General features: G+C 65.2%; 55 protein-coding genes (1 of these 55 cut by a window edge). 34 read left to right on the forward strand and 21 right to left on the reverse strand.

Annotation, left to right across the window (positions count from 1 at the left end):
• Positions 1-127: 127 nt before the first annotated feature.
• On the forward strand, positions 128-1,432 hold the full coding sequence (locus AC097O_RS02255) for an ABC transporter substrate-binding protein (RefSeq protein ID WP_479591261.1): 1,305 nt from the start codon (positions 128-130) through the stop codon (positions 1,430-1,432).
• 21 nt (positions 1,433-1,453) lie between these two features.
• Positions 1,454-2,365 carry a helix-turn-helix domain-containing protein gene (locus AC097O_RS02260; RefSeq protein WP_479591262.1) on the forward strand — a complete coding sequence of 304 codons (912 nt, stop codon included), beginning with the start codon at positions 1,454-1,456 and terminating at the stop codon, positions 2,363-2,365.
• 16 nt (positions 2,366-2,381) lie between these two features.
• Here the strand turns inward: AC097O_RS02260 and AC097O_RS02265 are convergent, their stop codons facing one another.
• The 3 genes from AC097O_RS02265 to AC097O_RS02275 all read right to left on the reverse strand — a co-directional run bounded on the left by AC097O_RS02265 (position 2,382) and on the right by AC097O_RS02275 (position 6,889).
• Complete coding sequence (locus AC097O_RS02265) at positions 2,382-3,428, reverse strand: ABC transporter ATP-binding protein (RefSeq protein ID WP_479591263.1); 1,047 nt, start codon at positions 3,426-3,428, stop codon at positions 2,382-2,384.
• Between the two features lie 78 nt (positions 3,429-3,506).
• Positions 3,507-5,705, reverse strand: a complete 2,199-nt coding sequence (locus tag AC097O_RS02270; protein WP_479591264.1) for an ABC transporter permease — start codon at positions 5,703-5,705, stop codon at positions 3,507-3,509.
• A 158-nt stretch (positions 5,706-5,863) separates the two neighbouring features.
• The gene (locus tag AC097O_RS02275) at positions 5,864-6,889 is read right to left on the reverse strand and encodes an ABC transporter substrate-binding protein (RefSeq protein WP_479591265.1); all 1,026 of its coding nucleotides are present in this window, start codon (positions 6,887-6,889) and stop codon (positions 5,864-5,866) included.
• Between the two features lie 279 nt (positions 6,890-7,168).
• Here AC097O_RS02275 and zwf point away from each other — a divergent pair, with 279 nt between their 5' ends.
• The 3 genes from zwf (at position 7,169) to pcaC (ending at position 9,968) form a co-directional block, all read left to right on the forward strand.
• A complete protein-coding gene (gene zwf, locus AC097O_RS02280) occupies positions 7,169-8,629 on the forward strand; it encodes a glucose-6-phosphate dehydrogenase (protein ID WP_479591266.1) in 1,461 nt (486 codons plus the stop codon).
• A gap of 3 nt (positions 8,630-8,632) precedes the next feature.
• Positions 8,633-9,481 carry a MurR/RpiR family transcriptional regulator gene (locus tag AC097O_RS02285; RefSeq protein ID WP_479591267.1) on the forward strand — a complete coding sequence of 283 codons (849 nt, stop codon included), beginning with the start codon at positions 8,633-8,635 and terminating at the stop codon, positions 9,479-9,481.
• A 109-nt stretch (positions 9,482-9,590) separates the two neighbouring features.
• Positions 9,591-9,968, forward strand: coding sequence for a 4-carboxymuconolactone decarboxylase (pcaC, locus tag AC097O_RS02290; RefSeq protein ID WP_479591268.1), 378 nt, complete (start codon positions 9,591-9,593; stop codon positions 9,966-9,968).
• On the opposite strand, the gene AC097O_RS02295 is transcribed toward pcaC, so the two are convergent.
• Positions 9,949-11,580: an EAL domain-containing protein gene (locus AC097O_RS02295; protein ID WP_479591269.1), complete on the reverse strand. Its 1,632-nt coding sequence runs from the start codon at positions 11,578-11,580 to the stop codon at positions 9,949-9,951. The genes pcaC and AC097O_RS02295 overlap by 20 nt on opposite strands.
• A 157-nt stretch (positions 11,581-11,737) precedes the next feature.
• The gene (locus AC097O_RS02300) at positions 11,738-12,322 is read right to left on the reverse strand and encodes a helix-turn-helix domain-containing protein (RefSeq protein WP_479591270.1); all 585 of its coding nucleotides are present in this window, start codon (positions 12,320-12,322) and stop codon (positions 11,738-11,740) included.
• Between the two features lie 77 nt (positions 12,323-12,399).
• Here AC097O_RS02300 and kbl point away from each other — a divergent pair, with 77 nt between their 5' ends.
• Both kbl and AC097O_RS02310 read left to right on the forward strand, forming a co-directional pair.
• Positions 12,400-13,617 carry a glycine C-acetyltransferase gene (gene kbl, locus AC097O_RS02305; protein ID WP_479591271.1) on the forward strand — a complete coding sequence of 406 codons (1,218 nt, stop codon included), beginning with the start codon at positions 12,400-12,402 and terminating at the stop codon, positions 13,615-13,617.
• Positions 13,614-14,561 carry an NAD-dependent epimerase/dehydratase family protein gene (locus tag AC097O_RS02310; protein WP_479591272.1) on the forward strand — a complete coding sequence of 316 codons (948 nt, stop codon included), beginning with the start codon at positions 13,614-13,616 and terminating at the stop codon, positions 14,559-14,561. The genes kbl and AC097O_RS02310 overlap by 4 nt, the downstream gene beginning before the upstream one ends.
• On the opposite strand, the gene AC097O_RS02315 is transcribed toward AC097O_RS02310, so the two are convergent.
• The gene (locus AC097O_RS02315) at positions 14,546-14,914 is read right to left on the reverse strand and encodes a phosphomannose isomerase type II C-terminal cupin domain (protein ID WP_479591273.1); all 369 of its coding nucleotides are present in this window, start codon (positions 14,912-14,914) and stop codon (positions 14,546-14,548) included. The two genes, AC097O_RS02310 and AC097O_RS02315, sit on opposite strands and share 16 nt — an antisense overlap.
• A gap of 230 nt (positions 14,915-15,144) precedes the next feature.
• Here AC097O_RS02315 and AC097O_RS02320 point away from each other — a divergent pair, with 230 nt between their 5' ends.
• The gene (locus AC097O_RS02320) at positions 15,145-15,459 is read left to right on the forward strand and encodes a BON domain-containing protein (RefSeq protein WP_479591274.1); all 315 of its coding nucleotides are present in this window, start codon (positions 15,145-15,147) and stop codon (positions 15,457-15,459) included.
• Between the two features lie 3 nt (positions 15,460-15,462).
• Here AC097O_RS02320 and AC097O_RS02325 read toward each other — a convergent pair whose 3' ends face one another.
• Entirely contained in the window at positions 15,463-16,194 is a 732-nt protein-coding gene (locus AC097O_RS02325) for a response regulator (RefSeq protein WP_479591275.1), read from the reverse strand.
• A gap of 45 nt (positions 16,195-16,239) precedes the next feature.
• Between AC097O_RS02325 and AC097O_RS02330 the strand changes: the two genes are divergently transcribed.
• A complete protein-coding gene (locus tag AC097O_RS02330) occupies positions 16,240-18,333 on the forward strand; it encodes an ATP-binding protein (protein ID WP_479591276.1) in 2,094 nt (697 codons plus the stop codon).
• 66 nt (positions 18,334-18,399) lie between these two features.
• Positions 18,400-18,762 (forward strand): hypothetical protein, encoded by a 363-nt coding sequence (locus AC097O_RS02335; protein ID WP_479591277.1) that lies wholly within the window; start codon positions 18,400-18,402, stop codon positions 18,760-18,762.
• A 52-nt stretch (positions 18,763-18,814) separates the two neighbouring features.
• On the opposite strand, the gene AC097O_RS02340 is transcribed toward AC097O_RS02335, so the two are convergent.
• The 4 genes from AC097O_RS02340 to AC097O_RS02355 all read right to left on the reverse strand — a co-directional run bounded on the left by AC097O_RS02340 (position 18,815) and on the right by AC097O_RS02355 (position 25,062).
• Positions 18,815-20,035 (reverse strand): M20 aminoacylase family protein, encoded by a 1,221-nt coding sequence (locus tag AC097O_RS02340; protein WP_479591278.1) that lies wholly within the window; start codon positions 20,033-20,035, stop codon positions 18,815-18,817.
• A 65-nt stretch (positions 20,036-20,100) separates the two neighbouring features.
• Positions 20,101-23,043 carry a C1 family peptidase gene (locus AC097O_RS02345; protein WP_479591279.1) on the reverse strand — a complete coding sequence of 981 codons (2,943 nt, stop codon included), beginning with the start codon at positions 23,041-23,043 and terminating at the stop codon, positions 20,101-20,103.
• Between the two features lie 76 nt (positions 23,044-23,119).
• Positions 23,120-24,367, reverse strand: coding sequence for a c-type cytochrome (locus tag AC097O_RS02350; RefSeq protein WP_479591280.1), 1,248 nt, complete (start codon positions 24,365-24,367; stop codon positions 23,120-23,122).
• Positions 24,364-25,062: a c-type cytochrome gene (locus tag AC097O_RS02355; protein ID WP_479591281.1), complete on the reverse strand. Its 699-nt coding sequence runs from the start codon at positions 25,060-25,062 to the stop codon at positions 24,364-24,366. Before AC097O_RS02355 ends, AC097O_RS02350 begins: the two co-directional genes overlap by 4 nt.
• 98 nt (positions 25,063-25,160) lie before the next feature.
• On the opposite strand from AC097O_RS02355, the gene AC097O_RS02360 reads away from it, so the two are divergent.
• Positions 25,161-26,573 (forward strand): aminotransferase-like domain-containing protein, encoded by a 1,413-nt coding sequence (locus AC097O_RS02360; RefSeq protein ID WP_479591282.1) that lies wholly within the window; start codon positions 25,161-25,163, stop codon positions 26,571-26,573.
• 132 nt (positions 26,574-26,705) lie between these two features.
• Complete coding sequence (locus AC097O_RS02365) at positions 26,706-27,092, forward strand: hypothetical protein (protein WP_479591283.1); 387 nt, start codon at positions 26,706-26,708, stop codon at positions 27,090-27,092.
• Between the two features lie 43 nt (positions 27,093-27,135).
• On the opposite strand, the gene phbB is transcribed toward AC097O_RS02365, so the two are convergent.
• The 3 genes from phbB to phaC form a co-directional block, all read right to left on the reverse strand.
• Positions 27,136-27,873: an acetoacetyl-CoA reductase gene (gene phbB / locus AC097O_RS02370; RefSeq protein WP_479591284.1), complete on the reverse strand. Its 738-nt coding sequence runs from the start codon at positions 27,871-27,873 to the stop codon at positions 27,136-27,138.
• 38 nt (positions 27,874-27,911) lie between these two features.
• Entirely contained in the window at positions 27,912-29,090 is a 1,179-nt protein-coding gene (locus AC097O_RS02375; protein WP_479591285.1) for an acetyl-CoA C-acetyltransferase, read from the reverse strand.
• A gap of 130 nt (positions 29,091-29,220) precedes the next feature.
• Positions 29,221-30,942, reverse strand: a complete 1,722-nt coding sequence (gene phaC, locus AC097O_RS02380) for a class I poly(R)-hydroxyalkanoic acid synthase (RefSeq protein WP_479591286.1) — start codon at positions 30,940-30,942, stop codon at positions 29,221-29,223.
• 135 nt (positions 30,943-31,077) lie between these two features.
• Between phaC and AC097O_RS02385 the strand changes: the two genes are divergently transcribed.
• A complete protein-coding gene (locus AC097O_RS02385; RefSeq protein ID WP_479589531.1) occupies positions 31,078-31,350 on the forward strand; it encodes a hypothetical protein in 273 nt (90 codons plus the stop codon).
• Here the strand turns inward: AC097O_RS02385 and pgeF are convergent.
• Positions 31,279-32,058: a peptidoglycan editing factor PgeF gene (gene pgeF / locus AC097O_RS02390; RefSeq protein WP_479591287.1), complete on the reverse strand. Its 780-nt coding sequence runs from the start codon at positions 32,056-32,058 to the stop codon at positions 31,279-31,281. The two genes, AC097O_RS02385 and pgeF, sit on opposite strands and share 72 nt — an antisense overlap.
• Positions 32,055-32,555 (reverse strand): flavin reductase family protein, encoded by a 501-nt coding sequence (locus AC097O_RS02395; RefSeq protein ID WP_479591288.1) that lies wholly within the window; start codon positions 32,553-32,555, stop codon positions 32,055-32,057. Before AC097O_RS02395 ends, pgeF begins: the two co-directional genes overlap by 4 nt.
• Before the next feature lie 128 nt (positions 32,556-32,683).
• Between AC097O_RS02395 and AC097O_RS02400 the strand changes: the two genes are divergently transcribed.
• The 4 genes from AC097O_RS02400 to AC097O_RS02415 are packed head-to-tail and all read left to right on the forward strand — an operon-like array spanning position 32,684 to position 36,225.
• Positions 32,684-33,313, forward strand: a complete 630-nt coding sequence (locus AC097O_RS02400; RefSeq protein ID WP_479591289.1) for a paraquat-inducible protein A — start codon at positions 32,684-32,686, stop codon at positions 33,311-33,313.
• A complete protein-coding gene (locus AC097O_RS02405; protein ID WP_479591290.1) occupies positions 33,310-33,969 on the forward strand; it encodes a paraquat-inducible protein A in 660 nt (219 codons plus the stop codon). The genes AC097O_RS02400 and AC097O_RS02405 overlap by 4 nt, the downstream gene beginning before the upstream one ends.
• The gene (locus AC097O_RS02410; protein ID WP_479591291.1) at positions 33,956-35,641 is read left to right on the forward strand and encodes a PqiB family protein; all 1,686 of its coding nucleotides are present in this window, start codon (positions 33,956-33,958) and stop codon (positions 35,639-35,641) included. The genes AC097O_RS02405 and AC097O_RS02410 overlap by 14 nt, the downstream gene beginning before the upstream one ends.
• Positions 35,638-36,225, forward strand: a complete 588-nt coding sequence (locus AC097O_RS02415) for a PqiC family protein (protein WP_479591292.1) — start codon at positions 35,638-35,640, stop codon at positions 36,223-36,225. The genes AC097O_RS02410 and AC097O_RS02415 overlap by 4 nt, the downstream gene beginning before the upstream one ends.
• 54 nt (positions 36,226-36,279) lie before the next feature.
• Here AC097O_RS02415 and AC097O_RS02420 read toward each other — a convergent pair whose 3' ends face one another.
• The gene (locus AC097O_RS02420; protein WP_479591466.1) at positions 36,280-37,437 is read right to left on the reverse strand and encodes an MFS transporter; all 1,158 of its coding nucleotides are present in this window, start codon (positions 37,435-37,437) and stop codon (positions 36,280-36,282) included.
• A 235-nt stretch (positions 37,438-37,672) separates the two neighbouring features.
• Between AC097O_RS02420 and AC097O_RS02425 the strand changes: the two genes are divergently transcribed.
• Positions 37,673-38,161, forward strand: coding sequence for an outer membrane lipoprotein (locus tag AC097O_RS02425; RefSeq protein WP_479591293.1), 489 nt, complete (start codon positions 37,673-37,675; stop codon positions 38,159-38,161).
• A 50-nt stretch (positions 38,162-38,211) separates the two neighbouring features.
• On the opposite strand, the gene AC097O_RS02430 is transcribed toward AC097O_RS02425, so the two are convergent.
• On the reverse strand, positions 38,212-39,738 hold the full coding sequence (locus AC097O_RS02430) for an aminotransferase class V-fold PLP-dependent enzyme (RefSeq protein ID WP_479591294.1): 1,527 nt from the start codon (positions 39,736-39,738) through the stop codon (positions 38,212-38,214).
• Positions 39,739-39,839: 101 nt separating this feature from the next.
• Between AC097O_RS02430 and AC097O_RS02435 the strand changes: the two genes are divergently transcribed.
• Together AC097O_RS02435 and ylqF are read left to right on the forward strand one after the other, a co-directional pair.
• Entirely contained in the window at positions 39,840-40,340 is a 501-nt protein-coding gene (locus AC097O_RS02435; protein WP_479591295.1) for an Lrp/AsnC family transcriptional regulator, read from the forward strand.
• Positions 40,341-40,351: 11 nt separating this feature from the next.
• A complete protein-coding gene (gene ylqF / locus AC097O_RS02440; protein WP_479591296.1) occupies positions 40,352-41,287 on the forward strand; it encodes a ribosome biogenesis GTPase YlqF in 936 nt (311 codons plus the stop codon).
• A gap of 97 nt (positions 41,288-41,384) precedes the next feature.
• Here ylqF and AC097O_RS02445 read toward each other — a convergent pair whose 3' ends face one another.
• Positions 41,385-42,428, reverse strand: coding sequence for a porin (locus tag AC097O_RS02445; RefSeq protein WP_479591297.1), 1,044 nt, complete (start codon positions 42,426-42,428; stop codon positions 41,385-41,387).
• Positions 42,429-42,909: 481 nt separating this feature from the next.
• Here AC097O_RS02445 and AC097O_RS02450 point away from each other — a divergent pair, with 481 nt between their 5' ends.
• The gene (locus tag AC097O_RS02450; protein ID WP_479591298.1) at positions 42,910-44,211 is read left to right on the forward strand and encodes a porin; all 1,302 of its coding nucleotides are present in this window, start codon (positions 42,910-42,912) and stop codon (positions 44,209-44,211) included.
• A gap of 97 nt (positions 44,212-44,308) precedes the next feature.
• Positions 44,309-44,974 (forward strand): 2-polyprenyl-3-methyl-6-methoxy-1,4-benzoquinone monooxygenase, encoded by a 666-nt coding sequence (coq7, locus tag AC097O_RS02455; RefSeq protein ID WP_479591299.1) that lies wholly within the window; start codon positions 44,309-44,311, stop codon positions 44,972-44,974.
• A 65-nt stretch (positions 44,975-45,039) separates the two neighbouring features.
• On the opposite strand, the gene AC097O_RS02460 is transcribed toward coq7, so the two are convergent.
• Entirely contained in the window at positions 45,040-45,492 is a 453-nt protein-coding gene (locus tag AC097O_RS02460; protein WP_479591300.1) for an OsmC family protein, read from the reverse strand.
• A gap of 285 nt (positions 45,493-45,777) precedes the next feature.
• On the opposite strand from AC097O_RS02460, the gene ilvA reads away from it, so the two are divergent.
• The 3 genes from ilvA to AC097O_RS02475 are packed head-to-tail and all read left to right on the forward strand — an operon-like array spanning position 45,778 to position 48,736.
• Positions 45,778-47,364 (forward strand): threonine ammonia-lyase, biosynthetic, encoded by a 1,587-nt coding sequence (gene ilvA, locus AC097O_RS02465; RefSeq protein ID WP_479591301.1) that lies wholly within the window; start codon positions 45,778-45,780, stop codon positions 47,362-47,364.
• Positions 47,364-48,161 (forward strand): adenosylcobinamide-GDP ribazoletransferase, encoded by a 798-nt coding sequence (locus AC097O_RS02470; RefSeq protein WP_479591302.1) that lies wholly within the window; start codon positions 47,364-47,366, stop codon positions 48,159-48,161. The genes ilvA and AC097O_RS02470 overlap by 1 nt, the downstream gene beginning before the upstream one ends.
• A complete protein-coding gene (locus AC097O_RS02475; RefSeq protein WP_479591303.1) occupies positions 48,158-48,736 on the forward strand; it encodes a histidine phosphatase family protein in 579 nt (192 codons plus the stop codon). Before AC097O_RS02470 ends, AC097O_RS02475 begins: the two co-directional genes overlap by 4 nt.
• Here the strand turns inward: AC097O_RS02475 and AC097O_RS02480 are convergent.
• A complete protein-coding gene (locus AC097O_RS02480; RefSeq protein WP_479591304.1) occupies positions 48,681-49,136 on the reverse strand; it encodes a type II secretion system protein N in 456 nt (151 codons plus the stop codon). The two genes, AC097O_RS02475 and AC097O_RS02480, sit on opposite strands and share 56 nt — an antisense overlap.
• Positions 49,137-49,158: 22 nt before the next feature.
• On the opposite strand from AC097O_RS02480, the gene gspG reads away from it, so the two are divergent.
• The 9 genes in view from gspG to gspD are tightly spaced (at most 45 nt apart) and all read left to right on the forward strand, a layout consistent with a single transcriptional unit that may run on beyond the window.
• Positions 49,159-49,599 (forward strand): type II secretion system major pseudopilin GspG, encoded by a 441-nt coding sequence (gene gspG, locus AC097O_RS02485; protein ID WP_479591305.1) that lies wholly within the window; start codon positions 49,159-49,161, stop codon positions 49,597-49,599.
• On the forward strand, positions 49,574-50,032 hold the full coding sequence (locus AC097O_RS02490; RefSeq protein WP_479591306.1) for a prepilin-type N-terminal cleavage/methylation domain-containing protein: 459 nt from the start codon (positions 49,574-49,576) through the stop codon (positions 50,030-50,032). Before gspG ends, AC097O_RS02490 begins: the two co-directional genes overlap by 26 nt.
• Positions 50,029-50,382, forward strand: coding sequence for a type II secretion system minor pseudopilin GspI (gene gspI, locus AC097O_RS02495; RefSeq protein WP_479591307.1), 354 nt, complete (start codon positions 50,029-50,031; stop codon positions 50,380-50,382). The genes AC097O_RS02490 and gspI overlap by 4 nt, the downstream gene beginning before the upstream one ends.
• Entirely contained in the window at positions 50,382-51,047 is a 666-nt protein-coding gene (locus AC097O_RS02500; protein ID WP_479591308.1) for a PulJ/GspJ family protein, read from the forward strand. Before gspI ends, AC097O_RS02500 begins: the two co-directional genes overlap by 1 nt.
• The gene (gspK, locus tag AC097O_RS02505) at positions 51,044-52,084 is read left to right on the forward strand and encodes a type II secretion system minor pseudopilin GspK (RefSeq protein WP_479591309.1); all 1,041 of its coding nucleotides are present in this window, start codon (positions 51,044-51,046) and stop codon (positions 52,082-52,084) included. The genes AC097O_RS02500 and gspK overlap by 4 nt, the downstream gene beginning before the upstream one ends.
• Positions 52,085-52,129: 45 nt before the next feature.
• Positions 52,130-53,356, forward strand: coding sequence for a type II secretion system protein GspL (gene gspL / locus AC097O_RS02510; RefSeq protein ID WP_479591310.1), 1,227 nt, complete (start codon positions 52,130-52,132; stop codon positions 53,354-53,356).
• Positions 53,353-53,859 carry a type II secretion system protein GspM gene (gspM, locus tag AC097O_RS02515; protein WP_479591311.1) on the forward strand — a complete coding sequence of 169 codons (507 nt, stop codon included), beginning with the start codon at positions 53,353-53,355 and terminating at the stop codon, positions 53,857-53,859. The genes gspL and gspM overlap by 4 nt, the downstream gene beginning before the upstream one ends.
• Positions 53,856-54,662, forward strand: a complete 807-nt coding sequence (gene gspN / locus AC097O_RS02520) for a type II secretion system protein N (protein WP_479591312.1) — start codon at positions 53,856-53,858, stop codon at positions 54,660-54,662. Before gspM ends, gspN begins: the two co-directional genes overlap by 4 nt.
• A gap of 4 nt (positions 54,663-54,666) precedes the next feature.
• Positions 54,667-55,002, forward strand: partial view of a type II secretion system secretin GspD gene (gspD, locus tag AC097O_RS02525; protein ID WP_479591313.1) — the 5' portion only. 1,848 nt of this gene lie beyond the right edge of the window; only the first 336 of its 2,184 coding nucleotides appear in the window; its start codon is at positions 54,667-54,669; its stop codon lies off the right edge, out of view.

The following is a 55,002-nucleotide window of genomic DNA, read 5'->3' on the forward strand; positions in this document are numbered from 1 at the left end:
GGTTTGCGGACAGGGAAATTCCCACCCTCTAAAAGCATGAAAGTACCAGTTGCTGCGCGGGATGCGTTAGTGCAAACCCCGTGGCTGTCGCACCATCGCTGCCTGACTATCCACAGGAGACAACACCATGGTTCTGAAACCCGCATTCACTCTGGCCCTGGCCTGCACCGCACTGTGCGCCGCCCACGCCGCCGATCTGGTGGTGGCCACCGTCAACAACGGCCACATGATCGAGATGCAAAAGCACACCGCCGACTTTGAAAAAGCCCACCCCGACATCAAGCTCAAATGGGTCACGCTGGAAGAAGCCACGCTGCGCTCACGCGTCACCACCGACATCGCCACCAAGGGCGGCCAGTTCGACGTGATGACCATCGGCATGTACGAAACCCCGATCTGGGGCAAAAAGGGCTGGCTGAAAGAACTCACCCCCGACGCGGCCTACGACATCGACGACATGTTGCCCGCCATGCGCAGCGGCCTGTCGGTGGGCGGCAAGCTGTTTGCCGCGCCCTTCTACGGCGAAAGCTCGATGCTGATGTACCGCAAGGACCTGACCGACAAAGCCGGCATCCAATTTGCCGAGCGCCCCACCTGGGACCAGGTGCGCGATGCCGCCGCCAAAATCCACGACCCGAAAAACGGCGTGTACGGCATCTGCCTGCGCGGCAAGCCGGGCTGGGGCGACAACATGGGCCTGATCACCACCATGGTCAACAGCTACGGCGGCCAGTGGTTTGACATGGACTGGAAGCCCCAGCTCAATTCCAAGCCTTGGAAAGAGGCAGTCAGCTTCTACGCCGACCTGATGGCCAAATACGGCCCGCCCGGCTCGTCGGCCAACAGCTTCAACGAGATCTTGGCGCTGTACAACCAGGGCAAATGCGGCATGTGGGTGGATGCGACCATTGCCGCCTCGTTCATCACCGACCCCCTGCAAAGCAAAGTAGCCGACAAGGTCGCCTTTGCCCACGCACCCAGCGCGGTGACGGCCAAGGGTGCCAATTGGCTGTGGGCCTGGGCACTGGCCATTCCGGCCAGCAGCAAAAACCCCGACGCGGCCCTGAAGTTCATCACCTGGGCCACCTCCAAGGACTACATCAACCTGATCGCCAAAGACAAGGGCTGGGCCGCCGTGCCCACCGGCACCCGTAAATCCACCTACGCCAACCCCGAGTTCCAAAAGGCCGCCAAGTTTGCCGAAGCCGAGAAAAAAGCCATCGACACCGCCGATGCCGTCAACAACACCCTGCCCAAGAGCCCGTACGTGGGCGTGCAGTTTGCCGCCATCCCCGAGTACCAGGCCATCGGCATCGCGGTGGGTCAGCAAATGACGGCCATCCTCGCGGGCAAGGTCAGCGTGGACCAGGCCCTGGCCGCCAGCCAGATCGCCGCCGACCGCGAGATGAAAAAAGCCGGTTACTACAAGTAGCTAACAAGTAGCCCGCACACCATGCCCACCAACCCGCCGCCTGCGCTCGAAGACCCGTTCCACCGGGAAGCCACCCTGGGCTACAGCCCACCGGCAGACGTGCACCGGCTGGTGCGGTGTGTGAGCCACGGCACGCCGTCCCCATTAATCCGCTGGCACTACCACGCCGATTACGAGCTGCATCTGGTGGTGGCCACCTCGGGCAAGTTCTTTGTGGGCGACTACATCGGCCACTTTGCCCCGGGCAACCTGGTGCTGACCGGCCCCAACCTGCCGCACAACTGGATCAGCACCGACGCGCCACCCGAGGGCGTGCCGTTGCGCGACCACTGCATCGTGTTCCAGCGCGAACCCATCGCCCAGGCCGCCGGGCTGATCCCGGAGCTGGCCGAGCTGCTGCCGCTGTTGGACCAGGCCGCGCAGGGCATCGAGTTCTTTGGCCTGGAAGACCGGGCGGCAGGCTATTTCGAGCGGGTGACCGGGCACCAGAACCTGGGCCGACTGGTGGCTTTTCTGGATCTGCTGGGCGAGTTGCTGCGCTGTGGCGACTACCGCCTGCTATCCAGCCAGGCCGCGCTGCGTGACCCCACAGACAGCACCGACAGTGCGATGGCCTTGATCGATGCCGTGGTCAACTACCTCAGCGAACACTGCGCCCAGCCGCTGACCATGGCCGATGTGGCCCGGCGCTTTCACCTCAGCGAAAGCCATTTTTCGCGCGTGTTCAGGCGTGGCACCGGCAACACCTTCACCGACTTTTTGATCCGCGTGCGCATCTCCCGCGCCTGCCAGTTGCTGGCCCAGACCGACGACAAGATTGCCAGCGTGGGCTTTGACGCAGGCTTTCACAACCTGGCCAACTTCAACCGCCGCTTCCTGGAAGTCAAGGGCTGTACGCCCTCGGAATACCGGCTGCGGGGGCGGGCCCACTAACTTTTCCGTTAAGCCGTTACGCCACCCCCACCACCGACACCCCGTGGTCGGCCAGGCGCAGCACCACCTCGGTGCCCAGCGGCAGCACGTCGGCCAGGTCGGGCGAGACCACGAAGATGCTGCCCAGCTCGGTATCAAAGGTGTATTCGAAAAAGCTGCCCAGGTAGGACGACTTGCGCAGCGTGGCCAGCAGGCCATTGCCGCCGTGGGTGATCAGCCAGGCCTCGGGGCGCACGGCCACCTTCACCGGGCCCGGGGCCACACCAGGGCGTGCTGCCAGGCGCAGGGGCCCGAGCTGCACGCTGCCGTCTGCCCCCGCCTCGCCGGGGAACAGCATGGCCTCGCCCATGAAACCGGCCACAAACTCGGTTTGCGGGCGCTCGTACATGTCTTGCGGGGTGCCGCTTTGGGCGATCAGGCCCTGGTGCATGACGATGATCTGGTCGCTCACCGCCAGCGCCTCGCTCTGGTCGTGCGTCACATAGGCCACGGTGAGCTTTAGGCGCTGCTGCAGGGCGCGGATTTCTTCGCGCATTTCACGGCGCAGCCGGGCGTCCAGGTTGCTCAGGGGTTCGTCGAACAGCAGCACCGCGGGCTCCAGCACCAGGGCGCGGGCCAGGGCCACCCGCTGCTGCTGGCCGCCCGAGAGTTCGCTAGGCAGGCGTTCGTCAAAACCCACCAGGCCCACGCTGGTGAGCATGGCCTGGGCGCGGCGCAAAATCTCGGGCTTGCTGACTCCGCCCATTTTCAGGCCATAGCCCACGTTGGACAGCACGTCCATGTGCGGAAACAGCGCGTAACTTTGGAACATCATGCTGACGTTGCGCTGCGCCGGGCCCAGCGTGGTCACGTCCTTGCCGTCCATGAAGATCTGGCCGCCGGTGGGCGACTCCAGCCCGGCGATCATGCGCAACGTGGTGGTCTTGCCACAGCCCGAGGGGCCGAGGATGGTGGTCAGCGTGCCCTTGGGAACGTTGAAGCTGATGCCCTTGACGGCCAGCGGAGCCGATGCGTCGCTGCCGTAGCGCTTGGTGACGTTTTTGAATTCAATACCGTGCTGCATGCGAAAAACCTGTTTGCTATTTAATTGGTAGCTGCTTGCGCTTAGGGAATAAGCGCTAGAGCCCTATTTCTTATAAATTCAATGCGCTGCAGCCATGGCCGCGCCCTTGCGCCGCCCCAGCTTGCGCTCGCCCACCAGCAGCTGGATCAGCCCCATCGCCGCCGACATCAGCACGATCAGCACCGTGCAGTACGCCAGCGCCACGCCGTAGTCACCCTGCCCCACGCGGCCAATGATGTAGGTGGTGGCCAGCTCGTTTTCGGCGGTCACCAGAAACACCACCGCCGACACCGTGGTCATGGCCCGCACAAAGCTGTAGACCAGCGCGGCAATCAGCGCCGGTTTGAGCAGCGGCAGCACCACGTGGATGAGGGTTTGCAGGGTGGAAGCGCGCAGCATCAGCGAGGCTTCGTCCAGCGACTTGTCCAGCTGCTTGAAGGCCGCCGTACCCGCCCGCACACCCACCGGCAGGTTGCGGAACATGAAGCACAGCACGATCACCAGCCCGGTGCCGGTCAGCTCCAGCGGCGGCACGTTGAAGGCCAGGATGTAGCTCACGCCCAGCACCGTGCCGGGAATGGCAAACGCCAGCAAAGCCAGAAACTCGAACATGCCCTGCCCCTTGAACTCGGTGCGCGCCAGCAGGTAGGCAATCAGCAGGCCCAGCAAGGCGGTGATGGGAGCCGCAGCGCCTGCCAACTGCAAGGTGGTGAACAGCGAATTCCAGGCCGTGCCCACCCACTGTAGGCCAAACTGCCCCCACTCCAGCGCAAACGCGGTCTTGAAGTGGCCCAGCGTCAGCGTGTAGTCGCGGCCCCAGGTCTGCACAAAGCCGCCTGCAAACGCAAACAGGTAGACGATGACGGTAAACGCCATCCACGGCAGCGCCACCGCGTGGATAGTGCGGCGCACACCATCCGGCAGCGGCATGGGCAGGCCCGAATCGCCCTTGCCGCTGACGGTGGTAAAGCTGCTCTTGCCCAGCAAGGCGCGCTGCGCCACAAACACCGCCAGCGCAAACAGCGTCAATATCCAGGCCAGCGAAGCCGCCTTGCCCTGGTCGTACTGCGCGCCCACGATGGCAAAAAAGATCTCGGTAGACAGCACCGCAAACTGCCCGCCCACCACCACCGGGTTGCCGAAGTCGGCAATGCTCTCGATGAAGCCCACCAAAAATGCATTCGCCAGCCCCGGCTTGAGCAGGGGCAAGGTGACGGTCCAAAAGGTGCTGCTGCGGTCGGCGCGCAGGGTGAGTGCGGCCTCTTCCAGGCTGGGGGCAACGCCCTGCACCACACCGCGCATGATCATGAAGGCGATGGGCGTAAAGGCAAACATCTGCGCAATCCACACCCCGAACATGCCGTAAAACCAGCGCGTAGGCTCGATGCCAAAGGCCGACTCCAGCAGCTGGTTGACCACGCCCGCGCGGCCAAACAGCAAGATCAGCCCCAGCCCCACCACGAACGGCGGGGTGATGATGGGCAGCATGGCCAGCAGCTTGAGCGGGCCTTGCAGCCGCACCGCACCTCGCTCGGCCATCAGCGCCATCATGGTGCCCAGCACCACCGTGCCGCTGGCGGTCAGCAAGGCCAGGGCCAGCGTGTTCCAGGCCACGCCGCAGCGCAGCCCCCCGACCACGCAGCCCAGGCCCCAGAGGCGCTCGTTGCCCACGCGCTCCACCAGCGCACCCAGCGACCACTGCCCGTCTTCGTTCAAAAACGCACCTGCCAGCGCCTTGGTGACCGGGTAGGCGATGAACAGCAGCAGCAGCGCGCCGCAGCCCACCACGCTGGCCGCCACAAACAGGTCGCCCTTGAAATAACCGCAGCGCGCCAGCCCAAAAGCCGCCAGCATGAGCAAGGCCACAATCGCCACGCTGCCGCCAATGCCAATGCCAAACTGGTTGGTGGCCAGCTCGCCAAACTGCCCGTTCAGCGCCTCAAACGCCCAGCCCTTGGAGCGGATCACAAAGCCGCTGAGCACCAGCCCCAGCGCGCCCAAGCCGCCGCCCAGCACCAGCCAGCCGCCCTGCTGCTTGCCCGCAGGCATGCCCAGCCCCACCGTGGCCAGCAGCAAACCCGCCACGCCCAGCAGCAGCCACTTACGGCCATGCAGCAACGCCTGCACCAGCCCGTTGCCCGTCTCCGGCCCGGCAAACACCTGGCCCCACACCGACACCCAGCTAACGTCCTGCTGCGCATACCAGGGCAGCCCCACATAGGCCAGCAGCCCGATAACAATCCATACCCGGATTGCAAAATTGGAATTTGGATTCAAAAAATCACCTTACGCAGATAGAAGAGCTGCACTCCCAAAGGCAAGCGCAGCGAAGCCCGTTGGTGAACACCGCAGAACTGGCTTTGCCAGGCTGCTGGTGTTGCCCCCTGCAAGGGGGTTGGCGAAAACACGCAGTGTGTAGCCTGGGGGTATGCCAATCACCGGGGCAAGGAATTCACTTCTTTCTCCCAGCGCGCAATCAGGCGGCGGCGCTCGGCGCTGGCACCGTATTTGGCGTAGTCGTAGTTGATGAACTTGATCTTCTTGAAGTCGGGCATGCGCTCATCCAGCTTGGTGGACTTGTTGCTGGGCAGCTGGAACTGCTTGGCGGCCACGGCCAGTTCTTGCGCGGCGGGGGTCAGCGCCCAGTCGTAGAACTTCTTGGCGGCCTCCAGGTTGCGGGAACCCTTGATGATGCTCATGGAGCCGATTTCGGCCCCGGTGCCCTCGGTGGGGGTCATGGTTTCCACCGGGAAGCCCTGCAGGCGCTCGCCCGGTGCGTCGTGCACAAAGCTGATGGACACGGCGGTTTCGCCCCGCGCCACGGCCTTGATCGGGCCGGTGCCCGAGCGGGTGTACTGGCTGACGTTCTTGTGCAGGCCCTTGAGGTATTCAAACGCCTTGTCTTCGCCCATGAGCTGCACCAGGGTGGCAATCATGGTGTAGGCCGTGCCGCTGGACGCGGGGTTGGCCACCTGGATGTCGCCCTTGTATTCGGGCTTGAGCAGATCGGCCCAGGCCTTGGGGATGGGCAGCTTCTTCTTGGCGATCAGCTCGGTGTTGTAGCCAAAGCCCAAGGGGCCGGAATAAATGCCCACCGTCTTGTAGCCCGACTGCTGGGCCTGCTGCTGCGCCCAGGGGTAGAGCTGGGGCAACAGCGGGGACTTGTACTCCATGCTCAGGCCCTGCTCGGCGGCTTGCAGGTGCGGGTCGCCGGTGCCACCAAACCAGATGTCGGTCTTGGGGTTTTCTTTTTCGGCGATCAACTGCGCCAGCGCCTCGCCCGAGCCCTTGAGCGACATGTTCACCTTGACCCCGGTGATGCGCGTGTACACCGTGCCGGCCAGGTTGCAGCCCTCGGCCTGGGACGAACAAATGACGTTGATCTGGCCTTGCGCCAGGGCCGGAGCCGCCGTTGTAGCCGTTAAAAATGCCAGGCTCGCGCTGTATACAATTTTGTTCATGAGAAATATATAGGTAACAAGATTACGAAGCCAGCTTAGACTCCACTTTGAAAGCGTCGCAACCGGGAAAACACTGAGAAAAATCCAGAAAAAAACTATTTTCTGTGCCCATATTTTCAGAAACCTGAAACTAAGTTACATTGGCGACCACCCTGAGAACCCGTGCACAGCACAGGTTGAGACCACCCGGGACGGACGCAGTGCCCTCCAATGTCCTTTGTATTGCCCTTGTGGCGCACGGAAGAACTTGCGTAAGTCTTGCCTATTTGGATGAAAACTATGAGCTTTGATCTCGTTTTGTTTGGCGGCACCGGCGACCTCGCCTGGCGCAAGTTGATGCCCGCCCTGTTCCAATCTTTTCGCCACGGCACCCTGCCCGAAGGCGGCCGCATCATCGGCGTGGGCCGCGACGACCTGAGCCACGAACAGTACCGTGAGCAGATCCAGTCGCGCTTCAACAGCGTGGAAGAATCCAAGCGCCCCAACGCCGAAGAATTTGCGCGCTTTGCCGCGCTGCTGGAATTCCAGCGCATGGACCTGTCCAAGCCCGACGACTACGCCGCGCTGAAATCCATGCTGGAAGCCCGCAACGCCGACTCCGTGGTGATGTACGTGGCCACCGCGCCCGGCCTGTTCACCACCGTGTGCGAGCAGCTGGCCGCCGCCGGGCTGAACAGCCCGCACACCCGCATCGTGCTGGAGAAGCCACTGGGCCACGACCTGGCCTCCAACCGCGCCATCAACGACACCGTGCGCCGCTGTTTCACGGAAAAGCAGGTTTTCCGCATCGACCACTATCTGGGCAAGCCCTCGGTACAGAACCTGTTTGCGTTGCGCTTTGGCAACGCCTTGTTCGAGCCACTGTGGAAGCGCGAACACATCGCCAACATCCAGATCACCATCGCCGAAGACCTGGGCGTGGAAAAGCGCGGTGCCTTCTACGAAAACACCGGTGCCCTGCGCGACATGGTGCAAAACCATGCGCTGCAACTGCTGTGCGCCATCGGCATGGAGCCGCCCATCAACTCGCACGCCGATGCCATCCGCGACGAAAAGCTCAAGGTGCTGCGCTCGCTCAAGCCCTGGACGGCCGAGACGCTTTCACAGCACGTGATCCGTGGCCAGTACAGCGCGGGCAAGTCCAGCGGCGTGGCGGTGCCCGGCTACCGTGAAGAGCTGGGCGTGAACCCCGACAGCCAGACCGAAACCTTTGTGGCCCTGCGCACCGAGATCGCCAACTGGCGCTGGGCCGGTGTGCCCTTCTACATCCGTACCGGCAAGCGCCTGGCCGGACGCGACGCGCACATCGTGGTCAACTTCCACCAGACCCCGCACCCGATCTTCAACGCCCCGGTGGGCGCGGCGAATCGCCTGGTCATCAACCTGCAACCCAAAGACGGCCTGGAGCTGCACCTGCTGGCGCAAGCCCAGGGCAACCGCAGCCGCGCCGCCAGCCAGTCGCTGGCCCCGGTGCAGCTGGATCTGGACTTCGACAAGCGCTTTGGCACCGAGCGCGTGGGCGCGTACGAGCGCCTGCTGCTCGACGTGCTGGACGGCCGCCTGAACCTGTTTGTGCGCAGCGACGAGCAAGAAGAAGCCTGGCGCTGGGTCGAGCCCATCATCGAACACTGGAAGAACGATGCCGCGGGCCCGCGCCCCTACGTGGCAGGCACCTGGGGCCCCAGCGCCTCCAGCGCCATGATTGCGCGCGATGGCTACTGCTGGAGCGAAGAGTCGTAATTTATGCTGGACCGCATCAAAGCTTCCCTCTCGTCGCTGGCACCAGCGGAGCAGCGTGTGGGCAAGCTGGTGCTGGCCGACCCGCGCGCCTTTGCCAACCTGCCGGTCAGCGAACTCTCTGACCGCGCCCACGTCAGCAAACCCACCGTGGTGCGGTTCTGCCGCAGCATGGGCTACGACGGCCTGAGCGACTTCAAGCTCAAGCTGGCGGGCAGCGTCAGCGAAGGCGTGCCCTTCATCCACCGCAGCGTGGACTTGGACGACAAAACCAGCGACGTGATGGTCAAGGTGATCGACAACACCGTCGCCGCCTTCCTCAAGTACCGCAACGAAGCCAGCACCACCGCGCTGGAAAAGGCCGCCGAAATCCTGGCCGACACCTACAAGACCGGCAAGCGCATCGAGTTCTACGGCGCGGGCAATTCCGGCATCGTGGCGCAGGACGCGCAGCACAAGTTCTTCCGCCTGGGCGTGCACGCCATTGCCTACAGCGACGGCCACATGCAGGTGATGGGCGCGTCCATGCTCGGCCCGGGCGACTGCGTGGTGGTCATCTCGAACTCGGGCCGCACCCGCGACCTGATGGATGCCTGCGACATCGCCCGCAAGAACGGCGCGACCACCATCGTCATCACCACCAGCGGCTCGCCCCTGGCGGCTGCCGGGCATGTGCACCTCGCTGCCAACCACCCCGAAGGCTACGAGCGCTACAGCCCCATGGTGTCGCGCCTGCTGCATTTGATGATCATCGACATCCTGGCCACCTGCGTGGCCCTGCGCATCGGCGGCTCCACCCTGCAGCCCAAGCTGCAAGAGATCAAGAACAACCTGCGCAGCAAACGCTACACCTGATTTATACAAAATCAGGCCCCAGCGCTTATTCCATAAGCACGAGAAGCTACTTAATTTGTAGCATCCATGGCGGGCGATACACTCCCTTTTTTTCACCAGGGGAGTTGCCATGAACCAAGAACTTTTCGACAAAGGCCTGCAAACCCGCCGCGAGGTGCTGGGCGCCGAGTATGTGGACGCGGCCATCCAGAACGCCGATGCCTTCAGCATGGACATCCAGGAACTGGTGACCCAGTACGCCTGGGGCGATGTGTGGAACCGCCCCGGCCTGGACCGCAAAACCCGCAGCCTGCTGAACCTGGCCATGCTGACCGCCCTGAACCGCCCGCACGAACTCAAGCTGCACCTGCGCGGCGCACTGACCAACGGCGTGAGCAAGGACGAAATCAAAGAGGTGTTTTTGCAAACCGCCATCTACTGCGGCGCACCGGCCGCCATCGACAGCTTTCGCACCGCCAAAGAGGTGTTCAAAGAACTGGGCGTGTAGCCGTTTCGTCGCAGGCCCGCAGGTAGGCCAAAAACGCCTCCAGCGGCATGGGCCTGGCAAAGTAGTAACCCTGACCAAAGGGCACGCCCATGGCACGCAACTGTGCTGCCTGGGCGGCGTTTTCAATGCCTTCGGCGACCACCTGGCTGTTCACGGCCTTGGCGATGGCCATGATTTCCGGGATCAGGCTGGAGCGCAGGCTGGCATCTTCCATCTCGAACACAAACGACTTGTCGATCTTCAAGAAGTCGGGCGCGACCCGCTTGACCATGCCGAGGTTGGAATAGCCGGTGCCGAAGTCGTCGATCGAGATGAAGTAGCCGTCGGCCTTGAGGCGCTGCAGCTCGGGCACGATCTCGGGCGAGAAGTTGTATTCGGTGACTTCCAGCTCCACCTGCAGATCGCTGCGGCCCAGCACCTGCAGGCTGGCACGCAGGTGCGGCTCGACAGCATCGCGCTGCAGGTTTTGCGGAAAGAAGTTCAGCGCCACCTTGAACGGCCCGCGCGCAGGCAGGGCGGCCCCCAGCTCCTGTAGCGCCCGGGTGCTCACCGCCGCATCAAACGCCCAGGTGCGGTTGTCGGCAATCAGGGCCGGAATGAAATGATCGGGGTAGACCAGTTGGCCCGCATCCATCAGCCGGGCCAGCACTTCGCAGCCTATCGGTTGGCCGGTGGCCAGGTCGATGATGGGCTGGTAGTGGCACACCACATTGGCCGGTTGGCACAGAAAGCGGATGCGGTAGGCCATGGACTGAAAATGCTGGCAGCGCTGGGTCACCGCGCTCTGCACCAGCAGCCCCAGCAGCAGGCACACCAGGGCAGACCCGAGCAGCACGGCGGAATAGTTCTGGACCAGGTCTTGGGGCAGCAGCACCGACTGCACCGAGATCGGGCTCACCCCCTGCAGCGTGGTGGTCACCAGCAAGGCAATGCGGTCCGCATGCAGATGCAGATGGGGGGTGGCCGGGGTGACCAGGCGGTCGGTCCACACGCCGCGGGTGCCTTGGAACACCCGGGTGCGCTGGCTGGCGCGGCCAGCCCATACGGCATCGGCATAGCGGGTGCGCAGGTCCTGGGTGGCGTTGGGCTGCATCGCCACCTGGAAGCGCCCTCGCTCCACCAGCGCGGCGCGCACCGTGCCTTGCGACAAGGGCAGGCGGGAGTTGAGGTAATAGTGGCCAATGGAGCCCTCGATACCGCCTTGGGCAGCGGCGCTGGGGGTGTCCAACAGGCCGATGTTGGTGGTGCAGAACAGCTGGCGCTGCGGGTTCAGCAGGCCGATGTCGCGCGCATAGCGGTGGGTGAACATCAGGCTGCGCAGCCGGTTCAGGTTGTCCGGCGTGCACACCGGGGCAAAGGAGGTGTTGAGCTCGTCCAGCAGGTGGCCGATGTCGGCCTGCAACTCCTGCATGCTGGCAATCACCTGCGCATGGCCGCTGTCGACGGCTTGTAACCGCAGCTGCAAGGCTGCCAGCAGCACGGCCAGCGCCATCACCAAACCCGCCGCGTAACCGCAGAGGGTGCCTACCGTCCGGGGGTACCGGCCCATGAAATGGCTCAGCCCGAACAGGCTGTTACCGGGTGTTTGAGGGGCCGCTGTCAGGCGCGGCATACCCGCCGGGTACCCAGGCCGCGTGGGAGATCTGATCCGAACCGCAAGCCCTGCATGTGTTTTCCCTCAAACAATCCGTGTCAAGAAATTATGGAGTAATTACGGTTGCAATTTGTTGCAGCATGGAACCGGTACCAAATTTAATTGTGACCCACGCTCAACCGGCATGCACCACCACCAGCCAGGCGGTCGCCTCCACCGTGCCCGGGTTGCGGATGGCGTGGGGCCGGTCGGCGGCGTAGCGGGCGGTTTCACCGGGGGCCAGGTGCTGCACAGCTTCGCCCGACACCACGTCCAGCGCGCCGGTCAGCAGCGTCAGGTGTTCGCGCGTACCGGCCTCGTGCGGCTGCGACTCCAGCGCGCCGCCGGGCTGGATCGCCAGCGCGTACCACTCGAACTGGCCTGCCAGGTCGATGGGGCCCAGGATGCGCAGCTCGCAGGCACCGTCCGGGTGGCGCAGCGAGGGCGTGGCGTGGGCGGGCACCACAGTGATGGCGGGCGCGGCAGGCGCGGGCGCAGAGCCCAGCAAATCCCCCAGCGGCACGCCCAGCGCATTCGCCAGCCGCCACACCACCGCCACCGTGGGGTTGGCCTGGGCGCGCTCGATCTGCGACAGCATGGACTTGGACACCCCGGCCTTGCGCGACAAGGCATCCAGCGACAAGGCCTGCGCCTGGCGCAGCGCGGCCAGGGTGTCGCCCACCCGGGGCGGCTCGGCGGGTGGGAGGGAAGATTTACGCATGCGGGGTTTCCAATATATTGACTTATTGTTCGATATAAAGAACAATTTCGATTTACTGCAACATCATAGTGCCTGCCATGACCACCACCCAAGCGTTCTACACCCACCTCCAGCAAGAGCTGCAAGGCATCCGCGATGCAGGCCTGTACAAGGCCGAGCGGGTGATCGCCAGCGCCCAGGGGCCGCGCATCCAGACGGTGGCGGCCGATGGCTCCACCCGCGAGGTGCTGAACCTGTGCGCCAACAACTACCTGGGCCTGTCCAGCCACCCCGCCGTGGTGGTGGCGGCAGCAGAGGCCTTGCACACCCACGGCTACGGCCTGAGCTCGGTGCGTTTCATCTGCGGCACGCAAGACATCCATAAAACCCTGGAGGCGCGCCTGTCGAAGTTTTTGGGTACCGAGGACACCATCCTCTACGCCGCAGCTTTCGATGCCAACGGCGGCCTGTTCGAGCCCCTGCTGGGCGAGGAAGACGCCATCATCAGCGACGCGCTGAACCACGCCAGCATCATCGACGGCATTCGCCTGTGCAAGGCCAAGCGCTACCGCTATGCCCATAACGACATGGCCGACCTGGAGCGCCAGTTGCAGCAGGCCAAAACCGATGGCGCACGCCACACCCTGGTGTTTACCGACGGCGTGTTTTCCATGGACGGCACCATCGCCCAGCTGGACGTAATGCGCCGCCTGTGCGACCAGTTTGGTGCGCTGCTGGGCGTGGACGAGTGCCACGCCAGCGGCTTCATGGGGGCTACCGGGCGCGGCACGCACGAGCACCGCGGCGTGTTTGGCAAGATTGACATCATCACCGGCACGCTGGGCAAGGCGCTGGGCGGTGCCTCGGGCGGCTTTACCAGTGCGCGGCGCGAGGTGGTGGAGCTGCTGCGCCAGCGCTCACGGCCTTATCTGTTCAGCAACACGGTAGCCCCCAGCATCGTGGGCGCATCGATTGCCGTGCTCGACCTGCTGGAGGCCTCCACCGCCCTGCGCGACACCCTGGCCGACAACACCGCCTACTTCCGCAGCGCCCTGGTGCAGGCCGGGTTTGACATCAAGCCCGGTGAGCACCCCATCGTGCCCATCATGGTGTATGACGCGGTGGTGGCGCAAAAGCTGGCGGCACGCATGCTGGAGCTGGGGGTGTACGTGGTGGGCTTTTTCTTCCCGGTGGTGCCCAAGGGCCAGGCGCGCATCCGCGTGCAGATGAGCGCAGCGCACACGCGGGCCGACCTGGAACACGCCGTGGCGGCCTTCACCCAGGCCGGGCACGAGCTGGGGTTGATTGCAGCATGAGCCCGCGCATTCTGATCATTGGTGCCAACGGCCAGATCGGCACCGAACTCACCCACGCCCTGGTGCAGCGCCATGGCCCGGAGGCCGTCATCACCAGCGACATGGTGCCCAAGGGCCGCGTGCAAGGCCTGCGCCACGAAATGCTGGACGTGACCGAGGCGAGCGCGCTGACCGAGGTGGTCGAGCGCCACCACGTCACCCAGATCTACCTGCTGGCCGCAGCCCTGTCGGCACGCGGCGAGCAGCACCCCAAATGGGCCTGGGACCTGAACATGAAAAGCCTGCTCAACGTGCTGGAGCTGGCCCGCACCCACAAGCTGGACAAGGTGTTCTGGCCCAGCTCCATTGCCGCCTTTGGCCCGAACACCCCACGCGACCACACGCCGCAGCACACCGTGATGGACCCCACGACCGTCTACGGCATCTCCAAACTGGCGGGAGAAGGCTGGTGCAACTGGTACCACCGCAACCACGGCGTGGACGTGCGCAGCCTGCGCTACCCCGGCCTGGTGAGCTGGAAAACCGCGCCCGGCGGCGGCACCACCGACTACGCCATCGAGATCTTCCACGCCGCTTTGAAAGTGGGCCGCTACACCAGCTTCCTAGCGGGCAACACCGCCCTGCCGATGATGTACATGCCCGATGCCATCCGCGCCACGCTGGAGCTGATGGAATCCCCCGCTGCCCATGTGCGCGAACGCGGCTCGTACAACCTGGGCGGCATCAGCTTTACCCCCGTGCAGATTGCCGAGGCGATTGCCCGCTACATGCCAGGCTTCAGCCTGGAATGCGTGCCCGACTTCCGGCAAGCGATTGCCAACAGCTGGCCCCGCTCCATCGACGACTCAGCGGCCCAGCAAGACTGGGGGTGGAGGGCGGAATACGACCTGGACGCGATGGTCCAGGACATGCTGAAGAACCTGCGGGATCAATTACGACCGTAGTCGTCCTGCAATCTGACGATGTCGTCTTCGCCGAGGTAGTCGCCAAACTGCACTTCCATGATTTCCACCGGTTCGGTGGTCTTGTTGGCCAGGCGGTGCACTGCGCCCAGGGCGATGTCGATATGCTGGCCGGGGGCCATCTCCAGCACCTGGTCGCCCACGGTGACGATGGCGGTACCAACTACCACCACCCAATGTTCGGCGCGCTGGTGGTGCAGTTGCAGGCTGAGCTGCTGGCCGGGGTGCACGCCGATGCGCTTGATCTTGTGGCCGGGGGCCTCGAACATGGTTTCATACCAGCCCCAGGGGCGTTCGGTACGTTCGATGGACACGGTGCGGGTGGAGGTTTGCATGGCGCGCAGATTCCTTGAGTATAAAAACCAGGTTGTCCACCCATATTAACCCGTAGATCGATTTAGTGCCTTTTTTGCCTCCAGCGCTTATTCCATCAGCGTGACAAGCTCTATTTAATATAGCAAACATGTTGCGTGACAGATGCAATACAGCCGCCGCCCGGTGTCACACGCAGGCGGTGGGCCGTCCGCACACTTGGGCTATCGCATCTGCATTGAATGGAATCCCCATGGCACACACCCTCCGACGTCTCGCCACCACCACCCTGCTCGCCCTGGCCGTCGGCCCTTTCCTGATGGCCAGCAGCCACGCAGCCACCCCCGATGACAACCTGGCCGCCAGCGTGCAAACCGCCCTTACCACCCAGCTGGGCCGCGCCGTGAAAGACGTGACAGTCAGCGCCGACAACGGCACGGTGTTGCTGTCCGGCTGGACGCAGGGCCCGATCGCGGAAGGCAAGGCCCGCTATGTGGCTAGCACCGTGCCCGGCGTAGTCCGCGCGTACAGCAAGATCCGCACGTTCTCAACCAGCGCCTACCGTTAACCGCTAGTACAAGGTTTCGACTTCGCTGGCCAGCAAATAACCCGCGCCGCGCTCGGTGACGATCAGCGTGGGGTTGGCCGAATCGACCTCTACCTTGAGGCGCAAACGGCGGATCTGTACGTCGATGGTGCGGTCGTACACCTCGGCCTCGTGCAGGCGCGACATCGACAGCAGCTGGTCGCGCGACAGCACCCGCTGCGGGGCCCGGCACATAGCACCCAGCAGGCTGAATTCGCCGTTGGACAGCTCTACCGACACGCCCGCTGGCGACACCAAGCGGCGGGTGCGCAGGTTCAGCTCCCAGCCCGAGAAACGGAAGGCGCGGCGGCTGTTGTCGCGCTCGGGCAGCGTGGCCTGCACTTGGTAGCGGCGCAGCACGGCGCGCACCCGGGCCAGCAGCTCGCGCGGGCTGAAGGGCTTGGTGACGTAGTCGTCGGCCCCCAGCTCCAGGCCCATGACGCGGTCGGCCTCTTCGTTGCGGCCGGTCAAAAAGATGATGGGCACGCTGGCGCGTTCGCGCAGGGTGCGGGCCAGTTGCATGCCGTCTTCGCCGGGCAGCTTCAGGTCGAGCAGCACCAGGTCAATGGCTTCGCGGTCGATGACTTCGAACATCTCGCGGCCCGAGGCGGCGGCGCTGACGCGCAGGTCGTTGTCGCCCAGGTATTCGACCACCAGCTCGCGGATGGTCGGGTCGTCGTCGATTACTAGAATGTGCGGAGCGGTAGGGGTGGTCATGGTGTCGTCATGATGGGTGATTCGCAAACAGTAACCAGGATGAGTATGCAACGTATTTGGCAAGCCGGGCGCACCTGCCTGCTCTGGCGTTGGGCGCTGCCCACGGCCTTGGGGCTGGGGTTGGTGCTGGCCGCCGCGGGCGTGGTCAGCCATTTGCGCGGCGAGGCCATCCGCAGCCAGTCGCGCGAGCTGGGCCTGCTGTCACTGGCGCTGAGCGACGAAATCCACCGCGAGCTGCGCGGCATGAATGCCGGGCTGCGCGCCATGCAGGTCGAGCTGGCCGAGGGCGGCCTGGCTACCCGTGGCAGCAATGCCGTGCGGGCCCTGCAAACCCGCACCGAGCTGATGGCCATCGTCGATACCCTGGCGCTGACCGACCGCCAGGGCCAGCTACTGGCCGCCTCCAGCCCCAGCGCCATGGCCGACCTGGCCAGCTTTTATCCGGGCCTGAACCAGCTGGAGCCCGATGCGGTGGCCGTCAGCCGTCCGTTTTCCGACCCACGCACCCAGGCCCCGCTGGTCACCCTGGCGGTGCCGTTTGCCGATGCCACCGGCCAGCCCGGCGGCTGGATTCTGGCCACCCTGCGCTCCCACGCGCTGCTAGGGGCCTTTACCGTGGCCCAGCCCGGCACCGACGCACGCATGGCCGTGTTCCGGCGCGACGGCGTGCTGCTGGCGGGCACGCTGGACATCCAGCCCATGCTGGACGAAGCCAGCATCGCCCGCCGCCTGGCCGACCAGAAAGGCACCGAACTGCGCCGCCTGCCCGACGGCAGCGAGCGCCTGATCGCCCTGCGCAGCCTGGAGCGCTACGGCCTGGAAGTGGTCTTTACCCGCGACCTGCCAGTGGTGCTGCAGGCCTGGACCGCCACCGCCCGCCTGGTCGCCGTGGGCGTGCTGCTGCTGCTGGGCGGGCTGGCCGCATCGGCGTATCTGGTGCAGCGCGCCAACCAGCGCCGCGCCGCCGCCCAGGCTGCCCTGGCCACCCAAAGCAGCCGCGCCACCCGGCTGGAGTCGCTGGGCGAACTGGCAGGCGGCGTGGCGCACGACTTCAACAACGTGCTGGCGGCCATCGTCGGCTTTGGCGAAATGGCCCAGGATGCCGCCCAGCCCGGCAGCGCCCAGGCCCGGCATCTGGACAAAGTGCTGGGCGCGGCCCTGCGCGGCAAGGCGCTGGTGGAGCGCATCTTGTCGTTTGGCCGGGGCGGCGGCTGTGCCTCCACCGTGTTCGAGCTGCAGCCCATCGTGGCCGAGGTGCTGGCCTTGCTGTCGGCCACGCTGCGCCCCGGCGTGGTGCTGGAGCGCGGCCTGGAAGCCCCCGGTGCGCTGCTGCGCGGCGACCCCACCCAGGCCTTTGAAGCGGTGATGAACCTGTGCACCAACGCCATGCAGGCCATGCCAAAAGGCGGCATGGTGCAGGTGCAACTGGTGCGCCAGCAGGTGGCGCAGCGCCGGGTGCTGTCGCACACCCAGCTCTCCGCCGGGTCCTACCTGGTGCTGACCGTGGCCGACCAGGGCAACGGCATCACGCCTGAGGTGATGGAGCGGCTGTTCGAGCCCTTCTTCACCACCCGGGGGGCCGAGTCGGGCACCGGCCTGGGCCTGGCCGTGGTGCACGGCGTGGTGGCCGAGTTGGGCGGTGCCATCGACGTGCAAAGCCAGCCCGGCAAAGGGGCCCGCTTTACCCTGTACTTCCCCGAGTGCACCGATGCCGCCAGCCCGCGCCGCCCCACCGCCCGGCCCGCCTCGGAGGGTGCGGGCCAGGCCCTGCTGGTGGTGGACGACGAGCCCACCCTGGTGGCCCTGGCCGAAGAAATGTTCACCAGCCTGGGCTACCAGCCGGTGGGCTTTACCGACCCGGTAGCCGCCCTGCAGGCCCTGCGCGCCGACCCGCAGCGCTTTGCCGCCGTGGTCACCGACGAAGTGATGCCCGGCCTGACCGGCATCCAGCTCACCCAGGCCATCCGCCAGTTTGCGCCCAGCCTGCCCATTCTGATGGTCAGCGGCTACGGCGGTGCCGCGCTGGCTGAGCGCGCCGCCGCCGCCGGGGTCTCGCGCCTGCTGACCAAACCCATGCAGCGCGAGGAGCTGGCCCGCGCCATGGCCTTGTTGCTGAAACCCGTGCCGCAGGCTGTATGACAAATGCAATAAAACCGTTGCCGCTGCGACACAGGGAAACAGGCTTGATGCGTGCAAGATAGGCCTATGTCCAACAAGCCCCGTTCTACCCCCCCGCCCGACGCCAGCCTGGTGATCCACGCCGCTGCCGACCCGGCCGAGCGCGGCACGCTGTTTACCGCGCCGCTGGAGTGGTGGTATTGGCTACGCAACCTGTACGCCCCCGCCGCCAAACCCGAAGGGCCCTTGCGCCTGCACATCGACAACCTGCAAGGCCAGCGGGTGTTTACCGCCGACGATGCCGGGCCGCTGGTCGAGCTGGCCCTGCCCGCGGGCACCTACCAGGTAACCGCCGTGCTGGGCACCCTGTGCCGGGGCTACACGCTGACCCTGGTGGAAGGCGTGCCCAACGAGCTGTACCTGTGCCCTTCGCTATGCAACAGCAAATAGTTTTATAAGAGAAATAGGCACCCAGCGCTTATTCCATAAGCACGAGCAGCTATCAATCCGATAGTGGCATGAACTGCTCTGCCAGGCTGGCGTGCATGGCGGCACCCAGGGGCAGGATGGCATCGTTGAAGTCGTAGCGGTTGTTGTGCAGCGCGCAGCTACCCGGGCCGTTCTCCACGCCCTGGCCGATGCGCATGTAGGCACCGGGCTTGACCTGCAGCATGAAGGAAAAGTCTTCCGAGCCCATGCTCGGGTCCAGGTCGCGCACCAGCTGCGACGAACCCACCAGGCCCTCGGCCACCCGCATCATGAACAAGGCCTCGGCGGTGGAATTGATGGTGGGCGGGTACAGGCGCTCGTATTTCACCGAGGCGGTGGCCCCAAAGCCCAGGGCCACGGCGCTGCACAGCTCGGTGATGCGCCGCTCGATCAGGTCTTGCACGGCGGGGTTGAAGGTGCGCACCGTGCCCACCAGCGTGGCCTTGCTGGGCACCACGCTCATGGCCCCCAGGTCGCCGGTTTGCACCGCGCAGATGCTGACCACCCCGCTGTCGATGGCGCGGATGTTGCGCGACACCACGCTTTGCAGCGCGGTGATGGTGTGGGCCGCCACCAGCACCGGGTCGATGTTCTGGTAGGGGTGCGCGCCATGGCCGCCGCGGCCCGTGATCTCGATGGTGACGCGGTCCGACGCGGCCATCATCGCGCCGGAGTTCAGGCCGATGGTGCCGGGCCGCATATGCGGCCAGTTGTGCATGGCAAACACGGCCTGCACCGGAAAGCGCTCGAACAGGCCGTCGTCGATCATGGCCTTGGCCCCGGCGTAGCCTTCTTCGCCGGGCTGGAAAATCAGCGCCACCGTGCCGTCGAAGTTGCGCGTCTCGGCCAGATAGCGGGCCGCGCCCACCAGCATGGCCACATGGCCGTCATGGCCGCAGCCGTGCATCAGGCCTCCCTTGGCCGACTTCCAGGCGAAGTCGTTTTGCTCGGTCATGGGCAGCGCGTCCATGTCGGCGCGCAGGCCGACCATCTTGCCGCTCTTGTTGCTGCGTCCATGGATGACACCGACGACACCGGTCTTGCCGATGCCGGTGTGCACCTCGTCCACGCCGCAGAGTTTGAGCGCCTGGGTCACGCGCTCTGCCGTGTACACCTCTTCATAGCCCAGCTCGGGGTGGGCATGCAGGTCGCGGCGCAGCGCCGTCAACTCCGGGTGGAACTGGGCGATGTGCGCAAATGCGCGCCCGTTGGCTTGGAGCAAGGGTGTGGACATGGGGGCCTAAAACGCAAAGGAGCCAAAACTGTACAGGCTTTGGCGCCACACCCCCGGCGGTGGCGCTAAAAGCCCCGCAAGTCGTCCACCGGCTTCAGCAGCTTGCCGCCCCGCACCACCTCCAGCGTGCGGGTGACGACGTCGATGTTGTTGTCAAAGCTGCCGTGGTCCGCCGGGGCCAGGACCTTGTCGGCACCGGGCAGTGCGGCGACGCACACCTTGGCGCCTTTGAGCACCTTGAACCGGCCCGCGGCCTGCAATTTGGCCTCTTTCACACTGCGCCGCCAGACCCGCAGGCTCTCGTTGGTGGTGGAGCTGCCATCCCAACCCGCATCCCCGCTGTCCAGCACCTCCTGGTAGACCTTGGCCATTCCGGCGATGGGGGTGCGCAAATCGGTTTCCAGCGCGCCCGACACCATGTACAGCAGCGACTTGCGGTAGATGCCCACCACGTTGTCGCCACGCTCCAGCGGGTCGGACAGCACGCTCAGGTGCAGCCGCTGCATCACCTGGGGATTGAAGCCGTAGTGCTGGTTGGCAAACGCCACGCTGCAGGCCGGGGCATACAGGTGGATGGACTGGACTTTTTCCATCGGCACTTTGCGGTACTCCAGCCCCTGCAGCATGTGGCCCAGCAGGATGGCCCCGGCAGAGTGGCCTACCAGGTGGATTTCCAGTTGCTCGCCCCAGGTGTCGATCAGCTGCTGCAGGGAGCGGATGATTTGCTCGCCACCGCGCCGACTTTCAAACGCCAGAGCGGCCACGTGTTTCATCTGGTTCCACACCGGCAGCACGGCGGTGCGGCCAATATGGGTTTCGATGGCCAGGTCGGTCACCTCGGTGGCCTTTTCGATCTGGTCGCCCCACCAGCCACCGGCCAGCGTGGGTTCCTGGCGGGTTTGCTTCTGCAGCAGGCCGCGTATGGATTCGAGCAGCCCGGTCTTCCACACCAGAAACAGCGGGTAGCAGCCGTTGGCCTCAAAGTGCCGCCCCATGGCACGGGCGCGTTTGATGGCATCGCCCTCGCTGTTGAGGCCGCCGTGGGCGTAGATCACCAGGCGCTTCTTGCCGTCTGCCGGGCCGTTGGCCGGGTCGCGGAACCAGGCACTGGGCAGCTCGCAGACCTGGTAGGCCAGGGTGCGGCTGAGGCTGTCTTCGGTGAGGTAGCGGCCCACGCGGCCATCGTCGCCCAGCACCACGCTGTGCTTGTAGGCCTTGTCCACGCCCCACCACTGGCTGGTGTTGGCGGTCTGGGCCAGGCCCGCTGCGCCACCGGCTGCCGCGCTGGCGCTGATGCGGCCTTCCACCACACCGGGCACACCCAGCGCCACCACCCAGGCATCCATGCCGTTGGCCAGCCAGTCGGCATAGCCCAGTACCGCAAAGCCGCCCATGCCAAAGGCGTTGCCCCAGGAGTTCTGCACGATAAAGCCCTGGGCGTTGAAGCCCACCAGCGCAAACGCGTGCCCCCCACCATCGGCCGGGCGGCCATCGAAGGGGATCAAGGGAATGTCTTTGTGCCCGCTGGGCAGCGCCTTGGTTTGCAGCACGGTGTGCCAGCCGTCGTGCGTCAGCGCCGATACAAACACCGCGCCTACCGCCTGGATGGCGGCCTGCAGGTCGGTGATGGACTGCAGCGCGATGCGGTAGTACACGCCCAGGGTCTGGTCGGTGGCGTTTTTGGCATAGCCGTAGCGCGGCTGCGGGGCATCGCGGTGCCAGTATTCCTCCAGGCACACGCCGTGGTTGAACCAGCCCTTGAGCGCGCCCCGGCAGCTGGAGCCGCTGTAGTCTTCGCCCGCGTATTCGTCGTAACGGCGGGCGTAGTTGTAGAGCATGCGCGGGCTCACGGGCGGGATCTCGACCTTGCCCTCGGCCTTGTACCAGCGCAGGTAATTCACCACGCAGGCCAGGCCGTAGCCGGTGCACGCGCCCTCGTTGCCCTGGTCCAGCACCAGCTTGGCAGCGGTGTAGGCAGGCAGGTAGTTCTTGATATTGTCGTCCGTGGGGTAAGCCGCCAGCAGGCCCAGGGGCGGCGGCTGGTAGGCACGGTCGTTCAGGTCGATGGGATCTTTGCGCACCTTGAGCTGGCGCTCGGCGCCCAGCTTCGGCGGCACGGCCTTGGTTACCTTGCCAGGCTTGGTGGATTTGGCGGCCCCCGCCCCCACCGTTCGGGCCACGGTGACCACCAGCTCCTCGGCCCGCTTAAACACATCCTTGAAGCGGTCCAGCCCGTGGCTACCACCGTTGACCAGCTTGCGTGCAGCAGCCAGGTTGCCTGCGGCCAGCGCGGCGCGCAGGGGCACGGACTTGTCGGCCAGAAAGCGGGCCAGCAGCAGGGCCGCAATCTCGGGGGCGTTGGCCAGATCGGCATTGCCGGGCTGCGCCACGCCCAGGTCGATGCCCAAGGCCTTGCCGTAGCGGGCGTAGTTGTCGCGCCCGGTGAGTTGCACAAAGCCACGCCCTTTGAAGCGCGCACCGTCGCCCTTCTGGGTATTGCCCACGCGTTTGCCTGGCCCGGTACCCGGCTCGTACAGGCCAAACGGCAGCCCGCCCGGTGCGGTGTTGAACTGCGACTGGAATTCCGAGATCGGCAAAAAGCCCTCGGTCTCGGCACGGATGCTGCCCAGGGCGGCGCAGACGGTGGGCCAGTCGGTCAGCCCCAGCGCGTCCAGCGCGGCCCCCACGTAGGGCAGGTAGCGGGCGATATTGGCGGGCTTGGTGGCCGGGAACAACTGGCGCACCAGCTCCAGCGACAGCGGCACTTCGAACTTCGGCGCCGGGCGCAAGTCCAGCAGTTGCAGGCAGTACGGCCCCACCACCCCGTCGGCCACCAGGCCCACGCCCGACTGCCAGCGCCGGGCAGCGGCTTCTACGTCCACCGTCATGTCGTCGCCCTGGTCCAGGCCAGGGAAGGCCTGGGCATCGTCGCCCAGTTCCCGGGCCAGAGCCTGGCGCATCGCGGCAACTTCGGGGCCCTGGCTGCCCCGCACCAAAAGTGTGTCCATGTTTGTCTCCCGGTAAGAGAAGACTTCCATTGTGGGCATTCTTGGCTTGACAAGCATCCTTCTTTTGAAGGACAGATCAGCGTTTAGCCACCTCCAGCTCGGTCACCCCTGCGGCCTGGTTGCCCCAGGAAGTGCGGATGTGGGTCAGCACGGCAGCGATGTCGGCATCGTTGAGCACCAGCACAAACGGCGGCATGCCAAACGGGCGCGGGTTGCCTGCGGTGGCCGGTGCAAAGCCGCCATTGCGTACCGCGTGCACCAGGTTTGCGGTACTGGCCATGGTGACGGCGCGGTTACCTGCCAGCGGCGGGTAGGCCCCGGCCACGCCCTGGCCTTGTGCGCCGTGGCACTGGGCGCAGTGCTGCTCGTAGAGCTTCTCGCCGCGTTCGGCATTGCGCGGCGTGGTGGGCACGTCGCGCGCGGGCTGCGCTGGGGTTTGCGGCAGGGCTTTCAGGTAGGTGGCCATGGCGGTCAAATCCTGCGGACTCAGGTGCTGGGTGCTTTGCTGCACCACCTCGGCCATGGGGCCGCGCACACTGCCCTGCGGAGCCACGCCGGTTTGCAGCAGGCGCACGGCATCCTGCAGCGGCCAGTCTTGCACGCTGGCTTCCTGGGCGGAGGTGAGCGAGGGTGCGTACCAGTTTTGCACCGGCATCAGGCCGCCTGCCAGGTCCAGCCGCTCGTCCGTTGCGCCCAGGGCGTTGCGGGCGGTGTGGCAGGCACCGCAGTGGCCCAGGCCACGCACCAGGTAGGCACCGCGGTTCCACTCGGCGGATTGGGCGGGTTCGGGCTGGAAGCTGCTGGGGCTGAAATACAGCGCGCGCCACACGGCCAGGGCCGCCTGCTGGTTAAACGGCCAGCGCAGCGAATGGGGTGTGGCGGGCTGATTGGTAGCGGGCAGGCTGTGCAGGTAGGCGTAGAGCGCGTCGGAGTCGGCGCGGGTCACGCTGGTATAGCTGGGGTACGGAAAGGCCGGATACAGCAACCGCCCATCTTTGGAGCGGCCGTTGTGCAGCGACCGCCAGAACTCCGCCGCCGACCAGCTGCCAATGCCGGTGCGCACATCGGGCGTGAGGTTGCTGCTGTAGACCGTGCCAAACGGCGTGTCGATACCGCGCCCTCCCGCATACGGTGTACCGCCCCGGGTGGTGTGGCAGGCCGCGCAGTTGCCCGCCCGGGCCAGGTAGGCACCGCGCGCCAGCAGCTCGGGCGTGGCGTTGAGGGCGGTGACGGACAGGTCCGGCTCGTCTTGGGTGTTCAGATGCCACACCAACGCAACCAGTCCTACGGCCAAGCCGCACAGAGCGAAGATGACTTTCTTCATGGCGCGCTCCCGCAGGCGATGGCCTGGGCACCGGGCGGCAAGGCGGGTAGCTTGGTGGCCGGATGGGTGTTAGCAGGCAGCGGTTGGGCGGCCAGCCAACTGGCGGCGGCGTTGACTTCGTCGGGGCTGAGCTGGCGCGCCACTGGGCCCATGCAGTCGGGCGCGTGGGCCCGCCGCTGGCCGGTGCGCCAGGCGCCGAGCTGGGCGTTCAGGTAGTCGCGCGGCAAGCCCAGCAGGCCGGGGACATTCGGGGCCACCCCAGTCATCGCCGCCCCGTGGCATTGCACGCAGGCGGGGATCTGGCGCGCGGCATCGCCCTGCTGCACCAGCGCCTGGCCCCGGCGCAGCACTTCGGCGGTCACGTTGGTGGGCTGGGGCGCGGGGTACGGCAGGTCCAGCTGCGAAAAATACTGCGCGATCTCCAGCAGGTAGGCATCGCTGAGCGGATCGACCATTTGCGCCATCAGCCCGTAGTGGCGGCGGCCCTCGCGGAAGTTGAGCAACTGGTTGTACAGATAGCCCGCAGGCTTGCCTGCTATGCGCGGGTAGTAGCCGTCGCTGGCGGCGCGGCCCTCTTTGCCGTGGCAGGCGGTGCAGGCCTGGGTGCGCTGGGCGATGGTGTCTTCAAACGGTGGCGGGGCGGCCTGGCTGGCGGTTGCCGCGAACAGAAACAAGAGAGAAAGAAGTATTTTCACGATGGGCAATCATGCCCCAGTGCCGAGGCCAGAGACAGCAGCAGTAGGCATTTAAAAAACCATACCAGATGCCAAAAATGTAAAAATCTACAGCACAGATGAAACGTTACGAACAACTGGCCGACCTGCTGGCCGCCGACATCCGCTCTGGGCAGCGCGCGCCGGGCAGCCGCATGCCAAGCATCCGCACGCTGACTGCGCAGCACGGCATCAGCCCGTCCACCGCCTTCCAGGCCTACTACCGGCTGGAAGAAAAAGGGCTGGTGCGGGCGCGTGAACGCTCTGGTTACTTCGTCACCGGGGCCGTCGCCCTGCCCGCTCCATTGCCCCGCACCGTGGCCCCACCCGCCCAGGTGGCGGCCAAAGTGGACATCAGCGGCCTGGTGTTTGCCGTGCTGGACGCGGCCCAGCAGCGCGACATTGCGCCGCTGGGCTCGGCCTTTCCTTCGCCCGCGCTGTTTCCGCTGCAGCGCCTGGCCCAGTCGCTGGGCCGCAGCATGCGCCGCAGCTCGCCCTGGGAATCGGTGCAGCACCTGCCCCAGGGCCATGCCGGGCTGCGCCAGCAGATTGCGCTGCGCTATCTGGCCATGGGCATGGCCCAGCCCCCCGAAGACCTGGTGGTGACCAGCGGCGCGCTCGAAGCGCTGAACCTGTGCCTGGCCGCCGTGGCCCAGCCCGGCGACCTGGTGGCGGTGGAGTCGCCCGGCTTTTACGCCAGCCTGCAAACGCTGGAGCGGCTGAAGATGCGGGCGCTGGAAATCCCCGTGCACCCCCAGCACGGCCTGGACCTGGACGCGCTGGAGCAGGCCTTGGGCCGCCACCCGGTCAAGGCCTGCTGGCTGATGACCAGCTTCCAGAACCCCACCGGGGCCAGCCTGTCGGCGGCTGGCAAACAGCGGCTGGTGGCCCTGCTGGCCCGCCACCAGATCCCGCTGATCGAAGACGATGTGTACGGCGAGCTGTACTTCGGCAACCAGGCCCCGCTGCCCGCCAAGGCCTATGACCAGCACGGCCTGGTGATGCATTGCAGCTCGTTCAGCAAAACCCTGGCCCCCGGCTACCGCGTAGGCTGGGTAGCGCCCGGACGCTTCGGCCCGCGCATCGCGCAACTCAAGCTGATGACCACCCTGGGTGCCAGCCTGCCCGCCCAAGCTGCCCTGGCCGACTACCTGCAGCACGGCGGCTACGACAAGCACCTGCGCCGCCTGCGCCATGTGCTGGAGTCGCAGCACGCCAGCCTGGTGGCGGCCATCGCCCGCTACTTCCCCGCCGACGTGCAGGTGTCGCAGCCTGGCGGTGGCTACTTTGTGTGGGTGGCTTTTGCGCCCGGCTTTGACGCGCTGGCCTTGCACCAGCAGGCGCTGGCCCAGGGCATCAGCATCGCGCCGGGGCCGATGTTCTCGGCCCGGCAGGGTCTACGCCACTGCATCCGCCTGAATTTCGGTCACCCCTGGGATGCCCGCATGGAAGCCGCCATGGCCGCGCTGGGAGCCCTGGTGCGCGATTTATAAGAAATCGGCCCTCTGCGCTTATGGAATAAGCGTGAGCAGCTATTAAAAATGTAGTATCTGTGTGTGCGCCGCCGCACAGACGGCGGGCGGGCCAAAGCGCATATTGGCGATTTGCCCACCCAGGATTCCACCATGTCCCTCCGCACCCTCCTCCTGATGTCCGCACTGCTGTGCACCGCCGCCGCACAGGCCGCCGACCCTGCAGCGTCCGCCAGTGCCCAGGCCCGCTACAAGCAGGACATGGCCCTGTGCCACAGCGGCAAGTCCAACCAGAACGTAGCCACCTGCAAGATCGAAGCCGAGCGCGCCCTGGCCGAATCCCGCCGGGGTGGGCTGACGGCGGCCGCGCCCTCCGAGTACCAGCAAAACGCCTTGCGCCGCTGCGCCGTGTTCCAGGGCGATGAACGCACCGCCTGCGAAGTCCGCATGCAAAAACCCGAAGGCGTGGACGGCAGCGCGCAAAGCGGCGGCGTGCTGCGCGAGAGCGTGACCACCGTGCCGGTGCCCGCGCCGCAATAAAAAAACCCGCCGAAGCGGGTTTTGGGGAGCTGCGCCTGGGCGATCAGCCCATGTGCAAACCACCGTTGACCGAGAAGTCCGCGCCGGTAGCGTAGCCACCTTCTTCGGACGCCAGCCAAGAGATGATGGAGGCGATTTCGCTGGGCTTGCCCAGGCGCTTGACCGGAACCTGGGCCACGATCTTGGCCAGCACGTCTTCACGGATGGCGTTGACCATGTCGGTGCCGATGTAGCCGGGGCTGACGGTGTTGACCGTCACGCCCTTGGTGGCCAGCTCTTGCGCCAGGGCCATCGAGAAACCGTGCATACCGGCCTTGGCAGCCGAGTAGTTGGTCTGGCCAGCCTGGCCTTTTTCGCCGTTGACCGAAGAGATGTTGATGATGCGGCCCCAGCCCTTTTCCACCATGTCGGCCACCACTTGCTTGGTGACATTGAACATGCTGTTCAGGTTGGTTTCGATCACCGAATCCCAGTCTTCGCGGCTCATCTTCAGGAACATGCGGTCCTTGGTGATACCGGCGTTGTTCACCAAAATATCAATCGTTCCGTGCTCGGCCTTGGTCTTGGTGAAAGCTTCGACGGTGGAATCCCACGCGCCCACGTTGCCTGCCGATGCGTAAAAGGTAAAGCCCAGGGCCGCCTGCTCAGCGATCCACTTGGCGTGGTCGCGGGTAGGGCCGCAACCGGCAATCACTTTGAAGCCGTCGGCATGCAGACGCTGGCAAATGGCGGTCCCGATGCCACCCATGCCACCCGTGACGTACGCTACTTTTTGAGTCATGTTCTATCTCCTGTTTGTTTTAAAAAATACGCAATAAATTAGCGTTCGATCGTCAAAGCAACGCCCATGCCGCCGCCGATGCACAGCGAGGCAATGCCCTTCTTGGCATCGCGGCGCTGCATTTCGTGCAGCAGCGTAACCAAGATGCGGCAGCCGGACGCGCCGATGGGGTGGCCGATGGCAATGGCACCGCCATTGACGTTGACCTTGCTGGTGTCCCAGCCCATTTCGTTGTTGACGGCGCAGGCCTGGGCAGCAAAGGCTTCGTTGATTTCCAGAAGGTCCAGGTCTTGCGCCTTCCAGCCCGCACGGGCCAGGGCTTTTTGCGACGCAGGCACCGGGCCCATGCCCATGATGGCGGGGTCCAGGCCGGTGGTGGCAAAGCTGGCGATGCGGCCCAGCGGGGTCAGGCCCAGGGCGGCGGCTTTCTTGGCGGTCATCACCATCACGGCGGCAGCACCGTCGTTCAGGCCGGAGGCATTGCCAGCGGTCACGCCACCGGCTTTGTCGAACGCGGGACGCAGGCCGGCCAGGGCTTCGGCGGTGGTCTTCTTGTTGATGAACTCATCGGACGCGAAGATGATCGGGTCGCCCTTGCGCTGGGCAATGCTGAACGGGGCGATCTCGGCCACAAACTTGCCGGCTTCCTGCGCGGCAGCGGCTTTTTGCTGGCTGGCCAGGGCCAGAGCGTCTTGCATGTCGCGGGTGATGCCGTATTTCTTGGCCACGTTTTCGGCGGTGATGCCCATGTGGTACTGGTTGTACACGTCCCACAGGCCATCGACGATCATGGTGTCGATCATCTTCCAGTCGCCCATGCGCTGGCCGTCACGGCTGCCCAGCAGCACGTGGGGCGAGGCGCTCATGTTTTCCTGGCCACCGGCGATGACGATTTCGCTGTCGCCATAGGCCACGGCCTGGGCCGCCAGCATCACGGCCTTCAGGCCGGAGCCGCAGACGGCGTTGATGGTCAGGCCGGGTGTGCCTTGCTGCAGGCCGCTTTTCAGCACCGACTGGCGGGCCGGGTTCTGGCCCGCGCCTGCGGCCAGCACCTGGCCCATGATGACTTCACCGATCTGTTCGGCGGCCAGGCCGCTGCGGGCCAGCACTTCCTTGAGGACGTGGGCACCCAGCTCGGTGGCGGGGGTCTTGGCGAGGCTGCCGCCGAATTTGCCTACGGCGGTACGGGCCGCTGCGACGATGACGATGTCTTCCATTTTTTGCTCCTGGGTCTCGTTGGTAATTGGGATCGGTCGGTGGGTCTAGTGCCTGTCCGCACATTTGTACGGAATGGTTAATTAGCGTTGCAGTGTAGAACCAAGTAGCACATTTTCTGTATACGGATTTCTACTGTGCACGGGCTTTTACGTAGCGGCCCGGTGCGGGTTCAATCGCCTTGAAATCGGCGCTGCCGTACTCGGTAGGTGCAGCAATTTGCTTGCCAGCGTGGCCCTTGAGCCAGGTGGACCAGTCGGTCCACCAGCTACCGGCGTGCTCGGTGGAGGTGGCGATCCAGTCCTCGGCCTTGGCCGGGAAGCTGGTGGCATCGCTGATCCAGTGGCTGCGCTTCTTTTTGGCCGGCGGATTGATCACCCCGGCGATGTGGCCGGATGCGCCCATCACAAAGCGCTTGGGGCCCGGCAGGTGCTGGGTGGAGGCATAGGCCCCGCCAATCGGCACGATGTGGTCTTCGCGCGAGCCGTAGATGTAGGCGGGCATGTCGATCTTGCGCAGGTCGATTTTTTCGCCGCACACCACCGCCTTGCCGGGCTGGACCAGCTTGTTTTCCAGGTAGGTGTTGCGCAAATACCAGGTGTAGAACGGGCCGGGCAGGTTGGTGGAGTCGGAGTTCCAGTACAGCAGGTCGAACGGTGGCGGGGTCTCGCCCTTGAGGTAGTTGCCCACCACGTAGTTCCACACCAGATCATTCGGCCGCAAAAAGCTGAAGGTGCTGGACAAATCGCCGCCGGGCAGCATGCCGCCCTTGCCCATTTGCTGCTCGCGGTACTTCACCATGGCCTCATCCACAAAGATGTCGATGATGCCGGTGTCGCTGAAGTCCAGCAGGGTGGTCAGCAAGGTCAGGCTGGCGATGGGCTTTTCGCCGCGTGCGGCCAGCACGGCAGTGGCTGTGCTCAGAATGGTGCCGCCCACGCAAAAACCCAAGGCATTAATGGTCTTGGCACCGGTGATCTCTTGGGTTATTGCTATGGCTTTAATAGCAGCGTCTTCGATGTAGTTGTCCCAGGTCTTGTTGCCCATGGACTTGTCGGGGTTGCGCCAGCTCACCACAAAGGTGCGGTGGCCCTGCTCTACCGCGTAGCGGATCAGCGAGTTTTCAGGCTGCAGATCGAGGATGTAGTACTTGTTGATGCAAGGCGGCACCAGCAAAAAGGGCTTGGTGTAGACCTTGGCCGTGAGCGGCTTGTATTCGAGCAGCTGGAACAGCTCGTTCTCGAACACCACCGCGCCTTCGGTGGTGGCCACGTTGCGGCCCACCTCGAACAGGCTCTCGTCGGTCATGGACATATGGCCCTGCTGCATGTCGTGCATCAGGTTTTTCAGGCCCTTGGCCAGGCTTTCGCCCTGGGTGTCGATGAGCTTTTTTTGCGCCTCGGCGTTCATGGCCAGGTAGTTGCTGGGCGCAGACGCGGCCATCCACTGCTCGACCGCAAACTGGATACGGGCACGGGTCTTGTCGTCGGCCTCGACCGCGTCGGCCAGGCCCATCAGGGTGCGGCTGGTCAGCAGGTAGGAGGCGGCAGTGTAGGCGGTGAGGGGGTTTTCCGCCCAGGCCTTGGCCGAGAAGCGTTTGTCCTTGGCGATGGCGGCGGCATCCATGCTCTGGTTCCACAGCGCGGCCGATTCTTCCAGGTACTGCTTTTGCAGAGCTTGCAGCTTGGTAGCGGAAAAATTGATCTGGGGTGTAGCGGGCATGCCGCCTGCCGGTAGGCCCAAATCCAGCCCCTGTACCGGCTTGATGGCATCGGCCCAAGCCCGCGACCATGTGTCGCCCAAGGTCTGCTGGAATTGCTGGGCGGATTTGGCCCAGTCTGGATCAGAATGCATGGAAGCTCCTCGCAAAGCGGATTTTTTGGGCCTGTGCCGGGCACGGGCCGTTTTTAGGTTGTAGACGGTAACTGACAGCGGGGCATAAAACCTTGCGGGTACTGCGTAGACCTCTCTGAATTTGAAACAATTTGTATGTACATAGTTCCGATTGGCTGGCTATATGTGGCCCTGATGATGGCTGTCGCCGAGGCGACCAATACTAACGGCACTGTCATGGGCGGCATCCTCACGTTTCTACTGTACGGGCTGGGCCCGGTGTCGCTGGTGGTGTACCTGATGGGCGCGCCCGCGCGGCGCAAGGCGATCAAGCGGCGTGAGGCAGCCGAACAAGCGTCAGCCCTGCAGCCAGATGCAGGCGGCCATGCGCCCGCAGACCCCGCTGCGCCGGTACGAGAAGAAGCGTGACGGCTGGCTGACGGTGCACCAGTCCAGGCCGCCGTCGTTGCCGTAAATGCCTTGCACACCCAGCGCCTGCAAACGCAGCCTGGCCAGACCCGGCAAGTTAGCCAGCCATTTACCCGCGCCGTGGGGCACAAAGCATGCGGCGGCCTCGGGCTGCTGGGCGATGAAGGCGGCGGGCACTTCCGGCCCCACCTCAAAGGCCGTAGGTCCGATGCACGGCCCCAGCCACGCTATTATTTCAGTAGCTGCTTGCGCCGATGGAATAAGCGCCACAGCCCTCATTTCCTTGTAAGTTGCTTCCAGCACGCCCTGCCCGTCCACGCCTAGCAGGCCGCGCCAGCCCGCATGCGCGGCGGCTACCACCGTGCCCTGCATGTCGGTGAACAGCACCGGCAGGCAGTCGGCCACCATCGCGGTACAGGCGATGCCGGGCTGGGTGGTGAGACTGGCATCGGCCACCAGCGGCTCAGGGCTCGGCCCTCTCAGGTGGGCCACCACGCGGCCATGCACCTGCTGCAGGAACACCGGCTGGGCGGCTATTGCGTCGGCCAATGTGGCCCGGTTGGCCTGTACGTCGGCCAGCGCATCGCCCACATGGTCGCCCAGGTTCAGTGCGTCATACGGCGCGGCAGACACGCCGCCCGTGCGGGTGGTGAACACGGCGCGCACCCGCGCGGGTGCAGGCCAGTCCGGCACGATCCAGTCGCTCATTCAAACGACGAGGTCGGCGCAACGCCTACCTCCAGCGTGTCCACCGCGAACTGCCCGCGCTCAAACACCAGGCCCCGGCCCGGGCGGCTGCCGCTGGCGTCGATCTGGCCAATCAGGATGTCGTGGTCCCCGGCGGTCATGGTTTGCTGCAGCGTGCAGTCGAACCAGGCCAGCGCGTCCACCAGTTGCAGGCGCTGGTTTGGCAACCGCACAAATTGCCCCGCCGCAAAGCGCTCGGCCTGGCTGCCCCGGGCAAAGGCCTGGGCCAGTTCCTTGTGTTCGATGCCCAGCACGCTGACGGTGTAGCCGCCGCCGCGCACAAAAGCCTCATGGCTGGCGCTGCTGTGGCGGATGTTCCACAGCACCAGGGCCGGGTCCAGCGACACGGCGTTGAACGAGCTGCAGGTCATACCCCAGTCCTGCCCGTTCCAGTGGGTGGTGACCAGCGTCACCCCGGTGGCAAAGCAGCCAAACGCATCGCGCAGTTCACGGCTCATGGGTGGAGGAAGAGAAGCCGGGTAGCTTCTGTAAAGAGATGTACATAGGGTCAGTTTACCCATAAGCGATGACCGGACAACAGGCAGGTATAAACCGACTAAAGTACGCTCCTTCCATGCCCTCCCCCATGCAACTCGTCCCCCACGCCATCCTCTGCGAAGGCTGCGACGCGGTCTATCCCAAGACGCGGCTGCAGCCGGGTGAAACCGCGCGTTGCAGCCGCTGCGGCACCGAGCTGGAGCGCTACCAGGGCGATGCCCACCAGCGCATGCTGCCGCTGGTGCTGGCGGGCCTGCTGATGTTTGCGGTGGCCAATCTGTTCCCCATCGTGACCATCGTGATTGGCGGCCAGGTCAGCGACACCACCCTGGTGGGCGCGGTGGCCGCCCTCACCGACGAAGGCCTGGGCGAGGTGGCAGCGCTGGTGCTGGCCACCACCCTGCTGTTTCCGCTGCTGCAACTGCTGGTGCTGCTGTATTTGCTGCTGCCCCTGCCCGGCCCGCGCCGCACGACCTGGGGCTTTGCCGCGCTGGTGAAACTGCTGCAAATGCTGCAACCCTGGGGCATGGTGGAGGTGTTTTTGCTGGGCGTGCTGGTGGCCATCGTCAAGCTGACCAGCTCGGCCGAGGTGATTGCCGGCCCGGCGCTGGGCGCGTTTGTGGCGCTGACGGTGCTGCTGACGGCCATTTTGTCGTTCCCTCCGCGCAACTTCTGGCATCTCGCGTTCGATACGGTGCCTGATGGGCCAAAGCCATGAGCGACCCGAAATCGGCTCGCTCGCTAGGCCTGATAGCCTGCCACCCTTGCGGCGCAGTCTGGCAGGGGGCCACCGAGGGCGCGGCCTGCGGGCGCTGCGGCAGCCCGCTGCACCGCCGCAAACCCGACAGCCTGAACCGCACCTGGGCGCTGCTGGTGGCCGCCTACCTGATGTACCTGCCCGCCAACCTGCTGCCGGTGATGGTGACCAGCAACCTGCTCACCACCAAGCAAGACACCATCATGAGCGGGGTGATCTACTTCTGGGTGACCGGGGCCTGGGGCCTGGCCACGGTGGTGTTTGTGGCCAGCTTTCTGGTGCCGCTGTTCAAGCTGGGCGCGCTGACCATCCTGTGCTGGATGGCGCAGCACCACAGCCCCCACAACCGGGCCGACCGGGCACGGCTGTACCGCATCGTCGAAGTGATTGGCCGCTGGTCGATGCTGGACGTGTTTGTGGTGGCGCTGCTGGCCGGGCTGGTGCGCATCCAGGGGCTGGCCGAAGTCAACGCCGGGCTGGGCATCGCCGCCTTTGCCACCGTGGTGGTGCTGACCATGCTGGCCGCTTTAAGCTTTGACCCGCGCCTGACCTGGGACGACCCCGAGCCGCTTTCTACCGACCACCTTTTGCACCATCGACCGCATGAGCCCACCTGAACCTTTGCCCACCGATCTTCCAGCCGATTTGCCCGCCCCCACCGTCACCCGCGCGCGCCGCTGGCTGCCGTCGCTGGTGTGGATCGTCCCCATCGTGGCCGCGCTGGTGGGCATCACCCTGGTGGTCAAAACCCTGCGCGACCGGGGGCCGGTGATCGATATAACCTTCAACACCGCCGAGGGGCTGGTGGCGGGCAAGACCAAGGTCAAGTACAAGGACGTAGAGATCGGCTCGGTCACCGCCATCACCCTGGCCGAGGACCGCTCCCGCATCATCGCCACCGTGCAGCTGCAAAAAGAGGCCAAGAGCTTTGTGGCCAGCGACACCCGGTTCTGGGTCATCCGGCCCCGGCTGGAGGCCGCCGGGGTCAGCGGCCTGGGCACCCTGCTGTCGGGGGCCTACATCCGCGCCGACGCAGGCAGCTCCACCGACACCCGCAGCACCTTCACCGGGCTGGAAGTGGCCCCGATCGTCACCCGCGATGCCTCGGGGCGGCAGTTTGTGCTGCGCGCCAGCAACATCGGCTCGCTGGACATCGGCAGCCCGCTGTACTTTCGCCGCATCAAGGTCGGCCAGGTGGCGGCCTACGCGCTGGACGAAGATGGCAAGGGCGTCACCCTGCGCGTCTTCGTCAACACCCCGTATGAGAAGTTTGTGGGTGCCAACACCCGCTTCTGGCATGCCAGCGGCGTGGACGTGGAGGTGAACGCCAGCGGCTTCAAGCTGCGCACCCAGTCGCTGGCCACCGTGGCGCTGGGCGGCATTGCCCTGCAAGCGCCCCAGGATGCCACCGGCCCGCAGGCCAGCGAAAACACCAGCTTCACCCTGGCCGACGACGAAACCACCGCCCTCAAGGCCCCCGACGGCCCGGCGCAGACGCTGCTGCTCAACTTTAACCAGTCGCTGCGCGGCCTGAGCCCGGGTGCCACGGTGGACTTTCGCGGCGTAGTGCTGGGCAAGGTGGTCTCCATCGGCGTGGAATTTGACCGCAGCAAGCGCCAGTTGCGCATGCCGGTGCTGGTCGAGATCTACCCCGACCGCCTGGGCTCTGCGTCCGGTGCCCTGCCATCCGAAACCCCCGCGGTGCAACAGCAGCGTCTGCAGCAAATGGTGGCCCGGGGCCTGCGCGCCCAGTTGCGTACCGGCAGCCTGCTGACCGGCCAGTTGTACGTGGCACTGGACTTCTTCCCCAAGGCACCGGCCGTGGAGTTGGCCAGCCACAAAGGCGGCGATCCCGGCATCAACCCCATCGAGATCCCCACCCTGCCCAACGGCCTGGACGAGCTGCAGAACCAGGTGTCGGAAATCGTCACCAAGGTCAACAAAGTGCCGTTTGAGCAGCTCAGCAACGACCTGCGCAAAACCCTGGCTACGCTGGACAAGACCCTGGCGGGCGCCGAGCAACTGGTGAAAAAGCTCAACAACGACGTGGCCCCGGCGCTCACCGCCGCCATGCAAGACGCACGCACCACCCTGGGCGCTGCCAACCGCACCCTGGGCACAGCCGAGCGCACCCTGGCCGACGACGCGCCGCTGCAACAAGACCTGCGCCAGACCCTGCGCGAAGTCAACCGCGCCGCCGCCTCCATCAAAGTGCTGACCGACACCCTGGAGCAGCACCCCGAGTCGCTGCTGCGCGGCAAGTCCGAGAAATCCGAGGAGAAAAAATGAAGTTGAAGTACGCCACCGGGGCCTTGGCCCTGCTGCTGGCCGCCTGCGCCACCCCGCCCGCCACCCGCCACTACAGCCTGGCCCCCACGCTGCCACCGGCACCCTCCAGCGCGCTGCAGATCGAGGTGCCGCCCATCGCCCTGCCCGAGCGCCTGGTGCGCCCGCAACTGGTGGTGCGCAGCGCGACCAACCCGTTTGAGGTGCTGGACACGCACCGCTGGGCCGCCCCCTTCAACAGCGAGCTGCACGACGCGCTGGCCAGCGGCATCGGCCAGCAACTCGGGGCCATCGATGTCAGCACCGGCGGCCGCCTGGCCGGGCAGCCGGTGTACCGCATCGCCGTGCAACTGCGCCAATGGGATGCCGCTGTGGACCAGCAGGTGCAGGCCAGCTTCAGCTGGACCATCCGCCGCAGCGACGGTGCGCGCAACCTGGCCTGCCAATGGAGCCAGTCTGAGCCCGTAGGCGTGGGTATCGCCGCCCTGGCCCAGGGTGCGCAGCGGCTGACCCAGCGCGCCGCGCAAAGCATGGCCGCGTCGGTCAAGGCGCTGGAAGCGGACGCTGCCGCCACCTGCCCTGGTTAAACCACTGCTATATTTAGAATAGCTGCTTGTGCTGATGGAATAAGCGCTGGAGGTCTATTTCGTTTGTAAGTGGGAGGCGGGCGGGGCGAAGTGCACGATCTTCCACACCACCGCCGTGAAAGCCATTACCACCAGCAGCATGCAGCCATAGGCCCAGCGCAGCCCCACCCAGTCCGACAGACTGCCCACCACCACCCCGGCCAACTGCGACCCCAGGCTGAAGCCCAGCATCAGCAGGGCCGACAGCCGTGAAGCCTGGCCCGGTGCCGCGTCGATCATGGTGGCCAGCAGCACCGGAAACACCACCCCCACGCCCAGGCCAAACAGCAGATTGCCCACTGCGGGCAGCGCCCAACCGCCCACGCCCGGCAGCAGCACGTTCAGCGCCATGCCCGCCAGCGCCAGCAGGTTCAGCCGCCACAGCTTTTGCCGTATCGACCAATTGCTGTGGAAAAACGCCTGCCACAGCCGCGCCGCCACCATGCCCGCCACAAAAAACTGCAAACCCACCCGCGCGGCGTTGGGGCTGAGCTGCTGGGCGTTGATGCCGTAACTCACATACCAAAAGTTCTGGCCCCACTCCAGAAAGCCTGCCAGCACCCCGCCCGCCACCGTCCAGGCGATCACCGGGCGGCGCAGCAACTGCACGTAACTGAGTGCGCCGCCCGCCCCTCCAGCCCCATTTTCTGCGGCGTGGTGCGGCGAGCCCAGCTGCGCAAAATACCGGCGCGGCCAAAACAGCAGCAGCACCGACAGCAGCGGCAACAAATACAGCGCATAGGGCGCGCGCCAATTGGTGTTGACCGTCTGCACGCCAATCACCAACAGGGGCGACAGCAAATTGCCCAGGCTGAAGGCCACGTCCACCATGCTCAGCAGCCGGGCGCGCAGCTCAGGCTGCGGGCTCACATCGGCCAGGATGCCGTGCGCCAGGGTGAACAGCGCCGTCTCCACCAGCGCCACCACAAAAAACCCCAGCAGCAGCGTGCCGAAATTGGGTGACAGCACGACCAGCCCAATCGATAGCAGCGCGACGGCGGTGTAGCCCAAAAACAAGGGCCGGGGCGGGTAGCGCTGCGCCATGCGCCCGCCCTGCAAAGCCCCCAGCACCGAGCCGCTGGACCACACCATCATCAGGATGCCCAGCTGCTGGTAGTTGTCGAGTTCCTCGCGCAGCTCGGGCGTGACCGCCCCCAGAATGGCGGCAAAAATGCCCGCTCAGAACGCGGTGTAGATCACCACCCAGGCCAGGTAGGGGATGGTGCGGATAAAGTCTTTGAATTTCACAGTAAACGTTGGTTAGAAGATAGTCCAATAAGACCGGCGATTGTCGCGATTACAAAGCGTTAACGCAGGCTGTGGAACCGATGCCGGGCGTACCCTGTCAACCACACACCGTTTGGCGCGTCATAGATTGATGCCCAAACCTATTTCCCTAGGAACTTCCATGCGTTTTGTCTCCAGCGTCCTGACCGCCACCCTGCTCGCCACCGGCCTCAGTGCCTGCGTGGTCGCGCCGCCCTACCAGCAAACCTCTTATCCGCAACCCACCTACCAGCAGGCCCCCCAGCCCATGCAGCAGGCGCAGCGGGTCGACACGGGCCGCGTGGCGCAAATGGAACTCGTCCGCACCCAGGAACGGCCCCAGGCCACCGGCGGCGGCGCGCTGATTGGCGGCATCCTCGGCGCGGTCATAGGCCACCAGATCGGCGGCGGCTCGGGCCGGGCTGCGGCCACCGTGCTGGGCGGATTTGGTGGCGCAATTGCAGGCAATGCCATCGAAGGCCAGCAGCAACCCGGCCAGCTCAACGAGTCCTACCGCGTGGGCGTGCAAGGCGACGACGGCAGCTACCGCTATTTCACCGTACCGGTGCAGGCCGACCTGCGCGTGGGTGACCGGGTGCGCATGGGCAACGGACAACTCTTCCGGTATTGATAAATTTAAGCCTTTTAGGGCGCTAGCGCTTATTCCATCAGCATGAGGAGCTACTCTTTAGATAGCAACTGCCAAGCCTGCGCATAGCCCAGTTGCCGCAGGGTGTGCACCGCCCGCTGGCTGCGCTGGCCACTGCGGCAAACAAACACCAGCGCTTGGGGCGTGGCACCCAGCCAGTCGGCCAGATAGCCATCCAGACTCCCCAACGGCACATTCAATGCCGTGCGGCCACAGCCCAAAGGCTGGGGGTCGGCGGCATGTTCCTGGGGTTCGCGCACGTCCACCAGCAGGGCGCGGGGATGCTGCTGAAAAAAGTCGGCCAGTTGGGCAGGCACCAGGTGCATGGCCGCGTCCACCTCCAAGGGCGGGCCGCAGCGCAGCGCCTCGGCAGCATCGGTACGGGCTCGCAACGCGGTGCCGCACTGGGCGATGCGGGCGCAGGCGGCCTGGATAAAGTCCGCATCGGCCATCGCCCCAAACGACATGCGCACCGCCGATGCGGCCTGCCAATCGGGCACGCCCATGGCCTGCAGCACATAGCTGGGTGCCGCCTTCTTGGCCGAACACGCACTGCCCGCGCTGACCTGCACGCCCACGGCACCCAGGGCATCCACTACCGCGCTGCTGGGCAAGCCGGGCACCGAGAAGTTCAGGGTGGTAGGCAGACTATCGTCCCACCTGGCATTGAAGACGATTTCGGGCCATACCGCCCGTAGACTGAGCGTGAGAAGCTCTCGAAACTGTAGCATCTGGGTAGGGCTGCTGAAGCTGCCGCCGTCCTCCAGCGCCTGCAGCACCGCGCCCAGGGCCGCGATGCCCACCATGTTCTCTGTCCCCGAGCGCAAACCGTCTTCCTGCCCACCCCCGGCCATTAACGGGGTGAACGGCGCGCCCGGGCGCACGTACAGCAGGCCAATGCCCTTGGGCGCGTACAGCTTGTGGCCGGAAAACGGGGCGTAGTCGATGCGCGTCTGCGCCAGGTGGAGGGGTAACTTGCCCAAGGCCTGCACGCAGTCCACCAGCCAGTAGGCGTGCGGGGCCACCTCGGTCAGCACGGCCTCGATGCCCGCCAGGTCTGACACCACGCCGGTCTCGTTGTTGGCAGCCATGGTGCATACCAGTGCCGCCTGCGGTGCCAGGGCGCGCAAAGCGGCTAGGTCGTGCCGCCCGCTGCGCGCCACCGGCAAGGCCTGCAGTTCCAACTGCAAGCCCAGCACCCGGTTCCAATGCGCCAGGCTTTCGGGCACGGCCTTGTGCTCGGTGGCCCCGTACAAAAGTAGCGTGCCCACCGCTTCGCCACGCGCCATTCGCTCCCGCACGGCACACAGGGCGGACAGCACCGCCGTCTGGATGCCTTCGGTGGCACCGCTGGTGAACAGCACGTCGCCTTCACCCGCACCCAGCACCCGCGCCGCACGGGCACGCACGGCATCGACCAGTTGGCGGGCCTGCACACCCGTGGCATGCGTGCTGCTGGGGTTGCCAAACACAGCCCCCATGGCGTATTGCGCGGCGGCCAGGGCGGCGGGCAACACGGGGGTGGTGGCGTTGCAATCGAGATAAATGGTGGAGTTCATGGCGGTGAATCCTACCTACCCAGTCTGAAATACGGATTCCAAAAATATTACAATCAAGTCAAATAAAAGAACAAATAAACCATATTTTTTAAAAATGCAGCATGAACGAACTTGACCGACTGGACTACGCCATTTTGGGCGCGCTGCAGGTCGACGGCAGCCTGTCGGTGGCCGCGCTGGCCGAGCGGGTGGGCCTGTCCACCACCCCCTGCTGGAAGCGCCTGAAACGCCTGGAAGACGACGGCTATCTCACGGGCCGCGTGGCGCTGGTGGACCGGCACAAGGTGGGCCTGCCCATCACCGTATTCGTCAGCATCCGCACCGCCCAGCACGACGAGAAATGGCTGGCCCAGTTTGCCGCTGCCGCATCCGCCCTGCCCGAGATCCAGGAGCTGCACCGTATGAGCGGCGACGTGGACTATCTGCTCAAGGTGGTGACCACCGACATCGGCGGTTACGATCGCTTCTACAAAAAGCTCATCCAGGCCGTGCCTTTGAGCGGCGTGTCATCCGCCTTCTCCATGGAGCAAATCAAGTCCACCACGGCCCTGCCGCTGGATTTAGTCTCTTTTGGCAGTACATCCAGCAGCACCAAAACATAGAAAGTACCCCCATGGCCATCCAATGGTTCCCCGGTCACATGCACCTGACCAAAAAAGCCATCACCGAGCGCCTCAAAGAGACCGACGTGGTGATCGAGCTGCTGGACGCGCGCATGCCCGGCTCCAGCGCCAACCCCATGCTGGCCGAGCTGATCGGCAGCACGCCCACCCTGAAAATCCTGAACAAGCAGGACATTGCCGACCCGGCCCGCACCGCCCTGTGGCTGGCGCATTACAACGCCCTGCCCGGCACCCGCGCCATCGCCCTGGATGCCAGCGAAACCGCCCCCGCCCAGCGCCTCATCCCCGCCTGCCGCTTGCTGGCCCCGCTGCGTGGCGGCATGGTCAAGCCCATGCGGGTGCTGATTTGCGGCGTACCCAACGTGGGCAAGTCCACGCTGATCAACACCTTGAAGGGCAAACGCGCCGCCAAAACCGGCGACGAAGCGGGCATCACCAAGCTGGAGCAACGCATCGTGCTGGCCGACGACTTCTATGCCTACGACACGCCCGGCATGCTGTGGCCGCGCATCATCGTCGAGCAAAGCGGCTACCACCTGGCCGCCTGCGGCTCGATTGGCCGCAATGCGTTTGACGAAGAAGAAGTGGCGCTGGAGCTGCTGCTGATTCTGCAAAAGCACTACGCGGGCTTTGTCGAAGAGCGCTACAAGCTGGACCCCATCCTGGGCTTGACCGACATCGCCGTGCTCACCGAGATCGCCCGCAAACGCGGTGGGCTGCTGGGCGGCGGCAAAGTCAACCTGCAAAAAGCCGCCGAGATCGTGCTCACCGAATTCCGCGCCGCCACCTTGGGCCGCGTCACCCTGGAAACCCCGGACGAATTCGCCCAGTGGCTGGCCGTGGGCCAGGCCGCCGACACCGCGCGCCAGGCGAAGAAGGACGCCCGCAAAAACAAGAAACCCGCAGCGTCCGAGTCCGCCGAGTAACACTCTTTCAAACGTCAAAAAGCCGCTGGATTTGCACCCAGCGGCTTTTCTAGTTATTTGCCTTTAAGCCAACCCGATCAGGCTGGCGGTCGTTCGATTAGAACTTGTGGTTGATACCGACCAAAGCGATGTCGTGCTTCTTGGTGGTCACACCAGCAGAAGTCTTGGCGTTGTCAGCCTCGAAGCCAGCGTAAATGGTGCTGCGCTTGGACAGAGCGTACTTGGCGCCCAGGCCCCAGCCCTTGCGCTTTTCGCTGCCAGCGGTAGCGTTGTTCTTCGACTGAGCGTAGCTGCCCGACAGGGTCAGAGCCGCGCCGACAGGAACGTCCACACCCAACTGGTAGTCGGTTGCGTCGGAGTCGTTCACGTTGGCCATGTTTTCTGCCTTGCCGTAGGTACCCAGCAGTTTTGCAACGCCCAGGTCATAGGAGGCACCCAAACGCAGGTACTTCTTGGCAACCACTGCACCGGTGGATTTTTCGTTCTGGTAACCCAGATGCGCAGCCACAGGGCCGTTAGCATAGGCAACAAACACGCTTGCCACAGAGCCAGCACCGACGGTAGCGGTCTTGTTCTCGCCCAGGCTGTAGCTCACTGCTGCGGTCAGGCCGCTGAAGTTAGGCGTAGCGTAGTAGAAGGTGTTGCCAGGACGCGAGGTGTAGCCAGTGGACTTGAACACCGAGTTCATAGGCGACAGCAGCGAGTCCCAAACTGCGTTGGAAGCACCGCTCACATCGTCAAATGCGGTGGTGGTCAGGCCCAGACGGGTCTCACCGAAACCACCAGCCAAACCAACCCATGCCTGGCGCGCGAAGGCGGCAGGCGTAGCAGGTGTGGTGGCTGCAAAACCGGGAACCGCTTTGGCGGTGCCGTCGTCTGCATTGAAACCTTGTTCAAACTTGAAGTTGGCAGTCAGACCGCCACCCAGATCTTCGGAACCGCGCAGGCCCCAACGCGAGGTGTTCACGTTGCCGCTCTTAACCAGAGCTTGGCGAACGCCAGTGGTAACACCAGCAGCCGTGGTGGAAGTCTTTTCGCTGGCCAAGTTCAGATCAACGATACCGTACAGGGTCACGGACGATTGGGCCATGGCAGCGCCGGAAGCGGCGAGAACTGCCAAAGCGATCAGGGATTTTTTCATTCAAATATCTCCAAAGATTGAAAGATGTCGGGTTCGCAGTCTGGCTGCCACCTCAACGTTACTTCTTGGTCAGAAGCTGCCGCGATTACACCAGACGGCTTATAAACATTAGGTGAATAGCTTGTCACATTCCCAAATATGTTGAATTTAAACAACGGTTTTTGCCCGATTTGCATGCAGGCCAAGGCAAGCCCATCCATAAAGTAACCAATTCGTAACTTTGGCCAGTTTTGTTACACACTCAACGAACTGGTGTTGTAACTTTGCCAACGGGAAACACAATGGACATCCGAAGTGAACTGCGCCGCCCTTGGAGAAGCGCGGTTACACAGGGTTTTTACCTGTAAAAAAAGTCGCACAAGCGACCAGCATCCGCCTGTAATTTGGCAACATCCAGGCTCACGCAGCCAGGTGAACGCCTCAAGTTCGCTATGAAAACAGCAGCACGGCTGCGCTATTTAAGAATTACTCTGGAGCACGTATGAAGAAGATGACTTTGGTTTCTGCAGCCGCACTGGCCTGTATCGCCACCACCACCATGGCACAGGAATCCGCCACCAGCGTTACGCTGTACGGCATTGCCGACGCGGGCATCAACCACGTGACCGGACTGAAGCAGGGCTCCGTCACCCACTTGGCCAGCGGCATCATGGAGGGCTCGCGCTGGGGCCTCAAGGGCAATGAAGAACTGGGCGGCGGATACAAGGCCATATTCACGCTGGAGAGCCGGGTGGAACTGGATACCGGCGCGTCCTACAACACCACCGCATCGGGCTCACAGCTGCCAGACCGGGTATCGTTTGCCAACCAGATGGGTTTGACATCGGCCAGCCCCCAGGTCCAAGCCCTGTACCAGGGTTTGGTGGCGGGTGCAGGTGCCGTGATCGGTTCCTCCCTGGGCGTGAATGTCCGCGAAAAAAATGTGTTTGACCGGCAGCTCTATGTCGGCTTGGTGACCCCCGTGGGTGCCATCACGGCGGGCCGCCAGTACACCCCCGGTTATTTGGCGGTAGGCGCGTTTGACTCTATGCACACCGAGTCCAGCCTGGCCGTGGGCCAACTGGTGGCTGTACCGGTATCTTTCACGATCCGTACCAGCAACTCGGTGCAGTACGCCATTAAAACGGGTGGACTCACCGCCACCGCCATGTATGCCTTCGGCGAAGTCGCTGGTAACAACTCTGCAGGCCGCCTGCTGGGTGCCATGGCGATGTACAAGGGCAATGGTTATGGCATTGGCGCGGGATACAACACCCAAAAGAACGAACTCGGCCAGAAATCACTGACCAATGCAATTCTGGGCGCATCGGTGGACATTGGCCCCGGCGTTCTAAGTGCTGTTGCGGCCAATATCAAGGATGACAATCCTGCAGGCTTGTCCGGAATTGCCGCGGCCCTAACTCCCGGCGCGGTTCAAAATGCCGGCCCCGTCCTTGGCCCGGTGCTGGCTCTGCAGGTACAAAACGCCTTCATCAATAACTTCAAGCAAGACTCCAATGTGTTCCACATCGGCTACCGCATGACCATGGGTGCCAACACCGTCACCGTGGCGTACAACACCATGAACGACAAAACCGCAGCCAATGCCGACCGTGCCTCGTATGGCGTGGCCTACACCTATGCGCTGTCCAAGCGTACCGATTTGAACGCTGTCCTCACCCACTTCAACAACAAGAACACCTCGCAGCTGGCCCCCGGCGGCAACGGTTTTCTGGGTGGCGTCACCCGTGCGGCAGGCGTGGATTCCAACAACGTGGCCTTCGGCATCCGCCACCGCTTCTGATCTACCGGCCTGAACGGCCTGTGCTGAAAAGTCCTCCCCTGCGGAGGACTTTTTTTTGGACGGCAGCCACCGGATGCGCTTGCTTTACAGTGGCGAGATGTCTTCATCCAGCCCACGCCTGTCCTTGCCCCGACTTCCCACCCTCGACCAGCTGTGCCGCGCCGCTGACACCGCGCTGCGTACGGTATTCACCCAGCCGCACGCCAGCCGCAGCTGCCCGACGGTGCCCGAACGCGCCACCGAACTCAGCCCTGCGGACAAGGCCCACGCCGGGGCTTTGATGCGGGTCAACCATGTGGGCGAGGTGTGTGCCCAGGCGCTGTACACCGCGCAGGCGCTGGTCACCCAAAGCCCCACGCTGCGCAGCCATTTCCTGCACGCCGCAGACGAAGAAACCGATCACCTGGCCTGGACGCGCCAGCGGCTGGACGAGCTGGGCAGCCACCCCAGCGTGTTGAATCCCCTGTGGTACGCCGGGGCCTTTGGGCTCGGGCTGGCCGCTGGTCAGTTCGGCGGTGACCGCTGGAGCCTGGGCTTTGTGGTGGAAACCGAAAACCAGGTGGCTGCGCATCTACAAAGCCACTTGGCACACCTGCCCGCCGACGACCATGCCTCGCGCGCCATCGTGGTGCAGATGAAAGACGACGAAGAGCGCCACGCGCAACAGGCCACGCTGGCCGGCGCGCTGGACCTGCCCGCGCCTGTCAAAACCCTGATGACGCTGGCCGCCAAGGTGATGACCACCGTGGCGTACAAGATTTAATAGTACTTACGCGGCGCCCCTGTACCACCCTTCGGGCTTACAGGGGGAACTTGCGTAAGTCCTGTTTAAGCCGCTTCGACCAGATCAAAGCTGGTGGTAATTTCTGCCGTCTTGCCCAGCATGATGGTGGCGGAGCAGTATTTGCCGTGGCTCATGGCGATGGCGCGCTCGACCGCGGTGGCGGGAATGCCTTTGCCAGTCACGGTGAAATGCATGTTGATCTTGGTGAACACCTTGGGATCGACCTCGGCGCGCTCGGACACCAGCTTGACCGAGCAGCCGCGCACATCGTGGCGGCCCCGCTTCAAAATCAGCACCACGTCATAAGCGGTGCAGCCGCCGGTGCCCGCCAGCAGGGTTTCCATCGGGCGCGGGGCCAGGTTCTGTCCACCGTTTTCAGGTTTGACCGCGTCGGGCGCGCCGTCCATGGTCAAGGTGTGGCCGCTGCCGGTTTCGGCGACAAAGCCCATGCCCGAACGGGTGCCCGCTGCGCCGGTCCAACTGACTGTGCATTCCATGCTGCTGTCTTTCTTTAACTAAATTACGGAGGAAACTGCCCGATTTTGCCCGCGCTGCCAACTTGTTCACGCTTTTCGCCACACCGAACGTGCTGCATCGCAACATCACTAAGGGAAAACGATTACAATCAACCCATCGTAGCAAAGTTACTTTGTTACCCCGGTTGTCTCCTCCACCCTCTGAAAAGGTGGATTTAAGCCCCGAGTCGCAAGACTCGGGGCTTTTTTTATGCCTTTTCAGAACGGTTTTGGCTGCCCCTTATCATCCAAGACCCAGGAGGATTAATGACAACCGCACCCGCCAAAGCTGTAAAAGCCCCCAAGCCGCTCACCCCCGCCGACTATCTGAAAAAGATTCTGACTGCCCGCGTCTACGACGTGGCGATTGAAACTGCGCTGGAACCCGCCCGCAACTTGAGCCAGCGCTTGAACAACACCGTGCTGCTCAAGCGCGAAGACACCCAGCCGGTGTTCAGCTTCAAGCTGCGCGGCGCGTACAACAAGATGGCGCACCTGTCCCCGGCGCAGCTCAAGAAAGGCGTGATTTGCGCCTCGGCCGGCAACCACGCCCAGGGCGTGGCCATGAGCGCCCGCAAGCTGGGTGCCCGCGCCGTGATCGTGATGCCCACCACCACGCCCCAGCTCAAGGTGGACGCGGTGGCGGCACTGGGCGGCGAAGTGGTGCTGTTTGGCGACAGCTATACCGACGCCTACAACCATTCGCTGCAACTGCAGAAAAAGCAGGGCCTGACCTTTGTCCACCCCTTTGACGACCCGGACGTGATCGCGGGCCAGGGCACGATTGCCATGGAAATCCTGCGCCAGCTGCAAAGCCTGGGCTCGCAGAAGCTGGATGCGGTGTTTGTCGCCATTGGCGGCGGTGGCCTGATCTCGGGCGTGGCCAACTACATCAAGGCGGTGCGGCCCGAGATCAAGGTGATCGGCGTGCAGACCGAGGATTCGGACGCGATGCTGCAGTCCGTCAAGGCCAAAAAGCGCGTCACCCTGGCCGACGTGGGCCTGTTTGCCGACGGCACCGCCGTGAAGCTGGTGGGCGAAGAAACCTTCCGCGTGGCGCGCGGCCTGGTAGACGACTACATCACGGTGGATACCGATGCAGTGTGCGCCGCCATCAAGGACGTGTTTGTCGACACCCGCAGCATCGTCGAGCCCTCGGGCGCGATGGCGGTGGCGGCCATGAAGCAGTACGTGGCCAAGCACAAAACCAAGGGCGAAACCTACGCCGCCATCCTGTGCGGTGCGAATATGAACTTCGACCGCCTGCGCTTCGTGGCCGAGCGGGCCGAGGTGGGCGAGGAGCGCGAAGCCCTGTTTGCCGTGACCGTGCCCGAAGAGCGCGGCAGCTTCAAAAAGTTTTGCGGCGTGATTGCCGAGCTGCCCGGCGGCCCGCGCAATGTGACCGAGTTCAGCTACCGCATCAACGACGCGGCCAAGGCCCATGTGTTTGTGGGCCTGACCACCCAGGCGAAGGGCGAGTCGGCCAAGATCGCCGCCAACTTCAGCAAGCAGGGCTTCAAGGCGCTGGACCTGACCCACGACGAGCTAGCCAAGGAGCACATCCGCCACATGGTCGGCGGCCACTCCACCCTGGCCAAGGACGAGCGCCTGCTGCGTTTCATCTTCCCCGAGCGGCCCGGTGCACTGCTGAAGTTTCTGACCCTGTTGCGCCCGGGCTGGAACATCAGCCTGTTCCACTACCGCAACCAGGGCGCGGACTATGGCCGCATTCTGGTCGGCATCCAGGTGCCCAAGGCAGACGACAAAGCCTTTGCCAAGTTCCTGGACGCGCTGGACTACCCGTGCATTGAAGAAACGCTGAACCCGGTGTACCGCCTCTTCCTGCAAAGCTAGTGGATTCCGTCCGCCACTACCTGCTGGCCGTCCAGTTCTTCACCCGCATCCCGGTGACCGGGCGGCTGGCGGCCTGGGTAGGCTACAGCCCAGCGATGCTGCGCGCCAGTGCGGCGCACTTTCCCGGCGTGGGCTGGCTGGTGGCGCTGGTGGCCTGCGCGGTGGCGGCCCTCAGCGGCACGCTGCTGCACGGACAGGTGGGCAGTGCCCTGGTGACGGCGGTGCTGTGCACCATCGCCACCGTGCTGCTCACCGGCGGCTTCCACGAAGACGGCCTGGCCGACGTGGCCGATGGCCTGGGCGGCTTTGTTCCGCGCGAGCGCGCGCTGGACATCATGAAGGATTCGCGCGTCGGCGCATACGGCGCGATGGCGCTGGTGCTGGCGCTGAGCGCCAAGATCGCCCTGCTGGCGCTGCTGGACGCGAGCAGCGGCACGGCCTTGCTGGCGGCGCTGGTGGGCGGCCATGTGTGGTCGCGCTTTTGCCCGCTGGTGCTGGTGCGCCTGCTGCCGCACGTGGGCGACACCGCCACGTCCAAGAGCAAGCCCCTGGCCGACCAGATCAGCCGCGGTGCGCTGGGCGTGGCATTTTTATGGTGTTTTATGCCGTTTGTGCTGGTGGTATGGGCGCAAAAAGCTCCTTTTTTAATAGCAGGCATATTGGCCAGCCTGCTGGCATTGGCCTGGATGGGGCGGATGTTCCAGCGGCGGCTGCAGGGTTTTACCGGCGACTGCCTGGGTGCCACGCAGCAGGTCTGTGAGATTGCGTTCTACCTGGGCGCGGCCATCGCTTTATGACGCTCTGGCTGGTCCGGCACGCCCAGCCGCTGGTAGAGCCGGGCATTTGCTACGGCGCGCTGGATGTGGCGGCGGACAGGCTGGCCACGCAAGCCGCAGCAGAAAAACTAGCTGCAGCACTGCCACCGGGGCTGATCGTCATCAGCTCGCCGCTACAAAGATGTGAGCTGCTCACGCTTAATCTATCAGCGCTGAGGCCCGATTTGACCCCTATTTTCGACCCCCGCCTGCGCGAGATGGATTTTGGCGACTGGGAAGGCCAGCGCTGGGATGCCATCGGCCAGCCCGCGCTCAAGGCCTGGACGGATGATTTCGCCCGGCACCGGCCCGGCGGCGGGGAATCGGTACAGATGTTCATGCAGCGGGTGGCCGCGGCCTGGGATGCGGTGGGCACCCAGCCCACGCTATGGATTAGCCACGCCGGGGTGGCACGGGCCTGCGGCTTGCTGGCAGCAGGCACACGCACCCTTGACCGGGCCGACCAGTGGCCGCATGCGGCCCCCGGCTACGGCGAGTGGCTTACTTTCGAACCGGCAACTCCAGCGCAAACGCCGCCGGGCCCTCCAGCCGCGTAGCCAGCTCGGCCCGGCGCGGGCCCACAGATTGCAACAGCAGGTTACCGTCCACCACGCTGCCCACCCGGAACGGCTTGGGCGGCTTGCCATCCACCGAAATCAGTGCCGCGCCACCACGGCCCCGGCCCGCCACCACGCCTGACAGTGCAAACCGGGTCGAAGGATTGACCAGGGGCTCGGAGCCAATGTCCTGCGGCACGGCACCCAGCACGCGGGCCACGGCTGCCGTGTCGAGGGGTAAGGGCATCTGTGTGGACACTGCCGTCTGCGGACCGGCGGCATCGGCCGTGGACTTCAGCCCCCAGTACGCCGCACTGGCCAGCGCCAAAGCCCAGACCGCAAAAGTCACCAGCCGGGGGGCCCAGCGGGATGTAAGGGAATCGGATGAGTTCAGTAACATGGATTGATTATCATCGCTGCCCATGACACACCACAGACTCTCGCCCCGCCGCTTTTTGCACCGCGGCTTTACCCTGATCGAACTGATGGTGGTGCTGGTCATCATCGGCGTGCTGGCCGCGCTGATCGTGCCCAATGTGCTGGAGCGTGCCGACGACGCGCGCGGCACCGCCGCCAAGACCGACGTAAACAACCTCATGCAGGCCCTGAAGCTGTACCGGCTGGACAACCAGCGCTACCCCAGCGCCGAACAAGGCCTGCAGGCCCTGGTGGCCAAGCCCAGCACCAATCCCGTGCCGCCCAACTGGAAGCCCTACGTGGAAAAGCTGCCCAACGACCCCTGGAGCCGCCCCTACCAGTACCTGAACCCCGGCGTGCAAGGCGAGATCGACGTGATGTCCTTCGGTGCCGACGGCCAGCCCGGCGGCGAAGGCAAAAATGCCGACATCGGTAGTTGGCAATAGCCCTTTGACCTCCGCTCAAAAGGGCTTCACCCTGCTGGAGCTGCTGGTAGTCGTCGCCATCATTGCCATTGCCAGCGCAGGCGTGGCCTTTGCCCTGCGCGACAACAGCCAGACCCTATTGGAGCGCGACGCGGCGCGGCTGGCCGCCTTGTTTGAGTCGGCCCGGGCCCAGTCGCGGGCCACCGGGGTGCCAGTACGCTGGCGGCCCACGCCCGAGGGCTTTGTATTTGACGGCCTGCCCGCCAAGGCCCTGCCCAACCGCTGGCTGGGCAATGACACCGTGGCGCGCGACACCGCCCCCATGCTGCTCGGCCCCGAGCCGGTGATTGGCCGCCAGGCCATCGTGCTGCAGTCCATCAGCCAACCCAGCCAGGCCTTGCGCGTCGCCACCGACGGTGCGCGGCCATTCACGGTACAACCCGTCACCCCATGAAGGCACGCGGCTTTACCCTGATCGAAGTGCTGGTGGCCCTGGCCATCGTGTCGATCGCGCTGATCGCCGGGCTGCAGGCCACCCAGGCGCTGACCACCAATGCCACCCGCCAGACCGATGTGCTGCTGGCCCACCTGTGCGCCGAAAACCAGCTCATCGCCATGCGCCTGTCGGCCCAGATGCCCAGCGTGGGCGACAGCACCCAGCAGTGCGAACAGGCGAGCCGCGTATACGAGGTGCGCCTGAACGTGCGGCCTACGGCCAACCCCAGCTTTCGGATCGTGGATGCGCAGGTGTTTGACGGCAGCTCGCCCATCCTGCGCCTGTCCACCATCGTGGGGCGGTTTTAATGCAGGGCCAACGTGGCTTCACCCTGGTCGAGCTGCTCGTCGCGCTGATGGTGATGGCGCTGCTGGCGGTGCTGAGCTGGCGTGGGCTGGACGGCATGACCCGCGCGCAAAGCCAGACCCAGCAGCGCGCCGACGAGGTACTGACCCTGCAAGCCGGGCTGGGCCAGTGGACGGCCGACCTGGATGCCCTGCTGGAGTTGCCCAACGCGTCGGCCCTGGACTGGGACGGGCGCGGCCTGCGGCTCACCCGGCGCAGCAGCGACCCACAGGTCACGGGCCCCCTGGTGGTGGCCTGGACGCGGCGCAGCGTGGACGGCACCGAGCAGTGGCTGCGCTGGCAATCGCCCCCGGTGCACAGCCGCACCGAGCTGGAAAAAGCCTGGAGCAACGCGGCCCTATGGGCGCAAAACCCCGGCGAGGAGGCCCGGCGCGCCGAGGTCGCCCTCACCCCGCTGGCCGACTGGCGCATCTTCTACTACCGCGATGGGGCCTGGAGCAACCCGCTGTCCAGTGCGGCCCCCACCGCGGCCACGGTGGGCGTGGCCACCGACACCAGCATCCCCGACGGCGTGCGCCTGGTGCTGACCCTGCCGCCCGGCCAGGCCCTGGCCGGGGTGATCACCCACGACTGGAATAAACCCACGCTGGGTGGCGGCAAGTCATGAAGCCCGGCCATTTAGTTAAAAAATCGGCAGTCTACGCTTATTCCATAAGCACAAGCAGCTCTTATTTACATAGCAAACATCCCCAGCGCGGTGCCGCCCTGCTGATGGCCATGCTGACGGTCACCCTGGTCGCCACCCTGGCCGCGGCTTCGCTGTGGCAGCAGTGGCGCAGCGTGGAGATCGAGGCGGCGGAGCGCCAGCGCGTGCAGTCTGGCTGGATGCTGACCGGCGCGCTCGACTTTGCCCGGCTGATCCTGCGCGAAGACGCACGCTCTGGCGGGGCCGACCACCTGGGCGAGCCCTGGGCCTTGCCGCTGCAGGAATCCCGCCTGTCCACCTTTTTGGCCGCCGACCGCAACAACACCGGCGGCATGGACAGCGACGAACAACTGGACGCATTTTTGTCGGGCGAGATCACCGACATGCAGTCGCGCCTGAACATCAACAACCTGGTGCAGGACAGCAAGATCTCCGAAGTCTCGCTGGCCGCCTTTGGCCGCCTGTTTGAGCTGCTGAACCTGCCGCCACTGGAGCTCACCCTGCTCAGCACCCAGTTGCAGCTGGCCAAGGACACCCGCAATGCCCGCAACACCGAGGCCACCGTGCCGCTGATGCCGCGCAGCGCGGCGCAACTGGGCTGGCTGGGCCTGTCGCCCGCCACCGTGGCCGCGCTGCAGCCGTTTGTCACCGTGCTGCCGGCGCCCACCCCCGTCAACCTGAACACCGCCAGCGCCGAGGTGCTGGTGGCCAGCGTGCCCAAGCTCAGCATGGCCGATGCCCAGAAGCTGGTGGCCGCACGGACCCGCAAGTTCTTTGGCAACCCCGCCGATGCCAGCGACATCCTGAAACAGCCCACCATCGTCTTCACCGCCAGCGAACACAGCACCTTGACTAACTATTTCGAAGTGCTGGGCCGCCTGCGCCTGGGCCCCACCACCGTACTACAACGCTCGCTGGTACACCGCGACGGCATCAATGTGCGCACCCTGTGGCGCGAACCTGCCGTGGCCGATCCGGCTGGACGCGCCACGCCCTGACATGCACATGCCACTCCCTACAATGGCCGACCCCTTACGCCTCCTATGAGCACCCTGATCGTCCTCCTTCCCCTAGAGCCTGCCACCGGCATGTTCGACTACGTGCTCACTGCCGACGGCCGCAGCGCGGGCGGCCACGACCGCGCGCCCACCGCCCTGCTGCCGCGCAGCACCGAGCTGGTGGCCGTGGTGCCCGCGCAGGCCTTGTCCTGGCACCAGGTCAGCCTGCCCAAAGGCAGCCTGAAGCAAGGCAGCCTGGGCGGGGCCATCGACTCGCCCCGGCTGCGTGCGGTGCTCGACGGCCTGCTGGAAGATCGCCTGCTGGAAGAACCCGCCGAGCTGCACTTTGCCTTGCAGCCCGATGCGCCCGCCGACGGCCCGGTGTGGGTGGCCGCCTGCAACCGCGCCTGGCTGCGCGCCGCGCTGGCCGTACTGGAAGCCGCCAAGCGCCCGGTGGCCCGCATCGTGCCCGAATGCGCCCCCGACGGCCTGCGCCTGCAGGTGCTGGGCACGCCTGAGCAGCCGCAACTCTTGAGCACCAGCCCCCAAGGGGTCAGCCTGCTGCCCCTGAGCGCCGCCACCCTGGCCATGGCCCAGGCCCATCACACCGAGGTGCTGGAGCTGGTGGCCGAACCCGCCGTGGCCGCGCTGGCCGAGCAACTGGCGCAGCGCCCGGTGGCCCTGCAGCAAGCCTCGGACCGCTGGCTGGCCTCGGCCCGCGGGCGCTGGGACCTGGCGCAGTTCGACCTGAGCAACTCCACCCGCAGCCGCGCCTGGAAAGGCCTGGCCGCACAGGCCACCGTGTGGCTGCAGGCACCGCAATGGCGCGCCGCCCGCTGGGGCCTGGCCCTGCTGCTGCTGGCCCAGATCGTCGGCCTGAACGCCTGGGCCTGGAAGGAAAGCAGCAGCCTGCAAGCCAAACGCGATGCCCTGCGCTCCACGCTGACGCAAACCTTCCCCGGCGTGAAAGTGGTGGTCGATGCACCGGTGCAAATGGCCCGTGAAATGGCGCTGCTGCGCCAGACCGCCGGGGCCACCTCGGCCCGCGACCTGGAGGCCATGCTCAGCGTGCTGGGCAGCAGCCTGCCGCCGCCGCAAACCGCCACGGCGCTGGAATTTGCTGCCGGTGAGGCCCGCATCAAAGGCTTGTCTACCAGCAGTGACCCCGGCATCGCCCAGAACCTGCGCAGCATGGGCTACAGCCTGCGCGCCGAGGGCAACCTGACCATCGTGCAACCCGCTGCGCCCATGGCTACCGGAGTCGCACCATGAAGCTGCCTGCATCCATCCGCCCCCATTGGGAGACCTTGGCCCCGCGTGAACGCCGTGGCGTGCAGGCCGCGCTGGCCCTGGTGGCCCTGGCCTTGTTGTGGTGGGTAGGCATAGGCCCGGCCCTGCGCACCCTGCATGCCGCCGATGCCCAGCACCGCAGCCTGGACGCGCAACTGCAAAGCATGCGCAGCCTGCAGGCCGAAGCCCAGGCGCTGCAAGCCCAGCCCAAGCTCAGCTTTGACGATGCCCTGAAGGCGGTGGAGCTGGCCGTGAAGTCCGAGCTGGGTGGCAGCGGCCAGATCAACGTGACCGGCGAGCGCGTCACCGTCAGCCTGAAAAACGCCCCGGCCGACGCGCTGGCCCGCTGGTTGGCCCAGGTGCGCATCAACGCCCGCGCCCTGCCCACCGAAGCCCGGCTGGTGCGCGCCCCGGCGCAGCCCAGCGGCGTGCCCGTCGCCAGCTGGGACGGCTCGCTGGTGCTGACCCTGCCCAGCAATCGATGACCCGCCGCTCGTCCACAAAATCGGCCATCACGGTGGCCCACACCCCCTGGCGCTGGGCCTGGGCCGGTGGCCTGCTGGGCCTGGCCCTGGCCGTACTGCTGTGCGCCCCGGCGCGCTGGCTGGCCGCCGCGGTGGCCGAGGCCAGCCAGGGCCAGGTGCAACTGGCCGATCCGCGCGGCACGGTGTGGGACGGCTCGGCCCAGCTGGTGCTGGCCGGGGGCGAAGGCAGCCGGGACCGCACCGCCCTGCCCGAGCGCCTGCGCTGGCAGATCCGCCCGGCCCTGGATGGGCTGCGGACCCAGCTCCAGGTCGACTGCTGCATGGCCCAGCCCCTGCAAGTGCACGCCCAACCGCACTGGGGCGGCGCGCAACTCACGCTGACCGACAGCCAATCGCACTGGCCCGCGCCCCTGCTGGCCGGACTGGGCGCGCCCTGGAACACGCTGCAGCCCGAGGGCACGCTGGCCCTGAGCACCCAGGGCCTGGCCATGGACTGGAACGCGGGCCGCATGGTGCTGACCGGGCAGGCGCGGCTGGAGGCCATCGACATGGCTTCGCGCCTGTCCACCCTGAAACCCATGGGCAGCTACCGCCTCACGCTCACCGGCGGCAGCCCCAGTACCGTGCAACTCGAAACCCTGGGCGGCAGCCTGCAGCTCATTGGCAGCGGCCAGTGGGTGGGCGCACGGCTGCGCTTTGAAGGCACGGCCACCGCCGCCCCCGACCGGGTGGATGCCTTGTCCAATCTTCTCAATATCATCGGGCGGCGCGACGGCGCGCGTGCCACCATCAAAGTAGGTTGACCCCATGCCCATGCACTCCCCCTCCCGCATTCCGTTTGCTATGCAAACAATAGCTGCTTGCGCTCTATTGGTAAGCGCTGGAGCCCTATTTCCTTTAAATGTGCAGGCCCAGGCACCGGCGGCAGCCCCCAAGCGCGGCGAGCCGGTCACGCTGAACTTTGCCAACGCCGAGATCGAGTCTGTGGCCCGCACCATGGCGGTGATCACCGGGCGCAACGTGGTGGTGGACCCGCGCGTCAAGGGCACCATGACGCTGAGCACCGAAAACGCGGTCTCACCCGCCGTGGCCTACAACCAGTTCCTGTCGGCGCTGCGCCTGCAGGGCTTTACCGTGGTGCAG

Source organism: Rhodoferax sp. LS1P39 (assembly GCF_056521425.1).

What these genes read in the sequence shown, in the direction of transcription:
- AC097O_RS02255 (WP_479591261.1), top strand. Translation starts at nt 128, where the DNA reads ATGGTTCTGAAACCCGCATTCACTCTGGCCCTGGCCTGCACCGCACTG.
- AC097O_RS02260 (WP_479591262.1), top strand. Translation starts at nt 1,454, where the DNA reads ATGCCCACCAACCCGCCGCCTGCGCTCGAAGACCCGTTCCACCGGGAA.
- AC097O_RS02265 (WP_479591263.1), bottom strand. Translation starts at nt 3,428, where the DNA reads ATGCAGCACGGTATTGAATTCAAAAACGTCACCAAGCGCTACGGCAGC.
- AC097O_RS02275 (WP_479591265.1), bottom strand. Translation starts at nt 6,889, where the DNA reads ATGAACAAAATTGTATACAGCGCGAGCCTGGCATTTTTAACGGCTACA.
- zwf (WP_479591266.1), top strand. Translation starts at nt 7,169, where the DNA reads ATGAGCTTTGATCTCGTTTTGTTTGGCGGCACCGGCGACCTCGCCTGG.
- AC097O_RS02285 (WP_479591267.1), top strand. Translation starts at nt 8,633, where the DNA reads ATGCTGGACCGCATCAAAGCTTCCCTCTCGTCGCTGGCACCAGCGGAG.
- pcaC (WP_479591268.1), top strand. Translation starts at nt 9,591, where the DNA reads ATGAACCAAGAACTTTTCGACAAAGGCCTGCAAACCCGCCGCGAGGTG.
- AC097O_RS02295 (WP_479591269.1), bottom strand. Translation starts at nt 11,580, where the DNA reads ATGCCGCGCCTGACAGCGGCCCCTCAAACACCCGGTAACAGCCTGTTC.
- AC097O_RS02300 (WP_479591270.1), bottom strand. Translation starts at nt 12,322, where the DNA reads ATGCGTAAATCTTCCCTCCCACCCGCCGAGCCGCCCCGGGTGGGCGAC.
- kbl (WP_479591271.1), top strand. Translation starts at nt 12,400, where the DNA reads ATGACCACCACCCAAGCGTTCTACACCCACCTCCAGCAAGAGCTGCAA.
- AC097O_RS02310 (WP_479591272.1), top strand. Translation starts at nt 13,614, where the DNA reads ATGAGCCCGCGCATTCTGATCATTGGTGCCAACGGCCAGATCGGCACC.
- AC097O_RS02315 (WP_479591273.1), bottom strand. Translation starts at nt 14,914, where the DNA reads ATGCAAACCTCCACCCGCACCGTGTCCATCGAACGTACCGAACGCCCC.
- AC097O_RS02320 (WP_479591274.1), top strand. Translation starts at nt 15,145, where the DNA reads ATGGCACACACCCTCCGACGTCTCGCCACCACCACCCTGCTCGCCCTG.
- AC097O_RS02325 (WP_479591275.1), bottom strand. Translation starts at nt 16,194, where the DNA reads ATGACCACCCCTACCGCTCCGCACATTCTAGTAATCGACGACGACCCG.
- AC097O_RS02330 (WP_479591276.1), top strand. Translation starts at nt 16,240, where the DNA reads ATGCAACGTATTTGGCAAGCCGGGCGCACCTGCCTGCTCTGGCGTTGG.
- AC097O_RS02335 (WP_479591277.1), top strand. Translation starts at nt 18,400, where the DNA reads ATGTCCAACAAGCCCCGTTCTACCCCCCCGCCCGACGCCAGCCTGGTG.
- AC097O_RS02340 (WP_479591278.1), bottom strand. Translation starts at nt 20,035, where the DNA reads ATGTCCACACCCTTGCTCCAAGCCAACGGGCGCGCATTTGCGCACATC.
- AC097O_RS02345 (WP_479591279.1), bottom strand. Translation starts at nt 23,043, where the DNA reads ATGGACACACTTTTGGTGCGGGGCAGCCAGGGCCCCGAAGTTGCCGCG.
- AC097O_RS02350 (WP_479591280.1), bottom strand. Translation starts at nt 24,367, where the DNA reads ATGAAGAAAGTCATCTTCGCTCTGTGCGGCTTGGCCGTAGGACTGGTT.
- AC097O_RS02360 (WP_479591282.1), top strand. Translation starts at nt 25,161, where the DNA reads ATGAAACGTTACGAACAACTGGCCGACCTGCTGGCCGCCGACATCCGC.
- AC097O_RS02365 (WP_479591283.1), top strand. Translation starts at nt 26,706, where the DNA reads ATGTCCCTCCGCACCCTCCTCCTGATGTCCGCACTGCTGTGCACCGCC.
- phbB (WP_479591284.1), bottom strand. Translation starts at nt 27,873, where the DNA reads ATGACTCAAAAAGTAGCGTACGTCACGGGTGGCATGGGTGGCATCGGG.
- AC097O_RS02375 (WP_479591285.1), bottom strand. Translation starts at nt 29,090, where the DNA reads ATGGAAGACATCGTCATCGTCGCAGCGGCCCGTACCGCCGTAGGCAAA.
- phaC (WP_479591286.1), bottom strand. Translation starts at nt 30,942, where the DNA reads ATGCATTCTGATCCAGACTGGGCCAAATCCGCCCAGCAATTCCAGCAG.
- AC097O_RS02385 (WP_479589531.1), top strand. Translation starts at nt 31,078, where the DNA reads ATGTACATAGTTCCGATTGGCTGGCTATATGTGGCCCTGATGATGGCT.
- pgeF (WP_479591287.1), bottom strand. Translation starts at nt 32,058, where the DNA reads ATGAGCGACTGGATCGTGCCGGACTGGCCTGCACCCGCGCGGGTGCGC.
- AC097O_RS02395 (WP_479591288.1), bottom strand. Translation starts at nt 32,555, where the DNA reads ATGAGCCGTGAACTGCGCGATGCGTTTGGCTGCTTTGCCACCGGGGTG.
- AC097O_RS02400 (WP_479591289.1), top strand. Translation starts at nt 32,684, where the DNA reads ATGCAACTCGTCCCCCACGCCATCCTCTGCGAAGGCTGCGACGCGGTC.
- AC097O_RS02405 (WP_479591290.1), top strand. Translation starts at nt 33,310, where the DNA reads ATGAGCGACCCGAAATCGGCTCGCTCGCTAGGCCTGATAGCCTGCCAC.
- AC097O_RS02410 (WP_479591291.1), top strand. Translation starts at nt 33,956, where the DNA reads ATGAGCCCACCTGAACCTTTGCCCACCGATCTTCCAGCCGATTTGCCC.
- AC097O_RS02415 (WP_479591292.1), top strand. Translation starts at nt 35,638, where the DNA reads ATGAAGTTGAAGTACGCCACCGGGGCCTTGGCCCTGCTGCTGGCCGCC.
- AC097O_RS02425 (WP_479591293.1), top strand. Translation starts at nt 37,673, where the DNA reads ATGCGTTTTGTCTCCAGCGTCCTGACCGCCACCCTGCTCGCCACCGGC.
- AC097O_RS02430 (WP_479591294.1), bottom strand. Translation starts at nt 39,738, where the DNA reads ATGAACTCCACCATTTATCTCGATTGCAACGCCACCACCCCCGTGTTG.
- AC097O_RS02435 (WP_479591295.1), top strand. Translation starts at nt 39,840, where the DNA reads ATGAACGAACTTGACCGACTGGACTACGCCATTTTGGGCGCGCTGCAG.
- ylqF (WP_479591296.1), top strand. Translation starts at nt 40,352, where the DNA reads ATGGCCATCCAATGGTTCCCCGGTCACATGCACCTGACCAAAAAAGCC.
- AC097O_RS02445 (WP_479591297.1), bottom strand. Translation starts at nt 42,428, where the DNA reads ATGAAAAAATCCCTGATCGCTTTGGCAGTTCTCGCCGCTTCCGGCGCT.
- AC097O_RS02450 (WP_479591298.1), top strand. Translation starts at nt 42,910, where the DNA reads ATGAAGAAGATGACTTTGGTTTCTGCAGCCGCACTGGCCTGTATCGCC.
- coq7 (WP_479591299.1), top strand. Translation starts at nt 44,309, where the DNA reads ATGTCTTCATCCAGCCCACGCCTGTCCTTGCCCCGACTTCCCACCCTC.
- AC097O_RS02460 (WP_479591300.1), bottom strand. Translation starts at nt 45,492, where the DNA reads ATGGAATGCACAGTCAGTTGGACCGGCGCAGCGGGCACCCGTTCGGGC.
- ilvA (WP_479591301.1), top strand. Translation starts at nt 45,778, where the DNA reads ATGACAACCGCACCCGCCAAAGCTGTAAAAGCCCCCAAGCCGCTCACC.
- AC097O_RS02475 (WP_479591303.1), top strand. Translation starts at nt 48,158, where the DNA reads ATGACGCTCTGGCTGGTCCGGCACGCCCAGCCGCTGGTAGAGCCGGGC.
- AC097O_RS02480 (WP_479591304.1), bottom strand. Translation starts at nt 49,136, where the DNA reads ATGTTACTGAACTCATCCGATTCCCTTACATCCCGCTGGGCCCCCCGG.
- gspG (WP_479591305.1), top strand. Translation starts at nt 49,159, where the DNA reads ATGACACACCACAGACTCTCGCCCCGCCGCTTTTTGCACCGCGGCTTT.
- AC097O_RS02490 (WP_479591306.1), top strand. Translation starts at nt 49,574, where the DNA reads ATGCCGACATCGGTAGTTGGCAATAGCCCTTTGACCTCCGCTCAAAAG.
- gspI (WP_479591307.1), top strand. Translation starts at nt 50,029, where the DNA reads ATGAAGGCACGCGGCTTTACCCTGATCGAAGTGCTGGTGGCCCTGGCC.
- AC097O_RS02500 (WP_479591308.1), top strand. Translation starts at nt 50,382, where the DNA reads ATGCAGGGCCAACGTGGCTTCACCCTGGTCGAGCTGCTCGTCGCGCTG.
- gspK (WP_479591309.1), top strand. Translation starts at nt 51,044, where the DNA reads ATGAAGCCCGGCCATTTAGTTAAAAAATCGGCAGTCTACGCTTATTCC.
- gspL (WP_479591310.1), top strand. Translation starts at nt 52,130, where the DNA reads ATGAGCACCCTGATCGTCCTCCTTCCCCTAGAGCCTGCCACCGGCATG.
- gspM (WP_479591311.1), top strand. Translation starts at nt 53,353, where the DNA reads ATGAAGCTGCCTGCATCCATCCGCCCCCATTGGGAGACCTTGGCCCCG.
- gspN (WP_479591312.1), top strand. Translation starts at nt 53,856, where the DNA reads ATGACCCGCCGCTCGTCCACAAAATCGGCCATCACGGTGGCCCACACC.